Source organism: Enterococcus sp. RTP21361st1_A6_RTP21361_211029, assembly GCF_040910045.1.
Lineage (GTDB): Bacteria > Bacillota > Bacilli > Lactobacillales > Enterococcaceae > Enterococcus_D > Enterococcus_D gallinarum.
On sequence record NZ_JBDGBK010000020.1, the window covers coordinates 1 to 46762 of the forward strand.

The 46762-nt window shown below is 39.4% G+C and carries 38 protein-coding genes and 2 pseudogenes; 27 read left to right on the forward strand and 13 right to left on the reverse strand.

What is annotated here, in order from left to right; translation table 11 throughout:
* Positions 1–251 precede the first annotated feature (251 nt).
* Both AB5Z52_RS05435 and AB5Z52_RS05440 read left to right on the forward strand, forming a co-directional pair.
* Entirely contained in the window at positions 252–1406 is a 1155-nt protein-coding gene (locus AB5Z52_RS05435; RefSeq protein ID WP_288551529.1) for a glycosyl hydrolase, read from the forward strand.
* 210 nt (positions 1407–1616) lie between these two features.
* Positions 1617–2408, forward strand: a pseudogene (locus AB5Z52_RS05440) (endo-beta-N-acetylglucosaminidase H).
* Positions 2409–2914: 506 nt separating this feature from the next.
* Here AB5Z52_RS05440 and AB5Z52_RS05445 read toward each other — a convergent pair.
* Together AB5Z52_RS05445 and AB5Z52_RS05450 are read right to left on the reverse strand one after the other, a co-directional pair.
* Positions 2915–3103: a hypothetical protein gene (locus AB5Z52_RS05445; protein ID WP_003125527.1), complete on the reverse strand. Its 189-nt coding sequence runs from the start codon at positions 3101–3103 to the stop codon at positions 2915–2917.
* Between the two features lie 187 nt (positions 3104–3290).
* Entirely contained in the window at positions 3291–3953 is a 663-nt protein-coding gene (locus AB5Z52_RS05450; RefSeq protein WP_005470464.1) for a hypothetical protein, read from the reverse strand.
* Positions 3954–4250: 297 nt separating this feature from the next.
* On the opposite strand from AB5Z52_RS05450, the gene AB5Z52_RS05455 reads away from it, so the two are divergent.
* A complete protein-coding gene (locus AB5Z52_RS05455) occupies positions 4251–4532 on the forward strand; it encodes a metal-sensitive transcriptional regulator (protein ID WP_005470466.1) in 282 nt (93 codons plus the stop codon).
* A 10-nt stretch (positions 4533–4542) separates the two neighbouring features.
* On the forward strand, positions 4543–5901 hold the full coding sequence (locus AB5Z52_RS05460) for an MATE family efflux transporter (RefSeq protein WP_288551530.1): 1359 nt from the start codon (positions 4543–4545) through the stop codon (positions 5899–5901).
* Between the two features lie 15 nt (positions 5902–5916).
* On the opposite strand, the gene AB5Z52_RS05465 is transcribed toward AB5Z52_RS05460, so the two are convergent.
* The 3 genes from AB5Z52_RS05465 to AB5Z52_RS05475 are packed head-to-tail and all read right to left on the reverse strand — an operon-like array spanning position 5917 to position 8470.
* Positions 5917–6693, reverse strand: a complete 777-nt coding sequence (locus tag AB5Z52_RS05465) for an ABC transporter permease (RefSeq protein WP_288551531.1) — start codon at positions 6691–6693, stop codon at positions 5917–5919.
* A gap of 2 nt (positions 6694–6695) precedes the next feature.
* A complete protein-coding gene (locus AB5Z52_RS05470) occupies positions 6696–7499 on the reverse strand; it encodes an ABC transporter permease (RefSeq protein WP_288551532.1) in 804 nt (267 codons plus the stop codon).
* Entirely contained in the window at positions 7496–8470 is a 975-nt protein-coding gene (locus tag AB5Z52_RS05475) for an ATP-binding cassette domain-containing protein (protein ID WP_288551533.1), read from the reverse strand. Before AB5Z52_RS05475 ends, AB5Z52_RS05470 begins: the two co-directional genes overlap by 4 nt.
* Before the next feature lie 366 nt (positions 8471–8836).
* Here AB5Z52_RS05475 and AB5Z52_RS05480 point away from each other — a divergent pair, with 366 nt between their 5' ends.
* The 4 genes from AB5Z52_RS05480 to AB5Z52_RS05495 all read left to right on the forward strand — a co-directional run bounded on the left by AB5Z52_RS05480 (position 8837) and on the right by AB5Z52_RS05495 (position 12841).
* Positions 8837–10243: a hypothetical protein gene (locus AB5Z52_RS05480; protein ID WP_288551534.1), complete on the forward strand. Its 1407-nt coding sequence runs from the start codon at positions 8837–8839 to the stop codon at positions 10241–10243.
* Positions 10244–10540: 297 nt separating this feature from the next.
* Positions 10541–11848 (forward strand): DUF3440 domain-containing protein, encoded by a 1308-nt coding sequence (locus tag AB5Z52_RS05485; protein ID WP_288551535.1) that lies wholly within the window; start codon positions 10541–10543, stop codon positions 11846–11848.
* A 31-nt stretch (positions 11849–11879) separates the two neighbouring features.
* Complete coding sequence (locus AB5Z52_RS05490) at positions 11880–12299, forward strand: hypothetical protein (RefSeq protein WP_288551536.1); 420 nt, start codon at positions 11880–11882, stop codon at positions 12297–12299.
* Between the two features lie 35 nt (positions 12300–12334).
* A complete protein-coding gene (locus AB5Z52_RS05495; RefSeq protein WP_288551559.1) occupies positions 12335–12841 on the forward strand; it encodes a ParB/RepB/Spo0J family partition protein in 507 nt (168 codons plus the stop codon).
* 125 nt (positions 12842–12966) lie between these two features.
* On the opposite strand, the gene AB5Z52_RS05500 is transcribed toward AB5Z52_RS05495, so the two are convergent.
* Both AB5Z52_RS05500 and AB5Z52_RS05505 read right to left on the reverse strand, forming a co-directional pair.
* Entirely contained in the window at positions 12967–13158 is a 192-nt protein-coding gene (locus AB5Z52_RS05500) for a helix-turn-helix domain-containing protein (protein WP_353939395.1), read from the reverse strand.
* A 93-nt stretch (positions 13159–13251) separates the two neighbouring features.
* Positions 13252–13833, reverse strand: a complete 582-nt coding sequence (locus tag AB5Z52_RS05505; protein WP_288551537.1) for a recombinase family protein — start codon at positions 13831–13833, stop codon at positions 13252–13254.
* Positions 13834–14605: 772 nt separating this feature from the next.
* On the opposite strand from AB5Z52_RS05505, the gene AB5Z52_RS05510 reads away from it, so the two are divergent.
* From AB5Z52_RS05510 to AB5Z52_RS05530, 5 genes and pseudogenes are all read left to right on the forward strand, one after another.
* Positions 14606–17467, forward strand: a complete 2862-nt coding sequence (locus AB5Z52_RS05510) for a MucBP domain-containing protein (RefSeq protein ID WP_288551538.1) — start codon at positions 14606–14608, stop codon at positions 17465–17467.
* 50 nt (positions 17468–17517) lie between these two features.
* Positions 17518–18027 (forward strand): annotated as a pseudogene (locus AB5Z52_RS05515) (hypothetical protein).
* 27 nt (positions 18028–18054) lie between these two features.
* Positions 18055–18621, forward strand: coding sequence for a hypothetical protein (locus AB5Z52_RS05520; RefSeq protein ID WP_288551539.1), 567 nt, complete (start codon positions 18055–18057; stop codon positions 18619–18621).
* 44 nt (positions 18622–18665) lie between these two features.
* Positions 18666–19025, forward strand: a complete 360-nt coding sequence (locus AB5Z52_RS05525; RefSeq protein WP_288551540.1) for a hypothetical protein — start codon at positions 18666–18668, stop codon at positions 19023–19025.
* 258 nt (positions 19026–19283) lie between these two features.
* Complete coding sequence (locus tag AB5Z52_RS05530; RefSeq protein ID WP_288551541.1) at positions 19284–20069, forward strand: MerR family transcriptional regulator; 786 nt, start codon at positions 19284–19286, stop codon at positions 20067–20069.
* Positions 20070–20400: 331 nt separating this feature from the next.
* Here the strand turns inward: AB5Z52_RS05530 and AB5Z52_RS05535 are convergent, their stop codons facing one another.
* Positions 20401–21126, reverse strand: coding sequence for a LysR family transcriptional regulator (locus tag AB5Z52_RS05535; protein WP_288551542.1), 726 nt, complete (start codon positions 21124–21126; stop codon positions 20401–20403).
* 109 nt (positions 21127–21235) lie between these two features.
* On the opposite strand from AB5Z52_RS05535, the gene AB5Z52_RS05540 reads away from it, so the two are divergent.
* A complete protein-coding gene (locus tag AB5Z52_RS05540) occupies positions 21236–21766 on the forward strand; it encodes a DUF4865 family protein (RefSeq protein ID WP_288551543.1) in 531 nt (176 codons plus the stop codon).
* A 106-nt stretch (positions 21767–21872) separates the two neighbouring features.
* Here AB5Z52_RS05540 and AB5Z52_RS05545 read toward each other — a convergent pair whose 3' ends face one another.
* Positions 21873–22805, reverse strand: a complete 933-nt coding sequence (locus AB5Z52_RS05545) for a YafY family protein (RefSeq protein ID WP_288551544.1) — start codon at positions 22803–22805, stop codon at positions 21873–21875.
* A 100-nt stretch (positions 22806–22905) separates the two neighbouring features.
* Here AB5Z52_RS05545 and AB5Z52_RS05550 point away from each other — a divergent pair, with 100 nt between their 5' ends.
* The 11 genes from AB5Z52_RS05550 to AB5Z52_RS05600 all read left to right on the forward strand — a co-directional run bounded on the left by AB5Z52_RS05550 (position 22906) and on the right by AB5Z52_RS05600 (position 38837).
* The gene (locus AB5Z52_RS05550) at positions 22906–23544 is read left to right on the forward strand and encodes a DJ-1/PfpI family protein (RefSeq protein ID WP_288551545.1); all 639 of its coding nucleotides are present in this window, start codon (positions 22906–22908) and stop codon (positions 23542–23544) included.
* A gap of 279 nt (positions 23545–23823) precedes the next feature.
* Entirely contained in the window at positions 23824–24693 is an 870-nt protein-coding gene (locus AB5Z52_RS05555; protein ID WP_288551546.1) for an AraC family transcriptional regulator, read from the forward strand.
* A gap of 2 nt (positions 24694–24695) precedes the next feature.
* Complete coding sequence (locus AB5Z52_RS05560; RefSeq protein WP_288551547.1) at positions 24696–25799, forward strand: glycoside hydrolase family 105 protein; 1104 nt, start codon at positions 24696–24698, stop codon at positions 25797–25799.
* Positions 25796–26647, forward strand: a complete 852-nt coding sequence (locus AB5Z52_RS05565) for a GRP family sugar transporter (RefSeq protein WP_288551548.1) — start codon at positions 25796–25798, stop codon at positions 26645–26647. Before AB5Z52_RS05560 ends, AB5Z52_RS05565 begins: the two co-directional genes overlap by 4 nt.
* A gap of 20 nt (positions 26648–26667) precedes the next feature.
* Positions 26668–27921, forward strand: a complete 1254-nt coding sequence (locus tag AB5Z52_RS05570) for an ABC transporter substrate-binding protein (protein ID WP_288551549.1) — start codon at positions 26668–26670, stop codon at positions 27919–27921.
* Positions 27922–27987: 66 nt separating this feature from the next.
* Complete coding sequence (locus AB5Z52_RS05575) at positions 27988–30429, forward strand: hypothetical protein (protein WP_368243577.1); 2442 nt, start codon at positions 27988–27990, stop codon at positions 30427–30429.
* Positions 30416–31285, forward strand: coding sequence for a carbohydrate ABC transporter permease (locus AB5Z52_RS05580; protein ID WP_288551551.1), 870 nt, complete (start codon positions 30416–30418; stop codon positions 31283–31285). The genes AB5Z52_RS05575 and AB5Z52_RS05580 overlap by 14 nt, the downstream gene beginning before the upstream one ends.
* Positions 31278–32117, forward strand: a complete 840-nt coding sequence (locus AB5Z52_RS05585) for a carbohydrate ABC transporter permease (RefSeq protein ID WP_288551552.1) — start codon at positions 31278–31280, stop codon at positions 32115–32117. The genes AB5Z52_RS05580 and AB5Z52_RS05585 overlap by 8 nt, the downstream gene beginning before the upstream one ends.
* A gap of 25 nt (positions 32118–32142) precedes the next feature.
* On the forward strand, positions 32143–35124 hold the full coding sequence (locus tag AB5Z52_RS05590; RefSeq protein WP_288551553.1) for a glycoside hydrolase family 2 TIM barrel-domain containing protein: 2982 nt from the start codon (positions 32143–32145) through the stop codon (positions 35122–35124).
* A 4-nt stretch (positions 35125–35128) separates the two neighbouring features.
* The gene (locus AB5Z52_RS05595) at positions 35129–36655 is read left to right on the forward strand and encodes an alpha-N-arabinofuranosidase (protein ID WP_288551554.1); all 1527 of its coding nucleotides are present in this window, start codon (positions 35129–35131) and stop codon (positions 36653–36655) included.
* 61 nt (positions 36656–36716) lie between these two features.
* Positions 36717–38837, forward strand: a complete 2121-nt coding sequence (locus AB5Z52_RS05600; protein WP_288551555.1) for a glycoside hydrolase family 95 protein — start codon at positions 36717–36719, stop codon at positions 38835–38837.
* 213 nt (positions 38838–39050) lie between these two features.
* On the opposite strand, the gene AB5Z52_RS05605 is transcribed toward AB5Z52_RS05600, so the two are convergent.
* Entirely contained in the window at positions 39051–41663 is a 2613-nt protein-coding gene (locus tag AB5Z52_RS05605) for an HAD-IC family P-type ATPase (protein ID WP_288551556.1), read from the reverse strand.
* Between the two features lie 251 nt (positions 41664–41914).
* Here AB5Z52_RS05605 and AB5Z52_RS05610 point away from each other — a divergent pair, with 251 nt between their 5' ends.
* Both AB5Z52_RS05610 and AB5Z52_RS05615 read left to right on the forward strand, forming a co-directional pair.
* Positions 41915–42562, forward strand: coding sequence for an HAD family hydrolase (locus tag AB5Z52_RS05610; protein WP_288551557.1), 648 nt, complete (start codon positions 41915–41917; stop codon positions 42560–42562).
* A 343-nt stretch (positions 42563–42905) separates the two neighbouring features.
* Positions 42906–44243, forward strand: a complete 1338-nt coding sequence (locus tag AB5Z52_RS05615) for an amino acid permease (protein ID WP_288551558.1) — start codon at positions 42906–42908, stop codon at positions 44241–44243.
* Positions 44244–44332: 89 nt separating this feature from the next.
* Here the strand turns inward: AB5Z52_RS05615 and AB5Z52_RS05620 are convergent, their stop codons facing one another.
* The 3 genes from AB5Z52_RS05620 to AB5Z52_RS05630 form a co-directional block, all read right to left on the reverse strand.
* The gene (locus AB5Z52_RS05620; protein WP_368243576.1) at positions 44333–44692 is read right to left on the reverse strand and encodes a hypothetical protein; all 360 of its coding nucleotides are present in this window, start codon (positions 44690–44692) and stop codon (positions 44333–44335) included.
* 641 nt (positions 44693–45333) lie between these two features.
* Positions 45334–46350: a hypothetical protein gene (locus AB5Z52_RS05625; RefSeq protein WP_368262199.1), complete on the reverse strand. Its 1017-nt coding sequence runs from the start codon at positions 46348–46350 to the stop codon at positions 45334–45336.
* A partial coding sequence (locus tag AB5Z52_RS05630; RefSeq protein WP_368266841.1) for a helix-turn-helix domain-containing protein occupies positions 46233–46762 on the reverse strand: 530 nt, incomplete at its 5' end. The genes AB5Z52_RS05625 and AB5Z52_RS05630, both read right to left, overlap by 118 nt.

Consider the following 46762-nt stretch of genomic DNA (forward strand, 5'->3'; position numbering starts at 1 on the left):
ATTCGAAACGAAGTAGATAAAAAGCTGTTCCAAGCTCGAGTTACGAGTTTGGAACAGCTTTTGTCTACAGTCTGAAAGCCCTCATGAGAATAGAGGGCTTCTTTTGTTGCTATTTTTTAGTGCATTCTTTTTTTACTTTAAAGAAAAATCTTTAATTTGTTATGAAATACCTATAATTTGTTCTTAGATATTTCATTGAGTAAGCGCTAACATAAAGTGTATCAAATTTTATTCTGAAAGGATGGATGTTGATGAAAAAAGTCGTTTTGGGATTGTTTGCCGCTAGTTCGTTGTTGCTTTGTGGGTTTTTGTTTGGGGTTGAGGGATCTGCCACGACTGTTGATAAATCGGAAAAAACATTTATGGTCTATTACCGCACATGGAGAGATCAAAGTATTCCATCTGAACAAAATAATCAGATCCGAATGACAGATATTCCTTATGGTATTGATGTGGTCAATGTGTTCCACGCAAATGTGAGTGATGCAGATAGTAAAGTCTTTTTTGATGAAGTCGCCAATGTTTATGCACCAGAATTACACAAGCGAGGAACAAAGCTTGTACGAGGATTAGATTATCGCGAACTATTGAAAGTTCCTACAACGCAGAGCCAACCAACAGCAAAAGAATTTGACGATTATGCAAAGCAGCTTTTAGATAAATATATGACACCAGGAATCGATGGCCTTGATTTTGATATGGAAAGTACTTATACTACCAGTCAACTGAAAATCGCCCATGGGGTGATCGAGGCCCTCTCACACTATATTGGACCAAAGTCAGACACAGATACACTGCTGATTTGTGATACTGTAGATATCTTTTCCCTAGAGCCATTTACTCCTGTTTCATCAGCGTTCAGTTTTTTGGGTGCACAGCAATATGGATCGAATGCCACGCGGGCGGAGTCTTCATGGAACAACACGTTCTCAAAGACAGGTATCGAACGGTCTCAGTATTTAGTCGGTCTCTCGTTTCCTGAAGAACGTACCAATCAAACATGGGGAGATACCCGTGAACCTTATGAGTCCAGCAATCTCTATAGTGTCGCAAATTATGTCCGTACAACTGAAACTGGAGGCATGTTTCTTTATGCGATTGACCGCGATGGTATCCAAGGAAGAAACGATCAGTTGTTGAAGACGGACTTTCTCTGGACAAAAACGGCGATTTTGGAATCAAAAGGCTACTCTTTGGCGGAGTCGCAAGCTTTTGCTAAGCATTATCTTGCTAGAAAGAACGACCAGTTTTCCAATCGCCAAGTTCAAGAATTAAGTCAACAAATCGAACGTGCCACTTCTCATTATGAAGTGAATCGAGTGTTTTTGGCTGCTAAGTATGAAGAAGTGGTCAGCCCTGAATATGACCCATTGAAAGAAGCTGCGCTTATGGCAGCAGAACAATAGACTCTATGCAAAAAAAATCTTCGTAAATGATGTGTAAATATCTGATTATTATAGGAGGCGTTGACAGTGAACAATAAGAATCAACTAGCAGTGAAACCATCTCGAAGATTCACAGTTGCTTTTGTGGTGATGGTTCTTTTAAGTCTCTTTTCTTTGGCCGCACCGGTTTTAGAAGCTCAGGCTGCCGATCAAGTCACACCGAAAACAGTGATGTATGTTGAAGTCAATGACAACGAATTTAGAAACATTGGGAAATATACGCTAGCCGGAACGGACAAACCTGCAATCGACATCGGGATCATTTTTGCTGCGAATATCAATTATGATCCAGCGACAAAGCAAGCCTATCTTCATTTAAATGAGCAAGTACAAAAAACACTAGCCGAAAAGGAAACCCAGATTAAACCGTTACAAGCACGAGGCACAAAAGTTCTCTTATAGATATTAGGAAATCACCAAGGAGCTGGTTTTGCAAATTTCACAGATTATGCCAGTGCTGATGCGTTTGCTGCGGAGCTAGAACAAGTGGTGAAAACGTATGGTTTAGACGGAATCGATTTTGATGATGAGTATGCAGAATACGGGAAGAATGGGACACCTCAACCAAATGATCAGTCATTCATTTGGCTTATTCAAGCATTGAGAAATCGTCTTGGGACAGTTAAGCTGATCACACTATATAATATTGGTCCTGCTGCCGAGAATTCAATGTATAATGAAAATGTTTCAAAGACGATCGATTATAGCTGGAATCCATATTATGGCTCTTGGCAGGTTCCTTACTTTGTTGGAATGGGGGCCGACCGTTTAGGACCAGCGGCTGTAGAAGTAGGAAGAAACCAAGCGCAAAGCATTCAATATGCTAAACGGACGAAAGCTGAAAATTACGGGATTTTCCTAATGTATAATCTTCGCAGCACCAACTCTGCCGATTATCTTTCAGGAATCACACAGGAATTGTATGGAAAGAAGACTGTATATACAGAGACTATTCCAAACTAGAAGGATTCAAATCAAAATGAGAAATGTGTCATAGATAACGACTGTGGGGGACGCTTCAACAAGAAGTGCCTTCGCAGTTTTTTTATTCGAGGATAGGATTATCAGCAGATCTCCGTAGCTGGAAATTTATCAACAAAAGTAGAAGAAATGTTTTTTTATTGGGAGATTTGAGGGGAATAGAATAGTAAATCTTTGTTTTGCTCAGCAATAAGACCACTTGAAATTCGTAGAAGAATGGCTTACCATTGTTCTGTAGTTCCGAAAAACAAACAAGGAAGAGGTACCAGGCAAGAGCACTTGGGGAAGATTCTCTTGGGGGAAGCCTGATACATCTCCTGTTTTTTTATTTTAACATTATTTGCAAATAATGTAGAGAGATATTGAATAAATAAAATAAAAATACTTTATACATTTTGGTGTTTCAACGAAGCAACACTAATTGGGCTGCCTTTTTTCTGTCTTGGGGATCCTGTACCTAAAATCAGTTTCCTCAGTCTCTGAAAGTTTTATCCCACCAATGATGCAGTTTTGATTGAAAAGTTGCAAAGTTTCGCAACTCCTGTTTCAGAAGTACCTTGAATCAACACTGTAGCTGTATTTTCGTAAACATGAATAACGCTAACATCTTGTAAACCACTAAAGCCAATAACCTTTGCCTGATAGTCTTGACCAGGAAACACTTGATATTTTTCCATGTTTGCTCTCCTTTTTTATTTTAATTTATTCTTATTTCAAAAGAATAATAAGTAAAAAGCATAAAAAAGTAAAGGAAAACGAATTAAGAAATAGCACTCTTTTTGTTCACAATTTGTTGGTGCAAAAAAATATCTCCTCATAGAAAATAGAAAGCTGCTTCAATTTAGATAATTATAAGGACTTATGTTATTTAATTTCCAGGTAAATCAAATAGGCATTTGGCAAGGTTTTCAAGTTATCTGGTGCTAGATTATTCGCCATATCATCATAGATCTTTAGTCCATCATTTCCTTCTGCTAAATAAAGCAGCGGGATTTTTTTGTTTTTCTCAAGTTTCACTTTGCCGTTTTTGATAGTAGTCACAGCACCAAATTGTCTGTCTTCCTGTGTAAGGGGAAAGTCATAGTCGGAAAGATCGGTGACTGTTTGTGACATGGCGCCATTGGAGAATAGCTTCACCAATAAATGATTCTGTCCTTCCGCAATACCAAAGTTTAGATAGCCACTGATGGAAACATCTTGTTCATAAGTCAAAGAAGCAACTGAGTCATGAGTATTTAATTCACCTTTGCGATAGTGATCAAAATAGACTGTTAATGAGGTTGCCGTGGTGTTGAATTTTAGTTGCGAACCATATGCCAGTAGCAAACCCGTTAAATCTGGTTTATTTTCTAGTTGAACAAGCTGACCATCAGGGACACCGGCTATTTTGCTACCCTGAAAAGGCCAGTAATTGAAGTGATTCAAGAACAGACCCAACACTACAACAACCAGGGTAGGGAGGAGGATGAGAACAAGACGTTTTGGCTTGCGCGTTTTATGGGTTGTTGGCTTTTCAGATGGCTGCATGTTGATTCGCTCCTTTTAAGTTGATCTTTCTTCTTTGATTTTCTCACAGTATAGTGTTTAAAACAATATTCAAAGTGTAAAATTACTATATGGAACGACAGTACTTGTAAAAGTTGCACTAAGTGAGTTTGTTGCTGTCTGTTTCTCTCATTCATGAGCGGATTTGTAGCACCTCCGAGGAAAGATAATTGAAATGACTTTAGCAATAGAAGGATTTAAACAAAACTTTTTGACTTGGAAATAATTTTTGATTAATATAGGGGTGGAGGGTACCCCTATATTAAAGGAGGAGTCGACATGTCACATGCCAAAGAACATCAAACAGATGAATTACTTAAACGCCTGAATAAAATTGAAGGGCAAGTCTCTGGGATTAAAAAGATGGTCGTCGCTAATAAAGATTATGGGGATATCATGATCCAGTTGAACTCAGCTCGTTCGGCCATTCAAAAAATCAGCCAAATCCTCTTGGAGGCCCAAGCGGATCATGCATTGATGCATGTTAGTGAAGGATCGGATTTGGAGGAAGAAATGAAGGCCTTGAAACGGGTGATCACCCAATACAACAAGTTGAATTGAGTGACAGAATATGACTAAATTAAATGCAGATTTGCCAAAAGACATGCAAATCCAGAAACGAATCATTCATTTGGCATTGCCAGCAACTTTGGAGAATGTCTTGGAAACGACAGTGGGCTTTATTGACTCATTGATGGTTTCTAAAATCGGATTATTTGCTGTTGCAGGTGTTGGTTTGGCTAATGCAATATTGAATGTATATATAGCTATTTTCATTGCTTTAGGAATTGGGACATCTTCATTGATTTCACGAAGTATCGGCGCAAATAACCTAGAAAAAGCAAAGCAGATCGCTAAGCAATCGTTGTTGTTGGCAATCATTTCTGGTCTTTTTCTAGGAATTGTAAGTTTAGTAGCTGGACCTCAGCTTTTAACGATCATGGGAGCGACAAAAGAAGCCCTTGATTCTTCTCTGCAATTTTTTAGTATTGTAGGGGGCGGAGCTGTCGTTATTGCAACAATGTCTATTTTAGGGAGTATGCTGCGAGCAATCGGAGATACCAAAACACCAATGAAAATCGGTATTATTACGAACGTATTGAATATCGTTGTGGATTATGTCTTGATTTTTGGTGTAGGGTCAATTCCAGCTTTAGGTGTGATGGGAACAGCGTTAGGAACATTAACTGCCAGAACGTTAGGTACGATATTACTTTATAGAAAAGTACAGCACTCTGTTATCGCTTTCCCATTGTTTACTCGATTGAATAAAAGTAGTTCCAACGAACTGTTGCGAATTTCTTTTCCAGCAGCGTTAGAGCGGTTAGTGATGCGTTTGGGACAGGTATTGTACTTTGGTCTGATCGTGGCGATTGGTGCCAAAACCTATTCAGCACACACCATTGCTGGCAGTATTGAAAGCTTTGTGTATATGCCTGCCTATGGGTTGGCGACGGCTGCTGCTACACTGACGGGAATGAGTATCGGAAAGAAAGATTATGATGAGACAAAACGAATTGCTTTTTTTTCTGTAAAATATGGTGTGATTATTCTTAGTCTCTTAGGAATCGGATTATTTGTGGGGTCTCCATTTGTAGCTGCTTTGTTCACGAAAGATCCCGAAGCACTTCGTCAAATCGTGGTGGCTTTGAGGATCGATGCGTTCAATCAACCAGGATTAGCGATCAGTCTCATTCTAGCTGGCGTGCTGCAAGGAATGGGAGACACCAAGACACCGTTGTATAGTACAGCGTTTGGGATGTGGGTGATACGAATAGCAGGTGTGATAGTGTTAGGTAATATTCTGAATTTAGGTATCGCTGGTGTTTGGCTGGCAATTGGGATCGACTTGTACACTCGCTCGGCTTTTTTGGCCTATCGTTTTAAAAGAAATATCCGCAGACTTACGAAAAAAGGAAGCCCCGACTGAGGACTTCCTTTTTCATTACGAACCGGTAGAAACATACTTGCTCAGACCAAAGCGCCAAAACAAGAGGGCGGGAATGCCAAATGGCAAGCACAGTAATGAGGAGAACGCCCATAGTGGCTGCTCCAGCCGACCAATGATAAATAAAAAGGGATAGTATTGAAACCAAGCCATTGGAATGACATAGGTCAAGATCCGCAAGACTTGTTTGCCGTAGATACTAAATGGATAGCGGCCAAATTCGCGGGCGCCGTCCGTGAAAATGTTCATGAATTCCAATCCCTGAAGGGTGAAAAAAGAAATGGCGGCATAGATCAAAAAGAGAAAAAAGAATAAGACGGCACCACAGAGAATCATCAAAGTCAGAGTCAGCACTTTGATTGGCTGCCAATCAATGCCGCTTGTTGGCAGTACATAGCAAAACAAGAGCAATGCTTGCAGGAGCCGACCAATGCGAGTGAATTCCATTTTAGCAGCCAGCACTTGAAAGACTAGCGGACGAGGCCGGACTAATGCTCGATCAAATTCGCCATTGGCGATCATTTGCGGGAATAGGTCGAAACCGCGGGCAAAACATTCCGCTAATGAAAAAGAAAAAAGGACTGTCGCAAAGCACAGCAGCACTTCCTCAAATGAGAAGCCATCCACTTGATGGAACTGGGAAAACATAAACAAAATTCCCAGAAAAGCGGTAAAGGAACCAAGGAATTGGCCTAACGCCGTCAAGAAGAACGAAACCTTATATTGCATTTGACTTTTCAAATGGATACTAAAATATTTCCAGTAAAGAGACATCTTCAACCCCCCTGTACAATCACTCGTTTTAACGCACGAGCCATCCAAAACTTGCCACCAGCTACCAATACCACCAACCAAAAGAGCTGCATTCCCAGCATCTGCCACAACGCATGTCCAACCAAATCCCCGCTATAAATCCGTAACGGGACATTTTGCATCGCGGCAAAAGGCAGCAATTCAACGATTCTTCGAAAAGGCTGTGGGAAAAAAGGTAACGGAATAATGCCACCAGCGAGAAATTCACCAATTGCCCCCATCACGACCCGCACCCCGAGAGAAGAAAGGGTATAGAAAGTCGAGATATAAATCAACATCGACACAGCCACCACCACACCCAGACTTAAAAGAAGCGAGAGCATAAACAACAGTAAGACCATTAGATTTTCGGGCAAGACCAAACGATAGGGGACTGGCAACAAAAAGACGATAGCAAAAATCGGCAGGCAGCGCAGCAAAGCTTTTGCACAGCGGTTCGCTGCTGATTGGCAAAACCAACGGTTATAAAGATCCATGGGACGAGACAACTCGTAAGCAATTGCTCCTGATGCTATGGCATCAAAAATCTCATTTTCAAAAAACCATAACATGAACAATGCTAAGAAAGCTTGCTGCATCCAAACATAAGAGACAGTTTGCTGGAAGGTCATTGGAAAAGCAGTTGGATCGGTCTGATAAAAGGCGCGAAAAGCTAAAATCTCCAACATGCCCCAAACGAATTGTGTCACCATTCCAGCGAATGCTGCCGATCGATATTGCAGACTATTTGCAAAACGGATGCGAAAGAGTGCCTGATACTTGTTCATATATGGTACTCCTTATACAACTTAGCGACCATTTCTTCTGCTGTGATACTGGAAACAGACAGATCGGTGATTTCCACTTGCTGGCTAAGCTGTGTGATGGCCTGCGACACGGTCAGCTGCTTTGGATCAATCGTTAGTTCCAATCGCCCGATTTCTGCTTGGGTCACAGTGGCGCCTGCTGGAAGTGTTGGTACGATTCCTTGATAATCGATCTGCAATGTTTTGGCGTCAGAGAAGCGTTGCTTCAACTCTGTCAATTGACCATCTAATAAAATTTGCCCTTTACCAATCAGTAAAATGCGTTCTGTCAATGCTTCAATGTCCTGCATGTCATGGGTCGTTAGGATGACAGTCGTTCCCTTTTCCTGATTACGTTTTTTGATGAATTGGCGCACTACGATCTTAGACACCGCATCAAGGCCAATCGTCGGTTCATCTAGAAACAAAATCTTGGGATCATGGAGCAACGAAGCGGCAATCTCGCAGCGCATACGTTGTCCTAGACTCAAGGAACGGGCGGGGGTTTTCAACGTTTCGCTTAGATCGAGCAAAGCGACTAGCTCTTCCAGATTTTGCCGATAGACTTGCGGATCGACCCGATAAATATCACGAATCAGCTCGAAACTGTCGATGACTGGGACATCCCACCAGAGCTGACTACGTTGACCAAAGACAACGCCAATGTCTTGGACATGATTGATCCGTTCTTTCCATGGAACGCGCCCGTTGATCAAGCACGTTCCGTCATCAGGTATCAAAACACCGCACATGATTTTGATGGTGGTACTTTTCCCGGCCCCGTTCGGACCGATGTATCCGACCATTTCTCCTTCTTGGATCGTAAAGCTGATATCTTGTAAAGCAGGGATCGTCGAAACTTCTCGGTGAAAAAGGGCCTTGGCAGCATTACGAAAACCACTTTGACGTTTCGCGACTTTGAAGCTTTTGTTGAGGTGTTGCACTTGGATCATTTGGATTCACCCACTTTCTTTTTTTGCAAAAACGCGACAAAAAGAGCATCCGAAAACACGAATACTCGCAACGAGTTGGTCCAAACGAACATGGTTGGGGGCAGCGGTTCGTCAGCCAAACAAAAGTAAAGCTAGTGTAGCATAGCGAATGACTGAATTCAATGGAAGAAGGGATGCAAGCGGTAAAATGACATTCTAAAGGAGCGATAAAGGAATTATTCCTTTATCGCTCAGTTTCTTTTTTTTGTGGAAAGCCGTGCGGTCTTTATATAGAAAAGGTATAATAAATGAGAATCGATCACTTGTACACGTCAATAGATCGTATCACTGATGAGTGATTGGTAGAGAGAAACAAGGAGGTTCATGATGGTTCAACGAATCAAGAAATGGCTCGTGACGTTTGCACAAACGACCCCATTTCTTTTAAGCAATACGGTAATTGTGATTCCGTATTTGTTATTCTTAGGATTGAATGATGGCAAGAGTTGGCTAACGATTCTGCCTTTTACTTTATTTTATACATTGCGGATGACGGGGATTTTTCTTATTCGCAGTATACGTTTAGGATTAGATAGTTATACGCTGCTGATTGGCGCTTTGCTGATGGGCGGTGTGGGGGCCTTTGCCGGAATTCTAGGTGTTTATTATTTTCCATTTTTCTATTTATCCGGTAGTTTGTTAGGGCTGAGTGCCTCATGGTTAGTTCCCACGAATCGTACGGTTAATCTTCATGAGAAAAATTTGGGATTTACCAATATGACTCGTAAAAAACTGCCATTCGCATTGTTCTTACTGATCTTGCTGCTAGTGATAATGGAATGGTCAAGCTCAAAGAAGCTGATAGCTGCATTTGGCCTGTATACGATGTTTTACGTGATGGCTTATCATACAGTTACCCACTATCCTAGATATAGCATCGACTTTAAGCAGATGAATTCAAAAGTGATCGCCTTTAAAGAACTGATTCTTTTTCTTTTCTTTTTCTTGCTACTCTTTTTGCTGCGAAATGCGCGCTTATTAGCAAATATTCAATTACTTGATTGGGCGATTTATGGTTTCTTTGTCCTCTTCTTAGGTGCCGTATTTTATCTGGGACGAGCGAAGAAGCATTGGAAGCTGCCCTCATGGCTCAACGTGCTAACTTTTTTAAATGGCATGTTAGGGAATTTTGTTTTCTTATTTGGAGCGCTTTATCTAGGAAGTCTACATGGGACAGAGGCGTTGACTCGCTATTTGTATTTGCCTTATCTTGGAGGAATGATTTTGTCCATGATCTTAGGCAAACGTATTCTGCAAGGGATTTTTCCAAATACAGTTCCAGTTCTGCTTGGTGGTTTGGCTCTTTCATTGTTTGTGCTTCTTTTTCCACAAAGTTTTGTTCTTGGTTTGCTTTTATTAAGCTTTTGGCAATCTTTGACTAGCAGCTGGTTGAATCAGCAGTATGCGCAGGAGTCTTCTTTGCCTGTTGATCAACGAATGATCGCCAAATTTACCACTCAAAATAAGGGGAGTGTCACGCATCAATTTGTCATGATGGCTTTTCTACTGATTATGACAACTCTCTTTGACCGTCCACTGAATATCTTGTTACAGCTATCGGGAAGCAATCCATTATCAATGCCAGATTTGCAAGTCTTATATGATGTGAAATGGTTGAATTGCGGTGTTTTAATGGTTGGGATCCTTGTTGTATATATCTTATGGAAAAAAGCTCGAGCGAATGAAGAGACGGACGAAACAATGAAAATAAACGACGATTCTCCAATAGAATGAAGAATAATCCCACTAGGCTAGCAACTAGTCCAGTGGGATTTTTGTCCTTTGGTGGGCATAGGTTTTACATATGACACTAGTTGATGTGTTCAGTTCAAGAAAGGCTTGTGAGAGACAAATCGCTCGTTTAACTAGAGGTTAAAATAAATACAAAAAAGTAGAAATTTTTGTCATTCTATTTCGTTAAGAAAGATTTTGCAATTAAGAGGGAGACTTGTAAGCGAACCCAATACACTTTATAATAAAAGTGAATACATGCACAAATTCAATCAAAAATAAGTGAAAGAAGCGGGGTTTATGAAGAAATATTGCGATATTAACGTGTTGGAAGCCGCAGAAGAACGATTGACGTATATCTTCGATACCTTTTCTCATGTCTATTTCTCTTTCAGCGGCGGGAAAGACAGCGGTGCAATGGTCCAATTCGCTGACCAAATTGCCCGAAAGAGTGGGAAAAAATTTGACTTGCTGATTTTAGACATCGAAGCCAATTATCGATCCACTCGTATTTTTATGGAATCAATGAAGCGCTTGAAGAGTGTGGCTCATGTGTATCACTTTTGTCTACCATTCTATGAAGATAACACAACCAGCATTTTTCAGCCTCAGTGGAAGATGTGGGATGATGCCGAACGGGACAAGTGGGTCCAAGAAATGCCATCAGATGCCATTTCGTTAGCAGATCTGGATGAATCTTTGATGGAACTGTATGAAAGTGCAAATTTGAATCCGGATAAATTTTTGAAAAATTTTGCCTTTTGGTATGCGAATCATCATAAAGGCGAGCCGGTTGCCTGCGGCATCGGCATTCGCACCCAAGAAAGTCTGCACCGCTACCGTGCGATTATGAATAAGAACTTTAATTACAAAGGACATTGTTGGATCAAGCATCAAACCAATCAAGGGCTGATCGTCAATTTCTATCCTCTGTATGACTGGAAGACAGAGGACGTTTGGGGATCATACGCTCACTTTGATTGGGAGATGAATGCTTTTTATGACAAGCTTTATACGTATGGAGTATCCCTCTCCCAAATGCGAATTTGTCAGCCTTATGGTCTGCAACAACGAAAAGGACTCTCTCAATATGCGTTAGTCGAACCGGATACTTGGGAGAAAGTCGTCAACCGTGTTTCTGGCGCAAATTTTGGCCGCTTGTATGCACGGACTTCTTTGTTGGCTCATTACAATACCCAAAAACCTGCCCACATGACTTGGCAGGAGTACGCTGTCTTTTTGCTGGAATCGATTGGTCTTTACTCCAAGAATCTCCAGGACCATTATTACCGCAAAATATCGATTTTGATCGCTCATTATCGGGACAAATATGGTGTCAATGTTGAAGCAATCCCAGACGAAACCAAACGCAAAGAATGGTTGAAGAATGAAATTCTCTGGCATGATTGGAAAGGAATTGCCAAAGCGCTGGAAAAAAATGATTTCTCCCTAAGCACTCGGCAGTATGCGCTGACAAAGAAGGATGAATCTGAACTATATGCATTGGCAGCAGAATTTGGTGCGGCATTAGGCATTGAGCATCTGCCCAAGTATCAATTAAAGAAATTAAGCAAGTCGTATGAACGACTGACTAAAAATCAGTCATAGTCGATCAATTGTAACAAAGGAGATGGCAAAAATGAAAGAGCAACTGATTGTCTTTTTTCCACCCTATAAAAAAAGTCACTTTTATCAATTGATGGGTCCGTTCTTTGCCGAGCGCATTTATCAAAAACAATTTCCTTATCTCGTTAATTCTAGTGATTGCTACTGGTATGTGATTGTTGATCAACTGAATCAAGTGATCGCCTTTTCTTACTATGAAAAAAAAGCAGCCCGCATCGAGATTGGTGAGTTCTATGAAAAAGAGCCAACTGAAGACAGAAAGACTCTGCTGCTAAGAAAAATGCTCTATGATATTCGAAAAAGACATCCGGATCAAGAAATCACCGCCACAACGAACCACCCCGACGAAGTTGCGGTGTTTCAGATGAAAGGGTTCGCTGTTTTTCGACAAACGAAGAACTATTATTTTCTGAAAAGGGAGTGTTCTATTTGAGGGGGAAAATTGCTTTTCCTGTGTTAGCTGTCAAGATGGTTCCATTGAACAAGATTCACGCCAATCACTACAATCCCAATAAAGTAGCGGAACCCGAGTTGGAACTTTTGGAGTTGTCGATTCGAGAAGACGGATTCACACAGCCATTAGTCTGCTATTTTGACAACGAAAAGGAAGGCTATTTACTGATTGACGGCTTTCACCGCTATCAAGTTGCAAAAGAACGGTTGAACCTGAAAGAAGTGCCAGTGACTGTCATTGATAAGCCATTAGAAAACCGCATGGCTTCTACTGTCAGACATAATCGAGCCCGTGGTACTCATGGCATTGAAAAAATGAGCAAAATTGTTCAACAGTTAGTGGCTAGTGGCTGGGCCGATGAACGTATTGCCAAAGAGCTTGGAATGGATGCAGAGGAAGTTTTTCGCTTTAAGCAAAGTTCAGGATTAAAGAGAGCCTTTTCCAATCACCAATTTAGCCGATCATGGTCTGATTTCGAAAAAAAATACTATCAGAAACAAGAAGAACCAGAGAATACGTAAAAATCTAAAATAATACCCGTTTCAAACAAAAAGCGACTGTTGTCCTATTTTCGATAAAAGAAATTTTAACGAAAATAGGACAGTAGTCGTTTTAAATTGATTCTATGGTTAATTATCAATAGAAGTCAAGGACATCGGTTTTGCAAAGCAAACTGTTCTTTTAGGTAGCGATAGAAAGTCGCTTTTTTTACACCCGTCTTTTCGCAAACTTGTGTTACTGTACATCCCTTTTCATGGTATAGATGAAGTGCTTTTCTGATTAGTTGTGGATCTATCCGTGGTCTGCCGCCAATATTTCCTCTTGCTCGTGCAGAAATGAGTCCTTTGTCCTATTTTCGATAAAAGAAATTTTAACGAAAATAGGACAGTAGTCGTTTTAAATTGATTCTATGGTTAATTATCAATAGAAGTCAAGGACATCGGTTTTGCAAAGCAAACTGTTCTTTTAGGTAGCGATAGAAAGTCGCTTTTTTTACACCCGTCTTTTCGCAAACTTGTGTTACTGTACATCCCTTTTCATGGTATAGATGAAGTGCTTTTCTGATTAGTTGTGGATCTACCCGTGGTCTGCCGCCAATATTTCCTCTTGCTCGTGCAGAAATGAGTCCTTCTTTTGTACGTTCAACGATAATATCTCTTTCAAATTGACTAAAGGCTTGAAAGACCGTCATCATTAACTTTCCTTGCGGGGTTTGTGTATCAAAATTTTCTTTGATACTGATTACCTTTACTCCTTTTTGTTCAAAATAATAAACCAAATCGATTAAGTCTTTGGTACTGCGGCCAAGACGAGAAAAGCTCTCGATGATGATTTGGTCATGCTTTTTAACACGCTTCTTTAATTTAATCAATTCAGGACGGTTCGTTTGAGTACCACTAATTTTTTCAGTATAAATTCTCTGACAGTTATATTTTTCAAGTAAATCTAATTGACGTGAAAGGTCTTGCTGTCTTGTAGAGACCCGCGCATATCCATAAATCATTCCTGACATCTATATTCCTCCAGTTAAATAATCATTTCTTAATGAGAGAATACCCCTTTTTCTATTTGAAGTATACAGGGTAAAATAACAGATTTGTATGTTCTAACAGATAATTATTTGTTTTTCAGTCGTTTACTTATGTTTTTTCTTTGAATAGTAGGAAAGCAAACCATGAAATATACGATATATTTATCGGCCTTGAAGAGAGAAAATCGGCTGTTAAGGGAAAGAAAAAAATGATTGTTAAAGATATTAACAACTGTTTATGGAAAAGAAAAATGTTGAAAAGACAAAACTTGGCAAATAGTCTCCACTAGAAGAAGGAAGCTTATTTGTTATGTAACCCTCTATAAAAAAGTATGTTTGTTTTAAAAGAAAGGGAACAGCACGTCAATATTTTCACTAGTCAATGAAAATGTTGGTAGGTTTTATTTTTTTTGAGATGTTATGATTGATCTCGAGAAATTTGAATTTCTCAATTTTTTGTCTCAAAAACCTTCGTTTTTGAGACGCTTACTTATGGGGGACGCACTTCATCTGCGCTGTCTAGAGACAAAAGATTTTTGTCTTTATACAAAATCATTTGTCCGTTTTTTTATTTACTTATTAAAAACGAAGATTTTTGATTTTAAAAGGCGGAAGAAGGAATGCGCCTAAATAAAAGACAATAACAAATGGTCGAACGTTAAACGAGTTTAAGAACATAGTTATTGCTTAGGTAGAGTAGGTAGAGTAAGAAACTCATGATTAATATCACTAGTTTAGACAAAAGGAGGGAATGATGGAAAAAGTAAAAAAAATGGATCAACTGATTAAATTTCTAGTTGTCTTCTCCATTCTTTTATCGCATATTCCCGTAGGTATGGTTTATGCAGAGGAGATCTCTCAATCCAATAATGAGGAAAATACCGTCGAATCAAATAGGCAAGAATCAGAACAAGTAACGAATCATTCTGTAGAGCGAAACAATCCTCTGGTTCAGTTGATTGCTAATCCGCCAGAAGGAGGAAATCCTCAACAATTTGTGAGTCCAACACCTACAGGAACGATTCCAGGTATAATGGCAAGACCCAATGATAATTGGCGGTTTGTCAAGTGGGAGATTAGTAGCAGCATTGGGGTTTCTGTCGATGATCTTTATGCAGAATCTTCCTTGATCACGGTACAAGGCGCTGGTGAAGCAGTCATTCAAGCAATATATGAACGGATTCCTGGAGGAATAGTGACAGTTAGGCACGTCGATGAATCTGGAAATGAGATTGCGGATACCGTGTCTCTGAATGGCTATCAAGGAGAGTCTTATACCGCAGAAGACAAGAACATATCGGGCTGGGAACTAATGACAACTCCTCAAAATGCGACTGGCACGTTTACTGGAGCTGACCAGACCGTCGTTTTTACTTATAAGCGAATTCTAGCTGGAGAAGTTCTTGTGAAATTTGTCGATGAATCTGGAAATGACGTTGCAGAGAGTGCAACATTGACTGGTTATTACGGAGACACTTATACCGCAGAAGCTAAAACAGTCGAAGGCTGGGAATTAATTACGGTACCCGCTAATGTATCAGGAACGTTCTCGGATACAGGACAGATAGTTGTATTCGTTTATCAGCGCCAGCTTTCTCTCTGGGGAACTGTTCCATGGGACTATGATGAAGTTTCAAAAACAATTACGCTCTATGGTGGGATTGCTGGACTTGTGGATACAGCACCTTGGAAACTCCCGTCAATAGCTACTGAAGTTATTGTTGTTAAAGAAACGGTTGTCCTACCACCAAATTCAGGGCAATTATTTATCGGGGCATCCAATTTAAAGGCAATCGAAGGTGCGAATAAATTTGATACGTCTTCAGTTACTCATATGAACTGGATGTTTGGGAATGCAAGCTCCTTAGAAAGTCTTGACTTGAGTCAATGGAATACGTCCTCGGTAATTGACATGACAGCCATGTTTAATGGCACGAGTTCACTTAAAGAATTGGCCATAGAAAATTTTGATACGTCCAAGGTAACCAATATGTCAAGAATGTTTGCGGGGACAACTTCTTTAGAAGAACTTTCAATAGGTGACTGGAATACTCAACTGGTTACTACAATGAGTACGATGTTTGCCAGAAGTGGAATTATCCATTTGGATCTGAATAATTGGAATACTAGAAGCCTGGAAGATATAAGCTGGATGTTTCAAAATGCCAGTGTGAGGACAGTAAGTGTAAAAGATTGGAATACGACTAAAGTTCAGAATATGACTGGTGCTTTTCAAAACATGGCTGCCATTACAGAATTGGATATAAGCGGTTGGTCAACAAATGAGATTCCTGTAACTGTAACAAACTTGTTCGGAGGTATGTCAGGATTAAAGTCTCTTACCTTAGGAGCAAGATCCGTCTTTAGTCAATCAGCTAGTTTGCCAAATATCCCAGTCAATAATGAATATACTGGACGTTGGATTCTGTATGATTCCATTGATAGTTCTCAGCCAATAGCATTTTCTTTCTCTTCTGAGTTTATGAACAATTACAATGGCAGTCACCCTGGAACTTATATCTGGGAGGAGACTGTACCAGAAGAACTTTCTGCCGGGATACATCCAGTCAGCGACCAATCCATTTCGATCGTTGGTTATATGACAGAGTCAGCGGATGTGCTCTCAATTACTTATCAGAATACAGCGGGAAACACGATGATGATCGATAAAGATTCACCTCGAATCGAATGGGGAGATTATTATGATACACAACAACAAATCCGCTATTTTCAAATCAATTTAGCAGAGAATGAGCGCTTGGAGACGGATTCGAAAGTAACTATTTTTCTCTCAAAACCTTCTGCTAATACATTAGGAGATCTAACAGTTGATCGAGAGGTCATCAAAGGCATCGATTATCGAGCCAACAATATTACGTTGGATCGTTATGCCATCAATGATTTAGTATCAAATGATGAATTATATCAAATGATTTTACGGGAAAGTCGAGCTGAAGCGAAGAATCTACTGACTGAAGCGGACCTTTCTTCGGAAATCCAAGTGATCGAGACGGATATTACACTCGATATCAGTGTTGATGGTACTTACTATGCATTGCTTGAAGTAGGAAACAAGGCTTATCAATTTTTAGTTGCCATTGATGTGTCTTCTAAATTAGGACACTTGAAGGTCACGATTCCTACCAAGATGATTTTTGAATCACTCTATGATGAAGAAGAGAGCAACCGTAGTTTTGAAAGTGCGAATTATGAAATTCGTAATCAATCTCGGATTCGAGTTGATACGTATATCACGCAGCTTGCTATCACGGATGTTGCAGGAATTACATTATTGGCTGATGGCGAGAGTCCTCTCGATTATGTAACGCCAATACATCAGGATCAAGTCTTAGAATCGATAATCCCGATTCCGTTCTTACGGCTAAGCATCAAGTCGGAAGAGTCCGAGATCCAACTATCTGAAAGAATGCCAGAACAACATTTTGTCCGTCTGTCTCAAGGAAGTCGTGTTCCTGTTAAATTGTCGGGCCATTACTATGGTCCTTACCCACGCTGGATCACAGATGACCAACTACAACAAGGCGGATATTATGAAGAATTGCTGGCACCGAAATATCAGATTGTTCTGCGTTTCGTTCCAAGCGGATCTTCTTAGAATTTGATGATTGCTCTTGCAGACAAACCATAGATAAGGAGGTGGGACCTATGGAGCAAACACAAAGGGGTCAAAAAAAGCGCAAAGGATTGTTGTGGTTATTATTGCTGGCTTTGATCGTCGGTGGACTGGGCTTGTATTTCCATTTTCAAAAAGGATCGGTACCGGTCATTAGTGCAGATCTGTTACCAGAAGTCGGCGATGCAAATGATCAACGTCTCTCAGAACGTGCCCAAGAAATTGCGGATGCCAATTACTTTACGTTGCAGATCAACCCAGAAGCAGTATTTGAAGATGGAAACAGCGCTTGATCAATCGAAATTGTTAACCCCGGAACTAATGTTTACCCAATTGCAGTTGATATTACCTTATCGAATGGCGAGCTTGTTTACGCATCAGGAGCGATTTATCCCAATCAGTTTGTGGAGAACGTCAATTTGATTACGCCGCTAGCTAAGGGGGAATACCAAGCGAAAGCAACAATCAATATTTACGACCCCGAAACGAAAGAAAAACAGGGGGTCACTGAAGCTGAATTAACGATTATCGTTAAGAATTAAAATCAAACAAAAAGTGAGGAATATAAAATGAAAAAAACAGTATTACTAAGCGCAGCAACAATCGTGGGGATTTTAGCCACTGGTATAACAGCATTCGCGGAGCAATCGTATGATGTACAAACAATTGATGGACGGACAGGGTACAATTCTGGAGACATCACAGTGAACGGGATCATTGGTGAATTTGACAATACGGTACCCGGTCCAGATCCTTACGATCCAAATCAATGGATCAATGTTACGATTCCTACAACTGCTTTATTTTGGACGACCGAAGAATCAAATCATACGCAAATTGTCGCTCCATCTTATACAGTCACAAACAATTCTGCTGTGGGTGTAACGACGTATGTGGCGACCGTAAATGATGTAAATGATATGGATGTAGTTGATCAATTAGATATCAATGGAATCGAATTATTTACAAATGGTGTTGCTAATGTTACAGAAACAGAACTATTCACATTAGAAGGAAATGATGGAGTAGTCACTTTTGACAGTTTTTCATTCGGTGGTACCGCCAGCCCAAGTGATGCTTCGGCTGAGTTAAATCCAAGCTTCACTTTAGTTTTACGTTTCGCTGCAGTCATTTAATGGCTGCTCGAATCGTTCTCTTGTTACAAGAAGGGAGCAATGTGATGAAACGATTATGGAAGGACTTCTTTCTGCTGATCATACTTATACTCCTGGGAAATCTATGTATACAGACTGTAACAGCGGAAGCTCAGAATTCCTTGACAAATGTTCAGAAACAACCCACTCACCAATTGACAGTCCGAGGTCGTATAGGAGAAGATGACTCTTCCGATGATGATCCAGAAAGCGATCTCACCCTGAATGATGGGCGTAAAACTATTGTGGCAGATGGCTCAAAGATAGGTAAGTTTCCCGAAACAGGGAATATTGGAGAGAAATTCATCTATCTTGGACTAACATTGCTCGTACTATGGGGATTGGCGGTGAAGAAAAAACTATCCGATCAACGTCAAGCGATGTGAAGGATATGTTGATTTTATATCAATAGAATTGTGATTAAAGAAACTATCTGGAGACTCAAAAAAGAGACTTCAGTTAGTTTTTTTGTTGTCTTAATTTACTTATAAAGTAATTAACTATCATTTGTAATAGGATGCTCAATGATAGGGGGATCAGACTGGCTAGAATCTCTGTCGAAGCTATTTTTCTGTTTCAACTTCTATGATATGATTCTTAAAAGAGACTGAAACTTATTCAAAATGTAGGGTGGAAGCATCAAGATGAAAATAAAAGAGATCAGTGAGAATTATGATATCACACCTCATACATTAAGGTATTATGAAAAAATCGGGTTATTGTCACCAAAGTATTCTGAGAATGGTTATCGTGACTATTCTTATGAAGACATTCAACGGTTGAATACAATAAGAGATCTGCGATTTTTTGATGTACCTTTAGAGGATATAAAGAAGTATTTAGATACCAAGAATAAGGCATTAACCAAAGAAATCTTGAATTTTGAGCGCAAACAATTGCAGGAGCATATCAAAGTGTTAAATCAGAAACAAGAGTTGTTACAAGAGAGAATTGAATTACTCGAGTATGCGGAAACCAAGCAAAACCATGAAATAGAAACGGTTTACTATAACGATCGCTATATTGTTTTGAGCCAGGAAAAAAATACATTGGGAAAAGATCTTTATCTTGAGCTCAAGCGACTGCATAAGCAATATGAGAAAGAGCTGCATGCTAACAATCAAAATGTTTTCGGCACCGTACTAACTCCTCAAGGAGAGTCCTTCAAACATCAAGTTTTTTATTGTTTAACCAGTGATCTTTCTGATCAGAAAGCATTTGTTCTGCCAGCAGGTAATTATGCCTCTATTTACTATACGGGGACCTATAAGAATCGTGGAGCAGCGCTTCGTCAATTAAACGATTATTTAAAGCAACACCAACTTGTAACGATTGGTGACTACTATGAATTTTATTTGATCGACTTTCATGAGACAAATCAACCAACAGAATATGTCAGTAAAATCGAGATTCTCCTTGATCAACCGTAGAATAGGTTGATCAAGGAGAATCTCGTATGCTGTTCCTTGTTGAAGAAGGTAGGGCTAAGATGATTTTGTCGATGGTTTTCCCAGGAACTGATGATTAACAAGACATCGAAGCCATGTCAGACTTCGATTTTATCGGGAGAGCAACGAAGGTTAACAGCAAATGAGTTTTCTTTTTTCAGTTCAGGTGTTCAGAATGACGATAACGGGAATCTTCCCTAATAAAGCAGCAAAGACATAAAAAGTGATTTAGATGCACAATTTTGAGTAGGAGCTGGTTCGTTGATTCTAGATTGATTCAATCATTAAGCTGAAAAGTGATAGTCAGAAGTTATCAGATATGCTTATAACAATAATAATTGATTGCGAATAGATTATTATCTATAGGTAGAAAGCCTTCTTTTTCTAAATAAGTTGGCAGCAAAGCCAATGCTTGGCCTTTTGAAACGAGGTCTAAAATAGTTTCTAATGAGTCTATTTCAATCAGTCGCTCCGTTTCTTTTACTATTTCTAATGTTAGTTGTCTTAAAGGACAATGCAAGTCACTATTGATCAATAGTGGTACATTTGTCTTATTTCTGTCACCGCATAAAAAATTCACAAGTAATTGCTTGGTTTCTGTTAAAGTATACTCTGTCCTATTTATTTCTTGAAATGTTATGACGAAATCATAAGGCTCGCGGCAAATTTCTGAAAGGATCATTTCTGTCCGTTTGCAACTTATTTTTATCGATTCAATTGAGATTTCGTGGCATTCATTGACTAAATATTTTAGTAGCAATTCTGATGTAAGTAATTTTGGCTGCTGTTCAAAAAAATTTTTTTTAACGGTCTCAAATTTTGACAAAGTAGTAAGCGAGAAAAGATAAAATTCTTCCCCATTGGCAGTCGGAGTTACGCCATTATGGTTCCGTATGAATAAATGCGTATTACATTCATTTTCTATTGTTTGAAGACGTGCAGTGATATTCGATTGAGCATAGCCCAATCTTTTAGCAGCTTTGTTAATTGTTCCTTCTTCATAAATCGCTTTAAAAATCACTAAGTCATTAAAATTCATCAGACTAACCTCTTATTTATCATTTTTTGTGATAAGCATATCATGATTCTATATTATGCGCGATGGGGGATGTCAAGTATACTTTTGATAACGAAAGGAGAGAGCGAATATGCAAGCGATGCAATATAAAATAGTTTTTCCTGCAGATTACGACATGGGAAAAATAAAAAAAAGAGTAAAGGATAATGGGCACAAGACAGATGGCTTTAAAGATTTGCTGTTTAAGGCTTACCTGATTACTGAGAAAAGTAGCGGTGATTTAGAAAATAGTTATTGTCCTTTATATGTTTGGAAAGCAACAGAAGGCATGACACAATTTATTTTTGGCGGATTTTTTGACAATATTATTGCTTCTTTCGGCTGGAAAAACATTGAAATAGGTGTTACCTCAGAAATTAGCTTAGACCGTTCCTTCTCAGAAAGTAAGTATGTGATCGAAGAATGTCATGATATTCACCAGCAGCCTTCATTACAAGAAGTTGAACTAAAATCGAATGATTATGACAATTCATTGGGTAAACTTACCATTTATAATCCGGATAAATGGAAGTATGTCACCTTCTCATTTTTTAAGGAGAAGCCAGTGCTCAAACCAAACTTAAAACGTTATTCTATTTTACATTTATCATTAGAAGAATAAAGAGGAGTGTCCAGTAAACCGTCATTCTGGACACTCTTTTTCATAGTGAAAACTTTCGTTCGTATAAGCAAGATTTCATTAAATGAACTTACTCGCTTATCTGAAGCTATTTGTCATAGAGTTGGGTTAAACTGGCGATTTTCCTTTTTAATTCTGTGCGAACATGTAAAGGTTCTAGACATTCGCATTTGTCCCCTAAGCTTAAAATAATCCCGTAGTAATAGTCATTTTCTACAAAAGGGAATGTGACGATATAATGGGTCTCATCCTCTCTTACAAATTGGTTATAGTCGCAATAATCGAGTAATTGTTCTATGATAGACGCATGAATTCTTAGTTTGATCGATATCTGTAGTTTATTTAAGATTTCTGGAGTAAGCAAAGGTAGCGCTGGAGGAGATTTTGGAACAAAACTGCTCTCAGCCATTTTTAAATTCGAAAGGCGAGTTACTTTGAATAATCGGAAATCATTTCTTTCATAGCAGTATCCTTGAAAGTACCATTGACTATTTTTCAAAACCAGCTGATAAGGTTCGACTTGTCTGTTGGTCCTGTTGCCCTTGTGGTTAATGTAATCAAATGTGAGTAAATGATTTTTTTGTAAAGCTCTCTTGATAATAGTAAGATATGCTTCTAAATTTCGATCGCCCAACCATTGACTAAAGTCGATATGCATTTGCTTTGCTTGTACGTGTGCTGATTCTATTCTATCTGATGGGAACAGACTTCTGATTTTTGTCTGTGTATTTACAAAATTATTACTTTTCATAACACTTGGAATACTAGATATGCCTACTAAAATCGTAATCAAGTCTGCTTCTGTAAAAGTATTTTTATCCATTTTATACTTTTCCATAATCTCAAATCCTCCGCCCACGCCAGAAGTAGAATGGACTGGAATCCCAGCTATACTGATTGCCTCTATATCGCGGTAAATCGTACGGGGTGACACTTCAAACATTTCGGCTAGTTCCTTCGCGCTCACTCTTTTTTTATCCATTAGAAGGATTATAATACTGACCAATCTACTCACTTTCATTTAGAATCTCCTAGTAAATTATTTTGATATTGTTGCCATAAAGTTGTCAACAATTGATAGGTATAATGATAGCAGAAAGAACGATTAATGGAGGGAAATTATGAAAACAATTTATCTTTACGTACTAGATACTCTAGCAGATTGGGAAATAGGATATGTGACGGCAGAGTTACATTCAAAACGCTTTTTTAAAGCGGATGCGCCTTTATTAAGAATCAAAACAGTTGCTCATTCGAAACAACCTATTCACACTATGGGAGGAATGAAAATAACTCCTGATTGTTTAGTGGAGGAAATGGATTTAAACCAAGAATCTATCCTATTGTTACCTGGTGCGGATAATTGGAGTGATTCAAGACATCACGCTGTCCTTGATGCAGCAAGAGAGTTGCTTTTGCTGGGTGGAACTGTTGGAGCGATTTGCGGCGCCACGGTAGTCTTGGGAAATGTTGGCTTATTGAATGATCGCTCACATACGAGTAACAGTCTTGAATTTCTTGAAATGTTTTGCCTGGGATACAATGGCCAAGAACTATATGTAGATCAGCGATCTGTATCGGATAATCGTCTAATCACTGCAGGATCAACGGGAGCGTTACTTTGGACGAAGCAAATCATAGAGAGCTTACATGTGTTCAAGAAAGAGACGTTAGAAGCATGGTATAGCTATTTTAGTACAGGAAACGCCAGTCACTTTTTTGAACTGATGCAGACATTGCCTTCTGCTGACAATAAATGATTTTACCCGTGCCCAGAAAATATTTTCTAGGCACTCTTTTTTATGATTATAGACAGCTTTTAATGCTATTTCTATAAAATGCACTGGACTCTGTCAGTTTAGTTTCTCTTTCATTTGGTTCTCTAGTTTAAGTAATTTTTGTTGATAAATTATTTTAGCAATCAATTAAATCGTGCTGAATTTCATCTGTTCTGACGATATTGCCCGATTAATTGAATGGAAACGCATACAAATAACTTTAGAAATCGGTTACAATCATCTTGTCAGTGAGGTGAGAGCATGAGATTAGATACCGAAAACGTTGATAAGGTATTAATTGAAAATGATCTAGTGGTAATGCACAAAATAGATAGGATTCATTTTATGGATAAACCGCATTTTCATGATGGGTTTGAAATTCATTTTACATTAACGAATAGCACGACTTATCAGATTGATGAGCGAAAATTTGATGCAGATGCTGGTACGGTTGCTCTGTTTAGTTCAGAAGAGCTCCATCGAGTTTCCATTGATCGCAGCAAATTGTATGAACGCTATTTTATTTTGTTCAAGCCCAGTTTTATTGAAGAATTCACAACAAATTTTCCTTTTCTTTTGGAAATATTTTCCAAGCAACAGAAGGTTGACTGTATTGAGTTGACTTCAGATCAAAGTCTTAAAGTCACTGATCTTTATGAAGAAATGATTCGATGTGACCAAGAGCGAAAAGAGCCGTTTGAACTTTTGCATCTAAAATTGAAGTTGACGGAGTTACTTATTCTATTGAATAAAATCGTTTACTCTGATGAGAAATTACATAAACCAATATCTTATGAGCATTATCAAACAATTTCTGAGATTGTTTCTTTTCTTAAAGAAGAATATATGAATGAAATGACTCTGGATGAATTAAGTGAACGTTTTTTTATCAGTAAATCAACGATTATTCGCGCATTTAAAAATGCACTTGGTATGACACCAAATCAATATTTAATCTATATCCGAATCATGAAATCACGAGAATTGTTAGAACAAGGATATTCTGTGAAACAAGTTTCGGAAAAAATTGGGTACCGTGATGAGTCTAGCTATATTAAAAAATTTAAAGAGATACAAGCCGAGTCACCAAAACAATACCAATTAAAAAACTTAAGAACCAAGAGGAGTTAGGAATGGTAGTAGCAAATAATAAAATCTCACTTGTAAGAGAACGGCTTAAGCATTTTGATAGCTTACCGTTGAATCAGGAAGATTTTAGAGACAGTAATAATCAATTATCAGAAAGTAAAGGATTCTTTGCTAGAGACTTTGGTATGGAGCAATGGGACTGGCCTCAAGGAGTCGGAATTTATGGGTTGCATTTGGAGGGACCTATAAATGATGAGTATATCAAACAATGGGCCACTGAAGAGATCAATAAAGGCCTTCCAACTAAAAATGTGAATACGATTTGTCCTTTACTAACACTTGTTGACTATCCGGAGTATGAAACCCTTGCTCTAGAATGGATGAAGTGGATCGAAAAAGAATTTCCTAGAACAGATGAAAATGGACTGCAGCATATTACATCTGGAATAGATAAATTCACAGTAAAAGAGAATCGGAACCAAATTTGGGTAGATACTCTTTTTATGACAGTTCTTTTTATGGGGAAAATGGGCGTGAAATACGATAATCAAATCTGGCGTGAGGATGCAATCGAACAAATGCTTCTACATTGTAAGTATCTCTTAGATCGTAAAAGTGGTTTATTTTATCATGGGTGGAATTTTGAAGAACAATCAAATTACGGGGGCAATTTTTGGTGTCGAGGAAATAGCTGGATCACGGTTGGTATCCCGCTGTTTTTGGAAATAATGAACGGTTATTTAGCTAAGTCATCAGAAAGGTACCTATTGAATCTCTACAACAATCAAGTGAAATCTTTGCTGGAAATCCGTAGTAAGGATGGCTTATGGCATACAATTTTAACGGATCCGACTTCCTATACGGAAACTTCCGGATCAGCTGGAATCATTGCCGGCATGCTCTTAGGGGTAAAGAGTAATTTCCTTACTATTCAGCTTTCTCAAGAGGCAATCAACGATTTAATCTCATCAATAACAGCCAAGATAGCAGAAGATGGTACGGTACTTGGAGTGTCTGCAGGTACTCCGATTTCCTGCAATGCTGAGGACTATAAAGGTATTGTCCAAATGCCAATGGTGTATGGACAAGCAATGACGTTGCTTGCCTTGACCATCGCAGAATCTTTGAAAGAAAAGGCAATCACATGAGCTTACTTATCTATAGTTTGCCAGCTTTGGGATGGGGGTTGATGCCGATTATTTCCAAAAAAGCTGGAGGAACACCAGTGGAACAATTATTGGGCACAACCTTTACGGCATTGGGCATTTCTATCATTCTCAGTTTTCTAATGGGTGTTGAATACACATTGACGGGGACTATTGCAGCATTGATTTCGGGATCATTTTGGGCGGGGGGTCAATATCTCCAATTTCAAGCCCTTGCGACTGGGACAGTGTCAAAAGTGATGCCATTATCGAATGGGACACAATTGCTGTTTACGTCACTTGCTTCTGGCATCCTTCTCCGTGAATGGCAGAATTGGAAACAGGTTCTTATTACCCTGCTGTTGCTGCTGGTTATTTTAGTTGCAATCTACCTTGTTACAATGAATCAGAAAAAGAAGCAGCAAAAATCAATATCACTACAAACAATTCTCATGGTTTGTACGTCATCACTTTGTCTGATGGGCTATATGGTCACGACGTCACTTTTTCACGTGGAAGGGCTACAAATCTTTCTACCTCAAGCTTTTGCGATGTTTCTTTCTTCTTGCGTGATTGCGAAATTCGACCAAGAAAAGCAAGAGTTGTCAAGAATTTCTCGAAATGTACTGACAGGTATATTTTGGACAATTGCAAATATCTCCTTATTTTATATCGCAACACAGTTAGGCGTAGGTTTAAGCTATACCATTTCTCAGTTGTGCATCTTTGTATCTATTATGGGCGGGATCCTATTACTAAAGGAAAAAAAGACCAAGGTAGAGATGATACACACGATAATTGGAGTATTACTGTTTTTTTCAGCAATTTTGGGTTTAAGTCAATTTAAATAGATCATTAGGAGGAAATATTGATGAAAAACAAGATTTTAAAGGCTGGTTTATGTGCGGGGTTATTAATGGGCTTGTCGGCATGCGGCAATTCTGACTCAGCTTCTTCCGACACTGTAAGATTGTTTGTATCGGGAGATGCATCAGAAGGCGGTGCCTATAGTGAGATGGCAAAACGTTATGAAGAAGAGACTGGTATCAAAGTAGAAGTAACAGATGTACCTTATGCAGATATGGAGACGAAAATCTCTAAAGCTGTACAGTCAGATGATGCCCCCGATGTTGCCCGGGTTTCAGGGGTCTTACCAGATTGGGGAGACTATTTAGTTGATTTGACAGATATTGCTAAAAAAGGCAAAACGCTAGATTCAATGACGATTAAAGACGAAGACGACAAGGTTCGGGCCTTACCAACAGACATTACTGCGGTAGGAATGTTCATCAATACAGATCTTTTTGAGCAAGCAGGGGTTTCTTATCCGCAAGATGAAGGAGAAGTTTGGACATGGGATGAATTTTTAGAAGCTGTGGACACGATCCAAGAAAAAACAGATGCCAAATATGGATTTGTAATGGATCCTTCGGATCATCGATTGAGAGCGTTCACGTATCAATTTGGTGGGCAGGATTTTGTTCTGAATGATAAAACCGGTACTTATGAAACTGATGATGCGACAAAAGCTGCGTTACAAAAGTTCATTGACCTAAATAATGATGGAACAATTCCAAAAACGGTCTGGACTTCTGGAGAAGATGCTTCTTCAATGTTTAAGAGTGGAATGATTCCAGCATATATGTCAGGAAGTTGGCAAATCAAAGATTTTACCACCAACATTAAAGATTTCAATTGGCAAGCCATTTACATGCCGTATGAAGCAACTCGTGCTACCAATATGGGCGGTAATTTTATGGTTGGTTTTGAAAACAGCAAGAATAGTGAGGGCGGACAGAAATTTATGGAGTGGTTGTACACACCAGAAAATTATACTGAGTTATGTGAATTAGCTGGTTATCTTCCCGCAGAAGAAGGAATAAAAGTGAATTATGCAGATGCACAAGCGGCTTACGATATTTACAATCAAGAAATTGAAGCGGCGGCCCAACCAATTTCTTCTAAACAAACTGCAGATCAAGTGGCGATGACAATGGCTGGATACACTGGACTAACTGGTGCATACAAGGATTCAATGATTCAAGTGTTGAATGATGAAATCAGCTTTGATCAAATGATTGAGAATATCGAAAAAGATTACAACGAGGGGTACACGAAGAAGTAAGTAGGAAATGATGTGGACTGGTACTCATCCGGTCCACATCCATTCTATTTTGAAAGTGGGAGAAGAATGAGCGATTATATCTATTCAGTAAAACAAGGCAGTTCGATCAATTGTTGGCAACGCAGCATGCTCCAAAAGGAAAAAGTTGAAAGCAAAGATAGTTGTATTGATGCTCCTGTAAACATGACGGAAGGGTATCAAGAAGTCGAATATCCCATTCGAGCAAATTTCTTACAAACGCTTTCTGAGGTGCCGTATCCTGGAAAGCAAGATTTTTCAGAGGTATATGATGGTTTTGAAAATCCGAGGGTAGATTTTTCTACTTTTCAAGCAACTCCGCATAAAGTAAGTACATACTTGCGGTCACAGCTGCGTTGTCAAGAGAAACAAGCGGTGGAATGTTCGTTGGTTACCTGCGGAAGAGCTATTCTTTGGATGAATGGGAAATTGCTTACTGATTTTCGGCCCTATACGCGAAACCATGGCACGAAAACCACTATAGTTCTCCCGCTAGAACAAGGCGATAATGAACTCATCGTTTACATGGATGATCTAGCCGAGCGAGATGTAAATTTTTTTGTTGAATTAAGTGTCTTGTCGAATCATCACTTTCAAGTAGTCTTGCCTTTATCGTATGACGAAACTATTCTTCAACAGGCAGAGGAGTTCTTGAATGGGCTTTATTTTGAGAAAGATTTTTATTCTAAAGGAGAAGTACGTATTTGTTCGGACTACGATTATTTCGAGAAAGTCTTTGTTACTTATGAAGAGGTCACTTTTACAGAAGAAGTTGGGGGGAATATTACAGATTTCCGGCGAGAAAGTCAGTTTTTACCGTTAAATAATCAACGTATTTCTTTAGGCAATGTGGAAGATATCCCTACCTCAGGGCTAACGCATCTGTTTGTGGGCGTGCTACTTCCAGACCAAACCTATCTGTTTAAGAAACTTGTTTTTACAGTTTATAACGAAGAAAAGTTAAAGCGCAACTTAGGTGGAACTTTAGAAGAGAGAAAAGCGACAGCTCTGACAATCTTTTCAAAACTTGCCATGCCGGATATGAATAGTGCGTTAGCAGAAATTCACTTAACTGGGAAATTATCAGAAGCGTGTTGGAAAAAACTTCAGCCGGCTTTTCGTATGATAAAGGAACGGGGAGATTGCGCAGATTTTATGTTCGCACCGTTACTGGGTTTTTGGCTAGGAAAAAAAGAGCAGTTGCCAGAGAAGCTAAGGATAAAGCTCCGAGAGTTGGCGCTACATTTTCGCTATTGGATCGATGAGCCTGGAAACGATGTCATGTGGTACTTTAGTGAAAATCACTCCTTATTGTTCCATACGTGCCAATATTTTGCTGGATGCTTGCTTCCAGAGGAAACGTTTGTAACGAGTGGAAGACAAGGAAGTCAACAATACGATTTAGGAAAACAACGTTTGTTACAGTGGTTTGAGCAATTTGAACACTATGGGTTTTCTGAATGGAATTCTATTACGTATCTGCCCATCGATTTAATAGGTTTTTTCAGCCTTTATACGAATGCGCCAGATGAAGAGATAAAAAATGCAGCGAAAAAAGCATTGGATTTCACATTCATGATCATGGCTGTAAATTCTCATGGAGGAACTCTTTCCTCCACATTTGGCAGAACATATGAACACGATTTGAAAGCCATGCGTTTGGGAGAAATCAGCAATATTTTAGCAATTGCTTGGGACCGAGGTAACTTTAATTACGCCTTACGAGCATCGACACTTTTTTGCCTATCTGATTATGTTCCACCAAAAGAATGCGTGTCTTTGATTGATTTACAGCCAAATGAGGAATTGACAGCAACTTACCTTCAAGGGATCAATCGAGTGCAGACGTATCTTTATAAATGTCGAGAATATTCAATTGCTAGTGGAATCGAGTATCACTGTTTTCAAAAGGGTCATCAACAACATATGATGAACCTTTCGTTAGGCAGTGATGGGACACAGCTTTGGATAAACAACCCAGGTGAGTTTATGCATAGTGGTGAAAATCGGCCTAGCTATTGGGCTGGAAATGGTCGGATGCCTTGTATTAAACAATTTAAAAATGTTTTGCATATCAAATATGATTTATCCAAGGCAGATGTACCCTTTATCCACATGTATGTGCCGTATTGGAATTTAGACTGGGTGGATCTCGATGATTCAAATTGGTTGTTTATCAAGAAAGATCAAAGCTACCTTGGTGTTTATTTTTCGCAAGGTTACGAAATGCAGCCAAGCGGGGATACTCGCGGTAGAGACATCATTTCTGAAGGAATCAATCATACTGTACTTGTAAAGTGCGGGAGCAGGAATGAGTTTTCAACTTTTGAAACTTTTATGAAATCGGTTAAAAAATCTAAAATGACCGATGAATCATTTCATGATCCTCAATTTGGCTCATTAGTTTGGCCGGAGATTGAACATCTTGCATCGTATCAAGTAATACCAGTTGTAAAAATGAAGGAGGGGACAGAGTATGAAGAAACTTAAAAAAAATAAATGGCCTTTGATTTTTACAGGAGTCAATATTGTCCTGTTCATTACTTTTTTTCTCGTACCAGCAATTTTGGGCTTTTATTACTCTTTAACGGACTATAAAGGATTTGGGACTGCTAACTTCCTTGGTTTCGATAACTATATTGCTTTATTTCAAGATGCGAGTTTTTACCGATCCTTATTCCGAACCTTTACTTATGCAATTTGCTTGGTGCCGCTGATTTACGCTGTTTCTTTAGGAATTGCCATTTTGCTGAACAACAAGCACACAAAGGGAAAGCTCTTAGGGAAAATTGTTTTCTTCTTGCCCTGGACAATTTCGGGTATTGTTGCTGGGGTTATTTGGAAATGGTTGTTTGGAGAAAATTTTGGCTTTGTGAACTATATCATTGGGAATTTAGGCGGCGAAGCCGTTCCCTGGTTTTCCAATGCAAGCGCAGCATTTGCGGTAATTCTATTGGCAGCGCTTTGGGGTGGGACAGCATTTAATATGCTGCAATTTATGTCTGCGCTCAAAAACATACCTAAGTCATATTACGAGGCAGCCGATATTGATGGTGCCTCATCCTTCCAGAAGTTTTTGTACATTACGCTACCTTCATTGAAGCCGACTAGTTTTATGGTAATCCTGTTAGCTAGTATCGGTGCCATGAAAGAATTTGCTTTGGTTCAATCCTTGACAAATGGCGGACCAGGTACAGCAAATATGTTCATTGTGCAATACATTTATACAACTGGATTTGACAAGATGAAAGTTGGGTATGCCAGTGCAGCCTCCATGGTATTATTTGCAATCTTATTAGTTCTCGGACTCGTTCAAATGAAAATCGGAGGTGGTAAAAATGAATGACGTTTCAAAACTTCACGATAAAACGAGTACAACCATTCTCACAGCTGCCTTGGTTCTTGTGGCTATGCTGTATTTATTTCCACTAGTTTGGTTTATACTCAGCTCTTTTAAACCTGGGTCAGAATTATTTTCCTATCCATTAAGTATCTTGCCGGAGCATGCAACCATACAGAATTATCTCGATGCATGGTCCAGTCTGGATTTCGTAAGATACTTTACAAACACTTTGAAGTCGTCAGTTATTACCACGATATTGACGGTTATTGCCAGTGCAACGTGTGGCTTTGCATTTGCAAAATATGACATGAAGTGGTTGAAATTCTTCTTTGTCTGCATTATTGCAACAACGATGTTACCTACCGAAGTAATCATGAATCCAGTGTTTACAGTGATTCGAAAATTAGGTTTGTATGATAGTTTAGCCGGGATTATTATTCCTTCAATCAATACTGCTACAGGAATTTTCATGTTCAGAACCTTCTTCGTCTCTATTCCAGACGACTTAATCGAATCTGCACGCATCGATGGAGCCTCGGATGGGAAAATATTTATGAAAATCATGCTACCTATTGCCAAACCAATCATTATGACGCTGAGCATCTTTTCATTCCAATGGCGTTGGAATGACTACATCTGGCCCTTGATTGTTTTGAACGACCCCAAGAAGTACACTTTCCAGGTAGCTATTAGGAGTTTGGTGGGAGCAGAAAATGTCAACTGGACCGTGTTGATTGCTGCTTCAGTGATTTCAATTATTCCCTTAGTTCTCGTGTTTATCGTGTTTCAACGTTATATCTTAGATTCTGGTGCAACAACTGGTATGAAAGACTAATTATGAATGAAAGCGAGAAAAACGAATGTTTAAGACAAACTACTTGTCAGATCCCAAACGCATTCATGAAAATAGACAAAGCCCGCGAAGTTATTATCTTCCCTATGCTCCAACGGAGGATCATGACAATTCTTCTCGAGTTTTGTCATTGAATGGTTTTTGGCGATTTCGATATTTTCCGTCTCATCTAGATGTTGAAAGGGAGGGGTTTTTTACTGATGATTTTTGGCAAAATAGTCACCTGATTTCTGTACCTAGTAATTGGCAAATGGAAGGGTATGGGCAACCGCACTATACGAATATACAATATCCATTTCCAATCAATCCACCCTATACGTTTTCTGAGATTCCGGTAGGTGTGTATCGATATGATTTTAGTTGTGACTCTCAACAAATGCAGCAATTTCTTAGGTTTGAAGGAGTGGATAATTGCTTTGCGTTGTATCTTAATGGTAAATATATCGGATTTAGTAAGGGCAGCCGCAATCCAGCTGAGTTCGATGTAACCGCTTCTATCGAAAAGGGAGAAAATCAACTTGTCGTCGAAGTTTTTCAATGGTCCGATAGTTCTTATATTGAAGATCAAGATATGTGGTGGTTGAGTGGCATCTTTCGTGATGTAGTTTTGCTGCATCGCCCTCAAGAATGTATCTGGGATTTCCACATTCAAACATCATTTGACAGCAACTATGAGAATGGTATTTTGACTATCGATTTCCCGGTAATTCATGGTGATCAGCTCGATTGCGAAATTTTTTTAGAAAAAGAATCCATTGTCTTCCAAAAAAAGATCGTGATTGATAAAGAAAACCATCATTTTTCTTTTCCAGTCGTTTCACCCAAACAATGGACTGCTGAAACGCCAGAATTGTATCGGTTGCGCTTTGTCACTTCAGAAGAGGAAATTTGTCAGGAAATCGGTTTCAGAGAAGTGGCTCTTTTGGAAAACAAAATTTGTATCAATGGCAAGCCAATTTTATTTAAAGGGATCAATCACCATGAGTTTCATGAGACGAAGGGGCGAGCGCTGCCAAAAGGTTTCTTAGAAGAAGAAATCCGGTTGATGAAAGCAGCGCATTTTAATGCCATTCGAGCAGCTCATTATCCCCATAGTCCTGAATTTTATCAGTTGTGTGATCGCTATGGATTATACGTGATGGATGAGGCGGATTTAGAGTGTCATGGAATGGGGAGTACCGGAGATAAAAATTATTTGAGTAGCAATCAAGAGTGGGAGGAAGCTTATCTTGATCGCATGAAACAAATGGTCGAGCGAGACAAAAATTATCCTTCAATCATTATCTGGTCGGTAGGAAATGAGTCTGGCAACGGAACAAACCATGAAGCAATGATTCGTTGGTGCCGCGAAAAAGATCCTACTCGTTTGATTCATCATGAAGGAGAGTCTCGTGATTGTATTTCAGAAACAGATGGGCGCTACTTTAAAGATGTTCAGCAAGCCGATTTTAATTCTAGAATGTATGCGACGATTCAGGAATTACAAGAGGTCGTAGACAATCCACAAGTAATCAAACCATACATCCTTTGTGAATATGGACATGCGATGGGAAACGGTCCTGGTTCGTTGAAAGAATACTGGGAAATGTTTTATAAAGAACCGCAATTACAAGGCGGTTTTTTATGGGAATGGAAAGATCAAGGAATCAAAGCAAAGCGAGAAGGGCAACCAACCTATTTATATGGTGGTGATTTTGGTGATATTCCTAATGACTACAATTTTGTTTTGGATGGGTTAATGACCCCTGATTTACAACCATCACCCAGTTATTTCGATATTCAACGACAACAAGAACCAATCACCATCGATTTTTCTTCGTATGAAGTCGGAAAAATATTCCTACGCAACCGCAATCAATTCAAGGACTTGTTAGGTATGAAGTGTTGTTTTGAAATGAAACGAGATCAAGAAGTGTTGATAAGCAAGATCGTGACAGTTCATTTACCCCACGAGAAAGACGTCGAAGTGATATTACCTAGCGAACTGACACATGCAGAAAAGGGCAATCTGCTAAAAGTGCAGATTTTTGATGATCAAAAAACGCTTCATGGCAAATTAGCTAGTATTGTCGCAGCTATGCCAATCGAAGGAGACTCTCTACCCGAGCAAGAACCTGATTCACTCCTATTTAAGGAAATTCAGGATGATGCAAAAATGTTGCTGCTCCGAAATGGGACAAACTATTTGAGAGTAGATAAAACCACTGGTAAATGGCAGTTCATGAATGAGCACCAAGACATTTATCTAGCTTCTCCAGAAAGTGTTTTTTGGCGGCCGACAACAAACAATGATTTTATTTCTAGTGAAATATGGCGGGAATATGGTGTCGATCGCATGGTGACAAATTTAATGAGCTGCAGCATTGTCGCCAATGATTCTGAGAAATTGAAACTATCTTTAAAGGAAGCAATCGGGCCAGCAGGAAAGTTTTGGCACATTGAGCAAACAACGAATATCACTTTTTTCAAGGATGGACGAGTCACCTATGAAATATCTGGGGAGCCTAAAAACGATTATCCACTGACAGTTCCTCGTATCGGACTTGTTTGGCAGCTGCATAAACGATTTACGAAAACTTGCTGGTCTGGAAAGGGACCTAAAGAAACCTATGCAGATACTGAAAATGGCAGCTACTTTGATGTGTTTTCTCAGGCAACAGATGAACTGAGTTTCCACTATTTATATCCACAAGAAAGTGGCAATCATTGCCAGACGAAGTGGGCGACATTCAAGTCGGACAATCAATTAACACTCAAGTTCCAAGGAAACCCTTTCTTTAATTTTAGTGTACATGCTTATTCTGCTGCGGCTATTGATTCCGCACAACATATTCATGAACTAAAAAAAGCAGACCGCTATTATTTGTACATCGATTATCAACAGCACGGGATTGGTTCCAGAAGCTGTGGTCCGGATGTACTAGACAAATACCAACTATATTTACAGGACTATCATTATCAATTTGAGATAAGAATAAAAGGAGTGTGATCAAGTGAAGGCTAAGACCCGTATTTCACAGACACAACAAATTTCGAGAATCGATCGCCGAATTTATGGTTCATTTATTGAACACATGGGAAGAGCAGTTTATGAAGGTATTTATCAACCAGATCATGAAACGAGTGACGAAAATGGCTTTCGGCAAGATGTTTTAAAACTTATCAAAGAATTGGCAGTACCAATTGTTCGCTATCCTGGAGGAAATTTTTTGTCTGGCTATCGTTGGGAGGACGGCATTGGGCCAAGAGAAAAGCGACCTAAACGACTCGACTTAGCGTGGCAAAGTATTGAAACGAATGAAGTAGGTTTACATGAGTATATGCGTTGGGCTAAAGAATGCGATACTGAAGTGAATATGGCCGTTAATTTGGGAACGCGGGGCATCGATGCAGCGCGTCATCTAGTGGAGTATTGCAATTTTGAAGGAGGCACCTATTGGTCTGATCTTCGAAAGCAAAATGGAGACGAAAAACCCTTTGCAATCAAAACCTGGTGTTTAGGCAATGAGATGGATGGAGATTGGCAAATCGGGCATAAGACTGCAGAAGAATATGGTCGTTTAGCAGAAGAAACTGCCAAAGCGATGAAATGGGTAGATGATTCAATTGAACTAGTGGTGTGCGGCAGTTCCAGCAGTTCTCGCCCGACATTCGTAGATTGGGAACTAACGGTACTCGAGCACACATACGAATATGTCGATTACTTATCACTGCATCAATATTATGACAATAAAACTGACAACCTTGCTGAATTTTTAGCCAAGTCAGAAGATATGGACCGTTTTATCAAATCAGTAATCGCCATTTGCGACACGATGAAAGCAAAAAAAAGAAGTGACAAGACCATGATGTTGTCCTTTGATGAATGGAATGTCTGGTACCATTCCAATGAAGAAACCGCAGCGCAAAAGCCATGGACGGTAGCGCCTCACATTTTGGAAGACATCTACAATTTTGAAGATGCTTTACTTGTTGGCAGCATGCTCATTACATTATTAAAGAATTCTGACCGAGTGAAGATTGCTTGTTTAGCGCAATTGGTGAACGTAATCGCACCGATTATGACTGAGAAAAATGGGAGAGCTTGGAAGCAGACCATCTTCTATCCGTATCAACAAGCTTCATTGTATGGACATGGTAAAGCACTAACTACAAAAGTTGATGTAGCAACTTATGATACCAATAAAATCAAGAATGTGCCCTATCTTGACAGTATTGCTATTTTAAACGAAGAAAAAGATGAACTAGTTATTTTCTCTGTTAACAAGCATAGTGATGAAGACATTACATTCACGGTTGACTCTGATTTGAGATTGGCGCGGGTCATTGAGGCTACTGAAATGGCTGATTACGATACAAAAGCAGTTAATGGACCAAATCAAGAGTTAGTTGTCCCTTGTGATTCGAAGGAGCGGATAGTGATAGATGGAGGAAGCGTCACAATCAGCACAAAGCCGCTTTCTTGGAATATGACTAGAATTAGGTTGAGCGAAAGAGATCAAAAGACTATGACTGATTAATCAAGGAACAATACTTTTTCAAGAACAGCCATAGGTCTTTTTTATGATGGAGGTCCTCGAAATGAATTTTTTCTTTACAAGACCAGCGCAGGAATGGGAGGAAACGCTACCTATTGGGAATGGTAGTCTAGGGGGAATGATCTTTGGAAGCTTTCCTGAAAAAATTGGCTTGAATGACGAAGCACTCTGGTCGGGATACGAATATGACAAAAATCGGCCAGAAGCTGCAAAGTATTTATCAGAAATTCGACAAGCTATTTTGGAAGGCCGTTATCTAGAAGCGGGGCAACAAGTGGAAGAGGCTTTTCTAGGAAATTACACCGAGAGCTACTTGCCTTTGGGAAATCTGATTATTACACAACCAGACCAACAAGGAGCGATTGATCAGTATCGTCGTTGTCTTGATTTAAGCAGAAGTAAAGTAGAAATAACATACCAAGGAACGAGAGGTGTTTATCAGCGCGAGTATTTTGCTAGTTATCCTGACCAAGCCTTGTGGGGAAGATTTGTTGCTCCGGAAGCAGAATCTATTAGTATTGCTTATGAGTCACAGTTACACTCAAAAGTTGTCTACTATGCTAATGAAAGCTGTGTTGAAATACAGGTTCAATGTCCGGAACATGTCAATCCAAACTATATAAGCAATGAATGGGATTTTGTTCAAGGGGCTCGCGGGGAAACACATACTTATGAATTAATTATCGAGCAAACGGATGGAAATCTTGTTTTTAACAACGATCGACTTATCGTTGAAAATGCCCGAAACGTATCATTTCTTTTTAGAAGAAAAGGGCCAGGAAAAGTTCCAAGCTTTATAGAAGCTAAAAAGCGTCACAGGAAAGACTATCAAGAACTGTTCAATCGAGTGGAGATGTATTTGGGCGACCAAGTTCATTTGCCGCTGAATGAACGTATTGCAAGGGTAAAAGAAGGTCAGTCAGATCCTGGACTAATCGCTTTATATTTTCAATATGGACGCTACTTATTGATCAGTTCTTCTCGTCCTGGGAGTCTGCCGAGTAATTTACAAGGGATCTGGAGTTGGCAGCTGAGAGCGCCTTGGTCATGTAATTTCACAACAAATATCAATTTAGAGATGAATTACTGGTTAGCGGATACTTGTAATTTACACGAATGCTTTGTACCTTATAGTAACTTTATTGAACAACTCTCTAACGCAGGAGAAAAGACCGCCTTCCTTCACTACGGTGTAGCAGGATCCGTGTGTCATCATAATACAGATCGCTGGTTTACAACCAATCCAGTGGGGACTCCTTATCGATCTCAGACTGGTAGAGGAGATGCTTCTTGGGCGATGTGGCAAATGGGCGGGGCTTGGCTAGCCAGCGATTTATACCGGCACTATGAGTACACGGGAGATAGGACATACTTGAAAGAGGTGGTCTATCCAGTATTGCGAAAGTCTGTTATGTTCTTAGTCAATACATTAATAGAAAGTGACGGAATATATCATAGCTGTCCCTCGACGTCACCAGAGAACCTGTTTTTTGATGCTGCTGGCAACAAATGTTCATTGCAGCTATCAACTGCAATGGATATCTGCTTGATCAATGAAAATTTTGATTTCTTCCGGTTAACTTGTGAATCACTAAATATCCATGATGATTTATTGGCTAGAATGAAGCGAATCCAACCATTTTTAGCAACTGTAAAAATTGGGTCAAAAGGTCAAATTTTAGAATGGCAAGAAGAATTTGAAGAAGTGGAACCTGGACATCGCCACGTTTCCCATCTTTATGGCGCATACCCTGGTGAACTTTATAGAACAGATGAGCTTTTAAATGCAGTGAGAAAGTCAATTTCTCTGCGATTAAAAAATGGTGGGGGGCATACCGGATGGAGTAATGCTTGGTTAATCAATTTATTTGCTATCTTAGGAGATTCAAAGCAAGCCTATCAACATATTCAGCATGCCATTTTGGAAGCTTCGTATAGTAATCTTTGGAGCAAACATCCGCCATTTCAGATTGACGGTAACTTTGGTGTGGCCGCCGGGATCGCCAATCTGTTTGTCCAAGATCGCAACGGACGTGTTAAATGGTTGCCTGCATTACCAAGTGAATTGAAAGATGGCTTTGTCAAAGGACTGAAAATCAAAGGGAATCGGACCGTTGAGATGCAGTGGAAAAACGGTGAGCTGATCAGAAAAAATATTTATTAAAAGCCTTCTGATCAAGAGTTTATAACGAAAATAAAGTAGACGACGTGACGAGCCAACTATTTATAGGCTCGCCACGTCGCTTTTTAGTCATCCCCGAACGCAATCGTCGTCTCTTCCCTAAATGTCTAGATACTATTTGAACTAGTGGTTAAGGCCAATAGTATCAATACTAGTAAAAGTCGCATTCATCTGGGGAAAGTTTGCTATTGCTTGTTATTCTAATGAATTGAACTGCTCAGAATAGGTTTCATTCAGAATCACTCGAGTAATGTGCTTTTCCGATTCGACTAAAAGAAACAGTAAAAAAGCAGGAAGAATACTTATCAGCATATTGTTCAAGCTTAATGAAGTTGTTTGGACGATTCTCTGCAGCGGCGGGAAATAAACCATAGCTAATTGTAACAGGGCCATAACTAGCAATGAATAGATCAAGGCTTTGTTTTGCTTGATTCTATTACTGAAGGCAAACCCAGTGATCTCACGACAATTTAGCATGTAAAATGCCTGACCAAAAACAATCGCATTGATGAGAACGGTTTGTCTTGTGGCTTCATCACTGAATAAATTCATGGTAAGGAATCCAAAAAAGGTCAAAAGGATACCAACGTACAGGATTCGAAACAACGTATATTTGGAAATGATTTTCTCATTCATGTCTCGAGGCGCACGGTTCATGATCATTTTGTGCGCTGGTTCAAAGCCTAGCGCATAAGAAAGCGTGATGGACGCGACAAGATTAAGCCAGAGAATTTGAACGGTGGTCAATGGCAAAGGCATGTTTCCCAACATGGAGACGATCAGTAATAGACCTTGTGCCAAGCAAGTCGGCAAATAGAAGAGGATTGTCTTTTTTATATTATCAAAAATTCTGCGACCTTCTCTAATCGCTTTGGCAATTGTCGCAAAATTATCATCGATCAGAATCATATCTGCCGCTTGTTTGCTTACGTCGCTCCCTTTGATCCCCATAGCAATACCGATATCGGCTTTTCTAAGTGCGGGTGCATCGTTCACGCCATCACCTGTCATCCCTACGATCTCACCTTGTTCTTGTAGAGACGTCACGATTTGAAGTTTATGTTCTGGAGTTGTACGGGCAAAAATATTGGTATTTTTCACAACTGTGTGCCATTCATCTGCTGACAAGCGATCCAATTCAGTACCAGTAATTGCTCGATCAGCATGATTGATTCCTAGTTGCTGAGCGATCGCTTTGGCTGTTGTTGGGTGGTCTCCGGTAATCATTACTACTCTGACACCCGCTTTCTTGCAGTCTGAAACGGCTTCTAACGCGGACTCTTTCGGCGGATCAATAATCCCTGCTAGTCCGATCATTACTAGATCATTTATTTCATCATGGGTTAAGACGGCATCGTTTGCCACATCCTTGTAGGCAAAAGCAATCACTCGCTGACCTTCAGAAGCAAGCGATGAGTTGACTTGTTCCCATTGCAGGCGATCAAATTTTTGCATAGTTCCATCGATATGAGCTGCGGAAACTTTCGTCATAATGACATCCGGTGCGCCTTTGACAAAAATACGTTTCTTGCCATTAATTATATGACTTGTAGCCATATATTTGTATTTTGAATCAAAGGGCAACGTCTCTACACTTTCTATTCGTTGAACGCCAATTCGATTTGTCCATTTCAATAATGCCAATTCAGTCGCATTTCCTGTCACCGGACAATGAATATCATCTACACTTTGTGTTTCTTGACAATTTTGCATGATTTCAGCTAACAGTTCATTCTTTGGGGAATCTCCTTGGTTTGTCTTCGACACATCGATCACTTGATTGTTTGCAAACAAAGTAGTTAACGTCATGTCGTTTTTAGTCAAAGTTCCGGTCTTATCAGAACAAATTACCGTCATAGACCCAAGTGTCTCTACCGTAGGCAATCCTTTCACGATCGCATTTTGCTGAGACATATTTTTGACCCCGGAAGACAGAATGATTGACAAAATTGATGGTAAGCCTTCAGGGATAGAAGAGACAATCAGCGCAATAATCGCTGAGACGATATACAAGATGCTCATATCGTAAATGAAATAGCTGATCAGTCCAAGCAAGAAAATGAACAGTCCAATTCCTTTAAAGATCGCATGATTCATTTCATTGACCTTTTTCAGTAAAGGTGTTTCTTTCACTTCGATCGATGCTAGCGATGCATTGATTTTGCCAATCTCAGTTTCGGAACCAATCGCGACGACGATGCCTTTTCCTGTCCCTGATTGGACTTGCGTTCCAGAGTAAGCCATATTGGTTCGATCCGCTAAAGCTGTCTGCTCATCTAAGCGAGTGACGGTCTTCACGACGGCATCAGGTTCGCCTGTCAAAATCGACTCATCGATCTTCAATTCACTCACGGATTCGATTCGTAAATCAGCAGGGATAATATCGCCTGGAGCCAAATAGACGCGATCGCCAGGAACTAGCTCTTCGGCATCGATAGAAATTCTACCATCTTTGGTTTCGATAGTTGCTTTTGAGCTGAGAAGTTTTGTGATACTCGATAACGATTCGTCTGCTTTTCTTTCTTGGTAATAACCGATCAGAGCATTCAAGATAACAACTAATAAAACGATTGCTCCTTCAATAAAACTTCCTGTAATAAACTTCAAAGCAGCGGCACCGATCAAGACATACATCAGTGCGTCATTAAAGTATGAAAGAAACTTTTTCCATTCGGGTGTTTTTTCTGAAGCAGTGAGTCTATTTTTCCCATATGTTGTTTGATAATCTGTACGTGTCTCCGGGGTGATCAGTTCGGTACTCGTTTCTGATCGTACTGCTTCGATTTCTAAATTGTGCCAATGTTTCATCTTTTTCCCTCCATATTCTTTACATACTCAGCATAAAGGTTAGAGTCGTTCTAAGGTCAACAGATATTTTTGATTTTTTTGAAAAAAAGTTCGATTTCTTTTTTATTTACCAGATGTGATCGATACTTAGGGCTAAATTCTGCTTGCACTCTACATTTTTCAGACGAGCCAGTAACAAGCCAATGATTGTTTTCTATCAAAGAATAGGATACGATGAATAAAACTTTTTGATCGTGAAGGAGGAGTAAGTAATGAGAACCAAGGGATTGATTTTTGACTTTGATGGGACACTAGGTGATTCTAGAGAATGTGGAATATTGGCAACGCAAAAAGCATTTAGCGACATAGGTCTAATGGTTCCTGATGAGAAAACGATCGAATACTACATGGGGATTCCTATTGAAAAATCATTTCTAGAGATGGCAAACAGGCAATTATCTGAAGAGGAATTAATGGAACTTCTCACTATTTTTCGAAGCCATTATCACTTTTTTGAAGAAAAGCTGCTCAAGGTGTTCGATGGTATCCCTGAATTACTGGCATTTCTTAAAGAGCAAGGCATCAACTGTTTTGTGGTTTCCAGTAAGAAAACCGATATATTGAATCGAAATTTGAAGGGATTAGGCATTGCCGCTTTTTTTGCAGAGACTATCGGATCGGATAAAGTGATGCATTATAAGCCGCATCCTGAAGGGATAACCATAATTTTGAAAAATCATGGGTTGCATAAAGAAGAGGTGAGGATGATTGGTGATGCGACCTTTGATATCGAGATGGGGCAGGCAGCCGGTGTAGGCACTGTTGCTGTTGCATGGGGAAGCCATACGAAAGAAGCCTTATTAGCTACTAGGCCGGACTTTTTCATTGATCATCCACTGGATTTGATTGAAACACTGTAAAGCTGTTTTGGCTAATTTGGCCAAAAAACCAGCTGCTTTCCAGCCGTTGAAACACGTTTTTCTGCTTTTATTGAAGTGGAAAAACGTGTTTTGTTTGTTAACGGATTGTCACCCTTTTGATAGAATAAGAACGTTTCTTTGAAGGGACTGAAAAAGATTAGAATATAATAGAATTTTCAGAAAAAATAGATTGTTTTTTCATTTTTTAGTTGCAATAGGTTATTTAACTGTGTATGATCTGGGCAAGGAGCTTAGCTCCGTTATTTTTTTGAAACCAGTTATAAAAATGATGATTTTTTTGATTGATTTCATTTACGCCTATCAGAGAAACAAGGAGGATCATATGAAAGAAGAAAATCAATTAAAAAGACAAATGAAAACTCGCCACATTACTATGATGGCTCTTGGCGGAGCGATTGGCGCTGGTCTCTTCAAAGGAAGTGGAGAAGCGATCGACTTAGCCGGACCTTCGGTATTACTCGCCTTTATTTTTTGTGGACTTATTTTATTTATGGTGATGACAGGACTTGGAAAGCTGGTTCTAGAAGATCAAAAGCAGCATGGCCTTTCTGGATTGGTCCAACCGTATCTGGGGTTGCATACGGCTGATTTTATCGATTGGCTTTACTGGTCGATGTGGATGATCAATATCATTGCTGAAGCAGTGGCAGCTGCCAGCTTTTTGCAGCTTTGGTTTCCCAATATTCCGGCGTGGGTTTTTGTTTTGATTTTGGCGCTTTTAACAACAGCCATTAATCTTTTCTCTGTACGTTTGTTTGCAGAAACGGAGTATTGGCTCTCCTGGGCAAAAATCAGCGTAGTGATTGCGTTGATCATTATTGGAATCTATCTAGTCGGCACACAACTACTTGATATTGGCTTCTTGCCGACCTTTAGTCAAATCACTGACCATGGTGGTTTTGCCCCTCATGGAATTCAAGGCTTTATCAACTCATTGCTAGTAGTTATTTATTCCTATGGTGGCTCAGAATTAGTGGCAATCACAATCAGTGAAGCAGAAAATCCGAAAAAAGCGATCCCTAAAGCGATCAGAGGGGTCATGACACGGATCACGGCTTTTTATATTATTCCGTTGTTTCTATTACTGATTATCTACCCGTGGAATCAGTTAGCGGATCCGAATGTGAGTCCATTCGTGATGGTCTTTCAAAAGATCCATTTGCCTTTCGCGTCGGACATTGTGAATTTGGTGATTATCTTGGCTTTATTTTCTTCGATCAATTCAGGGATCTATGCGTCTTCGCGAATCCTGTATTTCCGACTGAGCAACAATGGCAATGCTAAGCATAAATTTATTGCTTTAAATAAAAATAGTGTCCCGCAACGAGCAATCATGTTTTGTAGTGGAACGCTATACTTAGGTGTTGTGCTTTCCTATTTTTTAGGAGACAAATTGTTTGGCTATTTAGCTGGTTCTCTTTCCTACACTGTTCTTTTAATCTGGCTATTGATCAGTCTGGCCGCTTTCGTCTTAGCCATTAAGCAAAAGAATCTTTTTCGTAAAGGCTATTTAAGTTTGGCGATCATTTCCCTCGTCTTGCTATTTCTGGGGATTTTGATCACAAATTCGATTGCCGTTACTGGTTTTACAGCGGTGTTATATGCAATCATTTTTCTCAGCTTTTATCGTCAACATAATCGGAAAGAAAGCAATCTTTGAAAGAATAAATGAAGCAACGAGCAATCAATCGTAGTTATCGTTTGGTGGAAAGACGACTGCTACCTCTGTTTTTGAGAGGTAGCAGTTTTCTATTTATCTGACTTGACAACGAGCAAACCAACTTGTTCACTACTGTGAAGATTTCTGTTATATTCTCTAAAGCCATCGCGGACGATGACTGAATAATCCGCCTTCAGATCGATGACAGCTTTTAGCACTTTGATAAGGGCATGATCGTAGATATTTCCATTGATCACGACCTTTGCGTCCCTCTCCGAAATTTGGTCTTTTAGTTTATGACATAACTGATCAGGGGATCTTAATAATTCATGGATTGTGATGAAATAGATGATTTCGTTAGGGGAGTGCCCTAAAAAAAAATCTTTTTCCACGGTTTGCTTTGTGGATTGCTGCATTTGTTGTTTTAAATAATCATCGATTCTGGACACTCATCTGTTCTCCTTACATATAGAAATAATAAAAACGTGGGGTAGCGCGTTAATGAATCTCATGAGATTTGAATAGTTGGGAGGAGTGGCAATCATTTGTTGCTTCAGACAAAAAATCCGCGTTATCATTTTGCCTTTTCATTGACTGGCTCTATCCAAAACATTGAAGTAGTCAACAAATGACCAAACCAACTAACTCAACAATCAACTTTCAATTGTAGAAACATTTCTTAGTTTCAACCTCCTTCTTTCTTTGTTGCAAGTGTCCCTAATAATAAGAATCGGTTGATTCTTCAAAAAATTAATCAGAAAAGTATTTATGAGAATGATAGCAGGTTGAGAGCCGATTGTTCGAAGGTGTGAAGCTATTCAGGGAAGTGCTGCTTGAAAAGAAATTGTAGTGAAAAAAATACTTTGACTGTAGATTATCTATCAAGACCATCTGATTACTAGTAAAAAAAACAATCTGTCAGCCAATTTGGAATAGTGACAGATTGCTTATACGATTCTTTGTCAGCATCAGATAAGAGATTATCGTCTTTCTGCAACAATCACCAACTGGAACTAACGAATGCTGTAGCAAGATGGGGGATGGAGCAGGATCTCCTATTTTTCTCAATGACTAACTGCATGCTTGAGTTTCAATGGTGCGGACGATTTTGCTGGGTCAGATCCTCGAGGGCTTGATGGATCGCCAACAAATCAGGTAGTGTGATTTGGGCATTGATCAGTAATACAGGGACTTTTTCAAAGGTTTCAGTCAACGGTGTGGTACTTAAGCAAAGATCATATGCCTCTTGGTCAAAGTGTTCGCGAATATCAATATTATAAAAGCCTTGAAAAGGCATTTTGATCAGTTTTTTTATTGTCAGTGAAACAGCTAAAGGTAAATCTGTCTCCAGTTTGATTCTGATTCGCTTCTGAAATGCTCCTGGAGACACTACTTGTGTCCAAGCGGTTGCGACATGCAGCGCAAGACCATTGCGATTGAGTGGTTTATCGTGATACAAGTTGGTCTGTTCCAAAAGTTTTTCCGACTGCATTTGCAGTTCCGGGAAATGATCCGAGAGAAATTGGGCAGTATCATAACCTGCTAAAGAATAATTGGTTTTTCCAAAAAGTTCAATGGATAGGATGCCGTTTAAAATAGTATTCAAAATCAGATTTTTCTTAGAAGGTACTAACGGGCTTTCTCCATAATGTGCAGTCATCGAAGCAATCACTTCTTGAATGGCAGTGGGTGTTTTCTTCAGATTATTCATTGAAAAATAGCTCGCTAGCTGAGATTCATTAAAAGTACGGTCGAAATTTGATTGCAACCAGAAAAAACAAAAACGCTGTTCGTTTTCTGGAAACAAGAAATGTTTGAAAAGTTCATCTGCTAAATGAGTGAATATGTTGGTGTCCAGATTAGTCACCTGTTGAAACAACTGTAAATCTTCACCCGCGAGAGAAGGCTGCATTTCCAATGAATCCGTTCTTATCGACTGACCTTTACGAAAACGTAAAATAGTGACGGCAAGAATATACGTCGTCATTTTCAATTCGATTTTATTGAAAGGAATCTGGTTGTTCTGATAGAATTCTTGAGCGATCGTTTCACATTTTTTTGCAAGAGTCCCTTGAACGGCCATTGCAACCCAGAGAATGTTCGCCAAAAGAAGGCAACCATAAAATATCTGATTCTTGCTTCGTTGCCAATCAATCGGATCATGCCTTTTTGTTTTCGCAAAGAAAAGCCAAGAGGAGTCAATGCGTTTCCTAATTCATAAATTCTTTTACGAACAGTCGATTCAGAGAAAAAATTGTTAGCAGAAAATTGGATCAAGTTGATCTCATTTTGCAGCAGCAAGGTTTTAAGTAGTTGAAAAAAAGGATTGGATGCTAAAAACTGACTCGTCAATCGTTTATAGTCTGTTTTGGTGCCGCTGAATTTATACCCGGATCCGTGTTTGGCAATTAGGATCTCGTTTTTTTCTTCTTGATTGTTTGTCAGCTGTTTGGTCAATGAGTCAAAGCTCTTTTGGACAGAACGACGATCGAGACCTAATGTTTGACTGATTTCTTCTA

Bases quoted from the DNA above. Each gene is read 5' to 3' on its own strand.
- AB5Z52_RS05435 (WP_288551529.1), top strand. From the start codon at position 252: ATGAAAAAAGTCGTTTTGGGATTGTTTGCCGCTAGTTCGTTGTTGCTT.
- AB5Z52_RS05445 (WP_003125527.1), bottom strand. From the start codon at position 3,103: ATGGAAAAATATCAAGTGTTTCCTGGTCAAGACTATCAGGCAAAGGTT.
- AB5Z52_RS05450 (WP_005470464.1), bottom strand. From the start codon at position 3,953: ATGCAGCCATCTGAAAAGCCAACAACCCATAAAACGCGCAAGCCAAAA.
- AB5Z52_RS05455 (WP_005470466.1), top strand. From the start codon at position 4,251: ATGTCACATGCCAAAGAACATCAAACAGATGAATTACTTAAACGCCTG.
- AB5Z52_RS05460 (WP_288551530.1), top strand. From the start codon at position 4,543: ATGACTAAATTAAATGCAGATTTGCCAAAAGACATGCAAATCCAGAAA.
- AB5Z52_RS05465 (WP_288551531.1), bottom strand. From the start codon at position 6,693: ATGTCTCTTTACTGGAAATATTTTAGTATCCATTTGAAAAGTCAAATG.
- AB5Z52_RS05470 (WP_288551532.1), bottom strand. From the start codon at position 7,499: ATGAACAAGTATCAGGCACTCTTTCGCATCCGTTTTGCAAATAGTCTG.
- AB5Z52_RS05475 (WP_288551533.1), bottom strand. From the start codon at position 8,470: ATGATCCAAGTGCAACACCTCAACAAAAGCTTCAAAGTCGCGAAACGT.
- AB5Z52_RS05480 (WP_288551534.1), top strand. From the start codon at position 8,837: ATGGTTCAACGAATCAAGAAATGGCTCGTGACGTTTGCACAAACGACC.
- AB5Z52_RS05485 (WP_288551535.1), top strand. From the start codon at position 10,541: ATGAAGAAATATTGCGATATTAACGTGTTGGAAGCCGCAGAAGAACGA.
- AB5Z52_RS05490 (WP_288551536.1), top strand. From the start codon at position 11,880: ATGAAAGAGCAACTGATTGTCTTTTTTCCACCCTATAAAAAAAGTCAC.
- AB5Z52_RS05495 (WP_288551559.1), top strand. From the start codon at position 12,335: ATGGTTCCATTGAACAAGATTCACGCCAATCACTACAATCCCAATAAA.
- AB5Z52_RS05505 (WP_288551537.1), bottom strand. From the start codon at position 13,833: ATGTCAGGAATGATTTATGGATATGCGCGGGTCTCTACAAGACAGCAA.
- AB5Z52_RS05510 (WP_288551538.1), top strand. From the start codon at position 14,606: ATGGAAAAAGTAAAAAAAATGGATCAACTGATTAAATTTCTAGTTGTC.
- AB5Z52_RS05520 (WP_288551539.1), top strand. From the start codon at position 18,055: ATGAAAAAAACAGTATTACTAAGCGCAGCAACAATCGTGGGGATTTTA.
- AB5Z52_RS05525 (WP_288551540.1), top strand. From the start codon at position 18,666: ATGAAACGATTATGGAAGGACTTCTTTCTGCTGATCATACTTATACTC.
- AB5Z52_RS05530 (WP_288551541.1), top strand. From the start codon at position 19,284: ATGAAAATAAAAGAGATCAGTGAGAATTATGATATCACACCTCATACA.
- AB5Z52_RS05535 (WP_288551542.1), bottom strand. From the start codon at position 21,126: ATGAATTTTAATGACTTAGTGATTTTTAAAGCGATTTATGAAGAAGGA.
- AB5Z52_RS05540 (WP_288551543.1), top strand. From the start codon at position 21,236: ATGCAAGCGATGCAATATAAAATAGTTTTTCCTGCAGATTACGACATG.
- AB5Z52_RS05545 (WP_288551544.1), bottom strand. From the start codon at position 22,805: ATGAAAGTGAGTAGATTGGTCAGTATTATAATCCTTCTAATGGATAAA.
- AB5Z52_RS05550 (WP_288551545.1), top strand. From the start codon at position 22,906: ATGAAAACAATTTATCTTTACGTACTAGATACTCTAGCAGATTGGGAA.
- AB5Z52_RS05555 (WP_288551546.1), top strand. From the start codon at position 23,824: ATGAGATTAGATACCGAAAACGTTGATAAGGTATTAATTGAAAATGAT.
- AB5Z52_RS05560 (WP_288551547.1), top strand. From the start codon at position 24,696: ATGGTAGTAGCAAATAATAAAATCTCACTTGTAAGAGAACGGCTTAAG.
- AB5Z52_RS05565 (WP_288551548.1), top strand. From the start codon at position 25,796: ATGAGCTTACTTATCTATAGTTTGCCAGCTTTGGGATGGGGGTTGATG.
- AB5Z52_RS05570 (WP_288551549.1), top strand. From the start codon at position 26,668: ATGAAAAACAAGATTTTAAAGGCTGGTTTATGTGCGGGGTTATTAATG.
- AB5Z52_RS05575 (WP_368243577.1), top strand. From the start codon at position 27,988: ATGAGCGATTATATCTATTCAGTAAAACAAGGCAGTTCGATCAATTGT.
- AB5Z52_RS05580 (WP_288551551.1), top strand. From the start codon at position 30,416: ATGAAGAAACTTAAAAAAAATAAATGGCCTTTGATTTTTACAGGAGTC.
- AB5Z52_RS05585 (WP_288551552.1), top strand. From the start codon at position 31,278: ATGAATGACGTTTCAAAACTTCACGATAAAACGAGTACAACCATTCTC.
- AB5Z52_RS05590 (WP_288551553.1), top strand. From the start codon at position 32,143: ATGTTTAAGACAAACTACTTGTCAGATCCCAAACGCATTCATGAAAAT.
- AB5Z52_RS05600 (WP_288551555.1), top strand. From the start codon at position 36,717: ATGAATTTTTTCTTTACAAGACCAGCGCAGGAATGGGAGGAAACGCTA.
- AB5Z52_RS05605 (WP_288551556.1), bottom strand. From the start codon at position 41,663: ATGAAACATTGGCACAATTTAGAAATCGAAGCAGTACGATCAGAAACG.
- AB5Z52_RS05610 (WP_288551557.1), top strand. From the start codon at position 41,915: ATGAGAACCAAGGGATTGATTTTTGACTTTGATGGGACACTAGGTGAT.
- AB5Z52_RS05615 (WP_288551558.1), top strand. From the start codon at position 42,906: ATGAAAGAAGAAAATCAATTAAAAAGACAAATGAAAACTCGCCACATT.